Genomic DNA, 55,921 nt, shown 5'->3' with positions numbered 1-55,921 from the left:
ATGGTCCAGGAAGGTCACCAGATGGTCGTAGTAGCCTGCCATGTTGATCAGTCCGCAGGGCTTGCGATGGAAGCCGAGCTGCGCCCAGGTGAGGATCTCGAAGATCTCCTCGAAGGTACCCAGCCCCCCGGGCAGGGCGATGAATCCGTCGGCGAGCTCGGCCATGCGCGCCTTGCGCTCGTGCATGGAGGTCACGACCTCCAGCCGCGTGACCTCCCGGTGGCCGACTTCGCGGGCGAGCAGGGTTTCGGGAATGACGCCGACGACTTCGCCGCCCTCGGCGAGAGCGGCGTCGGCGACGGCGCCCATCATCCCTGTCGCGCCGCCGCCGTAGACGACGCCGAGCCCCCGGGCGGCCACGGCGGCGCCGAAGGCGCTCGCGGCCTCACGGTAGCGCGGGTCGCGCCCGGCGGCGGAGCCGCAATAGATGCAAATGCGTTGCATGGATCCTCCATAATTCAGTGCGCGGCGGGCGCGCCGGCCGTATCGGCGCCGCCGTGCGCCCGACATCCGATTGTACCGGATGAGCACGCCATCGCGGGCGGCATGACGCCGCGATATTGTCCATATATGGATTGGGCACAGTAGAATCGCGAGCGGCACGCCCGGGTGGCGGGGGTCGGTGTCCGGCATGGCCGCACTGAATTGATGCAGGTCAAGACCTTCAATACCGCCTCAAGGATAATGACCCCGCGGTCAGGTTTGCTCGTCGGGCAATGGCGAGTGGACCGAAAAGGAGAATCGCCGTCGCCGGTATCCGCCGGTGCTGCACTCGGTTAACCCGCAATCCATATCTGAGATGGAAACCGACCTATGGACGCGACACCCGCCTACAACGACAAGGTAGTGCGCCAGTTCGCCCTGGCGACTGTCATTTGGGGGATCGTGGGCATGGCGGTGGGGGTGTTTATCGCCGCCCAGCTGCTCTGGCCCGCTCTCAACTTCGACGTGCCGTGGCTGACATTCAGCCGCCTCCGCCCGCTGCATACCAACGCCGTTATCTTCGCCTTCGGCGGCAGCGCCCTCATCGGGACCTCCTACTACGTGGTCCAGCGAACCTGCGGCACCCGCCTGCTCTCTGACAAGCTCACGGCGTTTACGTTCTGGGGCTGGCAGGTGGTCATCGTCGCCGCGGCGATCACGCTGCCGCTGGGCATCACCCAGAGCAAGGAGTACGCCGAGCTCGAGTGGCCCATCGACATCCTGATCACGCTGGTGTGGGTGACCTACGCGGTGGTGTTCTTCGGGACGATCATGAAGCGTCGCGAGAAGCACATCTACGTGGCCAACTGGTTCTACGGCGCGTTCATCATCACCATCGCGCTGCTGCACGTGATCAACAACCTGTCGATCCCGGTGTCGCTGACCAAGTCCTACCCGATCTACTCCGGCGCGGTCGACGCGATGGTGCAGTGGTGGTACGGCCATAACGCGGTCGGTTTCTTTCTCACCGCCGGCTTCCTCGGGATGATGTACTACTTCGTCCCCAAGCAGGCCGGGCGCCCGATCTATTCGTACCGCCTCTCCGTGGTGCATTTCTGGGCGCTTATCTCCGTGTATATGTGGGCGGGTCCCCACCATCTCCACTGGACGTCGCTGCCGGAGTGGGTGCAGTCGCTGGGCATGGTGTTCTCGCTGATCCTGCTCGCGCCCTCCTGGGGTGGCATGATCAACGGCATCATGACGCTCTCGGGCGCCTGGCATAAGCTGCGTGACGACCCGATCATCCGCTTCCTCATCGTCAGCCTGTCGTTCTACGGCATGTCCACGTTCGAGGGCCCGATGATGTCCATCAAGACCGTCAACGCCCTGTCCCACTACACGGACTGGACGATCGGTCACGTGCACTCCGGCGCGCTCGGCTGGGTGGCGTTCATCACCATCGGTTCCATGTACGCGCTGATTCCGAAGCTCTGGGGCCGGGAGCAGATGTACAGCGTCAAGGCCATCGGCGCCCACTTCTGGGTGGCGACCATCGGCGTGGTCCTCTACATCGCCTCGATGTGGATCGCGGGCGTGATGCAGGGCCTCATGTGGCGGGCCACCAACCCGGACGGCACGCTGACCTACAGCTTCGTGCAGTCCCTGCAGGCCACCTACCCGTACTACGCGGTGCGCATGTTCGGCGGCTTCCTGTTCCTCGCAGGCATGCTGATCATGGCCTGGAACGTGTGGATGACCATTCGCCCGCAGGAGCGCGTGGCGACCGAATCCGCCCCGGAAGCGACCGCTTAAGGAGATCAGCGAATGTCACATGAGGTCGTAGAGAAGAACGTCGGGCTGATGGCCATGCTGATCCTGCTGGTGGTCAGCATCGGTGGCCTAGTGGAGATCGTTCCGCTGATGTTCCAGGCGAAGACCACGGAGCCGGCCGAGGGTGTCAAACCCTATCCGGCGCTGGAGTTCGCGGGGCGGGACATTTATGTACGCGAAGGCTGCTACAACTGCCATTCGCAGCAGATCCGGCCCTTCCGCGCCGAGACGGAGCGTTACGGCCACTACTCGGTGGCGGGCGAGTACGTCTATGACCGTCCGTTCCAGTGGGGCTCCAAGCGCACCGGACCGGACCTTGCCCGCGTGGGCGGCAAATACTCCGACGAGTGGCATTACCGTCACCTGATGAACCCGCGTGACGTGGTGCCGCAGTCGAACATGCCGGGCTTCCCCTGGTTCGCCGAGAACAAGCTGGATCCGGAGGCGGTGGTGCACCGCATGCGCGAGCAGAAGAACCTCCTGGGGGTGCCCTATACCGAGGAGCAGCTCAACAATGCGGCCGACAAGCTGAAGGGCAAGACGGAAATGGATGCCGTCATCGCTTACCTCCAGGGACTGGGGACGGAATTCGGTCGTTGATCGGGAGCCGTTAATGGATAGTGGAACCCTGAGTGGGATCATCACCGCCGTGCTGATGGCGGCGTTCATCGGGATCATCGGCTGGGCCTACAGCAAGCGGCGCAAAAAAGACTTCGATCACGCCGCACGACTGCCCCTGGACGCCGAACGGCGGGATGCGGAAAAGGGAAGGAACGGGCAATGAGCAGCTTCTGGCACTGGTACATCATCGTATTGACGCTGGGTAACATCGCAGCGTGCTACTGGCTCATCCGCTGGACGGCGAAGCCGCGCCCCGGCGAGGCAAGTGCCACCGAGACCACCGGTCACGTGTGGGACAATGATCTCAGCGAGTACAATCAGCCCATGCCACGCTGGTGGCTGTGGCTGTTCTACATCACCATCGTGTTCGGTCTGGTCTACCTGGTGCTCTATCCGGGACTGGGCCGGTTCGACGGCGTCCTGAACTGGAGCCAGTACTCGGCCTACCAGCAGGAGGTCAAGCAGATGCACGAGCGTACCGCCTCGCTGTACGAGTCCTATGCGGCCAAGCCCGTGCCGGTGCTGGCCAATGACCCGGAGGCCATGGACACGGGCCGGCGGCTGTTCGCCAACAACTGCTCCGTGTGCCACGGTTCGGACGGACGCGGCGCCAAGGGTTTCCCGAACCTGGCGGACGCTTCCTGGCAGTACGGCGGTGAGCCCGAGACGCTCAAGCAGACGATCACCAACGGCCGTAACGGCGTGATGCCGGCGCTCGGTGCGAGCCTGGGTCAGTCCAAGCTGGAGGCCGTGGCCGCGTATGTCTACAGCCTCAATGGCCGCAATGCGCCGCAGGAGCTCGTCGACCGCGGCAAGGACGTGTTCATGACCCAGTGCGTTGCCTGCCACGGGGCCGATGCCAAGGGCAACCCCCAGATCGGTGCGCTCAACCTGACGGACGACACCTGGCGCTACGGTGGCTCGCTGGAGACCATCAAGGAGACCATCCTTAACGGGCGTAATGGCCAGATGCCGGCTCAGAAGGAGCTGCTCACCCCCGAGCAGATCCACGTGCTGGCGGCCTACGTCTACCAGCTCTCCGGCCAGGCTGGACAGCGGAGTGCGAGCAGTGAGTGATGAGTCGGCAAGGCAGGCGGCGAGCAGCCGCCTGCGCTGGCTCGGGGCCATACTCTGGCCGTCGTTCCTGACGGCCGGAGTCGCCACGATGGTCTTTTTCGCCAACGTCGATCCGGAGACGCTGCGTTACGAGACCCTGCCGCACTGGGAAATCGGCCGGAAGCTGGGCTACACGCTCGGCTTTTTCATGTTCTGGGCGGTGTGTGCGGCCTCGAGTGCACTGAGCGTGTGGCTGTTCAGCCCGGCCCGGCGGGCCGGGAAAGCTGGGCCGAAGGAGAGCAGAGAGGCAGATGAATGAGTGAGGCGCGCAACCGCCGGGGACGCGGTTCGAAGCAGGAGGACGGTGCCGCGGAAGCGGTGTCGATGTACCAGTCGCGGGAAAAGGTCTATCCCCGCGGGATCAAGGGGCGTTTCCAGAGCCTGCGCAAGTTCGCGGTGTTCGCCCTGCTGGGCCTGTACTACCTTCTGCCCTGGGTGACCTGGAACGGGCGGCAGGCGGTCCTTCTGGATCTGCCTGCCCGCGAGTTTCACATCTTCGGTCTGACGTTCTGGCCCCAGGACTTCTTCTTCCTGGCGCTGCTGCTCATCATCTGTGCACTCAGCCTGTTCTTCGTTACCGCACTGGCCGGGCGCGTGTGGTGTGGCTATGCCTGTCCCCAGACGGTGTGGACGGAGGTGTTTCTCTGGATCGAGCACTGGACGGAGGGCGACCGTCCCAGGCGGATGAAGCTGGACCGCGGTCCGTGGAACCGCGAGAAGGTCATCCGTAAATTCTCCAAACACGGCATCTGGATCCTGCTCGCCGCCTGGACCGGCCTCACCTTCGTGGGCTTCTTTACGCCGATTCGTGAGCTCAGCCTGCGTGTAATCACCCTGGATCTGGGTCCCTGGGAGACGTTCTGGCTCGTCTTCTACGGCTTCGCCACCTGGGGGAATGCCGGGTTCATGCGGGAGAACGTGTGCCTGTACATGTGCCCGTACGCCCGTTTCCAGAGCGCGATGTTCGACCGGGACACCCTCGTCATTTCCTACGACGAAGCGCGGGGGGAACCGCGCGGCCCGCGCAAGCGCGGCGCCGATCCGGCCGAGCTCGGCCTCGGCGACTGTATCGACTGCACCCTGTGCGTGCAGGTCTGTCCCACGGGCATCGATATCCGCGACGGCCTGCAGTACGAGTGCATCGCCTGTGGGGCCTGCATCGACGCCTGTGATCAGGTCATGGACAAGATGGGTTATCCTCGCGGATTGATCCGGTATACGACCGAGAACACGCTCGAGGGCAAGCCGACGCGCATCCTCCGCCCCCGGGTGATCGTCTACTCCGTGCTGCTTCTCGCGCTGATCACGGGCACGCTCACCGCGGTGGCGATGCGTACGCCGATGCGTGTGGATATCCTGCCGGACCGTAATGCCCTTTACCGCGAGCTCGATGGTGGCCGCATCGAGAACGTCTACGACGTGAAGGTGCTGAACATGTCCCAGCAGGCGCACACCTACACGGTGTCCGCGTCGGGGCTGCCTGGAATAACGGCGGACACCGATCCGGAGCGGATCGAGATCGCTTCAGGGGAACAACGGAACGTGCCGGTGCGTCTGAGAGTGGATGCGTCGGTAATGAGCACGCCGGGTACCGACGTGGAGCTGACGGTAACCTCCGAGGACGGCAGCGTATCCGTCACCGAGACCACCCGTTTCCACGGCCCGTATCACCGTGGTGAATGATGATGAGCGCAAGCGCAATGAGCACTGAAGACCAAAAGCCCTGGTACCGGCAGTTCTGGTGCTGGTTCGTCTTCGCCCCGCTGGGCGTTTGGGTGATCGCGATGATCGGTACCGTCATCGTGCTCAACGGGAACATGGACGACCTGGTGGTCGATGACTATTCGCAGTTGGGCAAGACCTACATCCAGGAACGTGCAGCCTACGACCGCGCCGATGCCCTTGGCGTCGGCGCGCGGGTGCATGTCCAGCGGGACAGCGGGCGTGTCACGCTTGCCCTGGAAGGTCTCGACAAACCCCCGGAAAACCTGAAGGTCAAGCTGGTGCATCCGACGATCGCCAAGCGCGACCTCGGGGTCGAGGTGCACCGGGATCAGACCGGGCTGTACCGTGGCGGCACCGGAAGTGCCATCGACAATCGCCGCTATGTCATCATCGAGCCCGCTGACGGTTCCTGGCGCCTGCGTGGCGAACTGAAGGCCCAGGTGGGCGATCTCCGGCTCGGGGGATCGGACGGCGACGGAGGCGCCTGACCGGCCGGCGATGGCGGAGCGGTGCTTCCACTGCGGCGATCCGGTTCCGGCCGGAGACCGCCGTGTTGTCCGGATAGACGGCGAGGACCGACCGGTATGCTGCGCGGGCTGTGAGGCCGTTGCCGGTCTGATCGCCGGCAGCGGACTGACGGATTTCTACCGCTACCGCACCGCACCCTCAAGCCGCCCTGAGCCCGAGGCGGACGAGTGGTCAGCCTACGACCGCGAGACGCTGCTCGACGAAGTCAGCCATCCCGTCGGCGAGCACACGCGCGAAGCGGTGTTCGCGCTGGAGGGGATTACCTGCGCCGCCTGTGCCTGGCTGATCGAGCGGGTGCTGGAGCGCGAGCCGGGCGTGGAGACCGTACAGGTCAACCCGGCCACCGGACGCCTGCTGCTCGGTTGGGATACGACCGTTGCGACCCTGAGCACGTTGTTGCGGCATCTCGCCGGCATCGGCTACCGGGCCCATCCGCTGGAGGCCGGCGAGGCCATCCCCGGGATCATCCGTGAGCGCCGCGCGATGCTGCGGCGGCTCGCGGTGGCCGGGCTCGGTATGATGCAGGTCATGATGTACGCGGTCGGGCTGTATGCGGGCGCGATCCACAACGACATGGATCCACAGATTGAGGCGTTCCTGCGTCTCGTCAGCCTGCTCGTGGCGACGCCGGTGGTTGTCTATGCCGGTGCGCCGTTCTTCCGCGGTGCCTGGCGCGATGTGCGCGGCGGCCGACCTGGCATGGACGTGCCGGTGGCGCTCGCCGTGGGCAGCGCGTTCGCGGCGAGTGTCTGGAATACCCTCGTTGCCGGCGGCGAGGTCTACTTCGATTCCGCGACCATGTTCGTGTTTTTCCTCACCGTCGCCCGCTCCCTGGAGATGGCCGCCCGTCACCGGGCGGGCCGGACGACCGAGTCACTGGCCCAGACGTTGCCGACCACCGCACTGCGTCTGACAGAGGACCGGCCGGAGCGGGTGGCATTGCGTGAGCTCCAGCCGGGCGACCGGGTGCGGGTCCGGCCGGGGGATACCATCCCCGCGGACGGCACGGTGGTCTCGGGGCGGAGCGCCGTTGACGAGTCCCTGATCACCGGCGAATTCGAGCCGGTGCCGCGGGGCGCGGGCGATGCAGTCCTCGCCGGTAGCGGCAATACCGGCGGCGTGCTCGACATCCGTGTCGAGCGGATCGGGCGCCAAACCCTCGTTTCCGCCATCGTGGGCCTGCTCGAGCGCGCACAGACCCGGCGCCCGAGACTGGCGAGGGTGGCCGACCGGGTCGCGGGGTGGTTCGTCTCGGCCGTGCTGGTCGGCACGGCGGTCATCGCCGGCGTATGGTGGTGGCTGGAGCCGGGAGCGGCCTTTGAGATCACGCTGGCAGTGCTGGTCGCGACCTGTCCCTGTGCGCTGTCGCTGGCGACGCCCACGGCGCTGGTTGCGTCGACCAGCGCGCTCGCGCGGCGAGGACTACTCGTGACCCGCACGGACGCCGTCGAAGGGCTGGCCCGTGCCTCGCGGCTGATCCTGGACAAGACCGGCACGCTGACCACCGGCACCCCGGGTATCCGGCGCATCCGGGTCGCAGGGCGTATCGGCCGGGACGAGGCCTATGCTTTGGCGGCCGCGCTCGAGGCACACTCCGAGCACCCGATCGCCGGGGCGTTCCCGCCCGGCGAGCATCTGCCCCGGGCAGGGGAGGTCACGGTAGAGCCGGGCGCAGGGCTTGCGGGCAACGTCGATGGCCGGGCGGTGCGTCTCGGCCGGCCGGGGTGGGCGCTGCCGGAGGGCACGACGGCGCCGGCGGGCGGGATTGTCCTCGCCGACGGCGACGGCTGGCTGGCGACCTTCGAGCTGGCCGACCAGCTCCGCCCCGAGGCGGTCCCCGCTATACAGGCACTGCAGGCACGGGGGCTGACGGTGGAGATCGCCAGCGGCGATGATCCCGCGGCCGTGGCCGAGGTGGCCGCCGCGGTCGGTGTCGACGACTGGCGGGCGCGCATGCGTCCGGAGGATAAGCTCGCGCGCATGTGCGAGGCCCAGAGCGCGGGGGAACGCGTTGTGATGGTGGGCGACGGCATCAATGACGCCCCGGTCCTTGCCGGGGCGGATGTCTCCGTTGCGATGGGCCGGGGCAGCGCGCTGGCGCGCAACAGCGCGGACATGGTCCTGATGCGGGATGATCTCTCCGCGCTGGTGGAAGCCGCCGACGGCGCCCGACGTGCGGTCCGGATCATCCGGGAGAATCTGATCTGGGCGGCACTGTACAACCTCACCGCGCTCCCGCTGGCGGCGACGGGCATGCTCACGCCGTGGATGGCCGCCGTCGGCATGTCGCTGAGTTCGCTGGTGGTGGTGGGCAACGCCCTGCGCGCGAACCGCTGGCGCGCCCCCCGGTTCGGGCCCGACGGGCATGACCCGGCGGCGATACCCACCGCGACGCCCTGATCGTTTTCCGGAGGCTGCCATGACGATTCTTTACGTCCTCATCCCGCTGGCCCTCATGCTCCTGGTGGTCTTTGTCGGAGCGTTCTTCTGGGCCGTGGGCAACGGTCAGTTCGACGACCTGGACAGCCCGGCCTATCGGATCCTCATGGACGACGAAGGCCCGTCGAAGACACCGCCGGAGGAGGGAGGCGAGGCAACGACCGGTCAGGAGCGTACCAACGCGGATCCGGGGGCAGATGAAGACGCCGACGATGAGGACCGCGGCCAATGATGGGGGACATCACCCTTATCGGGGCGTTGCTCGCCGGCCTGGTGGGCAGCACCCACTGCCTGGGCATGTGCGGCGGCATCGCCTCCGCGCTCGGCATGGGGGTGGCGCCGGAGCGGCGGACACCGTGGCGGCTGTTCGGGTATGCGCTCGCCTACAACGCCGGTCGTGTGACCAGCTATGCCGTGGCCGGTGCCATTGCCGGCGGTGTTGGCCTGTGGCTGGCGAGCCTGATCAGTCTCGGCGCATGGACCAGCGGCCTGCGAGTCGCGATGGGGCTGGTCATGGCCGCAATCGGCGTTCAGGTCGCCTTCAACTGGCGGCTGCTTGCCCCCCTGGAGCGCAGCGGCATGCGGGTGTGGGCCCGTATCGCGCCGCTGGCCCGCGGCCTCATGCCGGTACGCAGCCCCGGCAAGGCGTTGCTGCTCGGCGGTCTGTGGGGCTGGCTGCCCTGCGGCCTGGTCTACGGCATGCTCGTGGCCGCGGCGCTGGCGGGCGGCGCCGCGGACGGGGCAGCGGTGATGGTGGCCTTCGGTCTGGGAACGATGCCGGCGATGGTCCTGACCGGTACGGCGGCGGCGGTGACGGGCCGCCTGCTCGCCCGGGGGCGGGTGCGGCTCGCGCTCGGCATGACGATCCTGGCGATGGGCGTGTGGACGGCGTCGGTCCCGATCTACTCCGGGCTCAACGCCCTCTACTGCGCCCCGGCGTGATCAGTCGATGACGAGTACGGGCACGTCGAGCTCGTCGAGCAGCCGGTAGCCCTCTGCGGTGGCGAGCGGCTCGCTCGCCCGTGATATCACCAATGCCTGGCCTTCGGCCCGGTGCAGGGCCTCGACCAGCGTGGGCGCACGGGTATCGGCGATATGCTCGAAGCGGATCGGCGTCCCAACCCGTCGGGACCACTCGCCCGCCAGCCTCTCCAGCTCCGCCGACGGGCCGCTGCCCGGCCGCAACAGGATACAGAGCGGCCGGCTGCGGTCCCGCGCCAGACGAATCGCCGTGTCCAGGGTAGGGCTCGGATCGTCGCCGCCGGGCTGGAGGACCACCACCGGGCGGTCATGGCGCGGGCGTTCCTCACCCACCACCAGCACGCTGCAACGGGTGGCACGGGCGAGGCGCGAGGCGACGCTCCCCATCGCCGGGCCGTAGTGCCGGCGCCAGCCGTTGCGGCCCACGACCAGTGTGTCCCGGGGCTCGGCGGCCGTGTCGGCAGCGCGCTCAAGCCGGTCCCGACCGACCTCGAAGCGCCACCGCAGCGCCCGCCGTGTGCCCGCACTGGCCAGTGCCTGCTCCAGGAGACGGGCCCGTTCCCGCAGCTCGCGCTCGACCAGAGCCGCCTCCAGCGGGCGCGTCTGGCCGGAGGTCATGCTGATCTCGTGGCTGAACGGCAGGCCGGCGGAGCGCAGCAGGTCGGTGTCCTCGACGAACAGACCGACCAGCTCGGCGTGCTGATGCGCGGCGAGGTCGGCCGCGGTCTCCAGCGCGGCCCGGGCGCCGCGGGTATCGTCGAGCAGGACCAGGATACGCGTCACCGCCGGTTCACTCTTCACGGCCGTCTTCCCCGTCACCGACGTTATCGCCATTATCGCTCTTTACAGCGGCGCCGTCGCCGCCACTGCGCCGCTCGGCCAGCTTGGCGAAATGCCGGAGCCGGTCCGCAACTGCACGATTGACGGTGCCGTCCGGGAAGTGGCCGTCAGCATCGACCACACCGGCCTCGGCTCCGGTCAGCAGGGTCAGCGCATCGTCCACGTGGGAAAGGGGCCAGATGTGGAAGCGGCCGGCGGCGACCGCGTCGACGACACGGGGATGGAGCATGAGGTTGGCGATGTTGGCCCGGGGCAGGGCGACGCCCTGTCTGCCGTCCAGGCCGCGCTGGCTGCAGACGTCGAAGAAACCCTCGATCTTCTCGTTGACGCCCCCTACCGCCTGCACCTGACCGTGCTGGTTCACCGAGCCGGTAACGGCGATGCCCTGGGCGAGGCCGTGGCCGGAGAGCACCGAGCAGAGGACGCAGTATTCGGCCACTGAGGCGCTGTCGCCGTCGATGCCGCCGTACGACTGCTCGAAGGCGATGCTCGCCGCCAGCGACAGCGGCGCTTCTCCGGCGAAACGCGAGGCGAGGAGGTTGGAGAGGATCATCATCCCCTTGGAGTGGATATTGCCGCCGAGCTTCGCCTCGCGCTCGATGTCCACCATGTGACCACGCCCGAGCCGGGCGGTGGCGGTGATCCGCGCAGGCCGCCCGAAGGCCTGGCCGCCGAGCTGCATGACCGACAGGCCGTTGACCTGACCCACCGCGGAACCGGCCGTGTCGATGAGCAGTGTCTCGCGCTGGATGGCGCGGTCGATATTCTCGCGCACCCGGGAGGCCCGGTAGACCTGGTGGTCGATGGCCTGCTGGATGTCGTCCGCACGGATATTCCGACTGTCGTCGCGGATCGCCCACTGGTTTGCCTCGACGAGCAGGTCGCCGATCGCGCGGTTGTGGATCGACAGGCGCTCGCTGTCGTCGGCCATCCGGCTGGCGTGTTCGATGACCCGGGCCACGGCCTGGCGGTCCAGGGGGCGGACCTCGCGCTCGCCCGCCAGGGTAGCGACGAGCCTCGCGTAGTCGTGGATGCTCTCGTCGGTGCGTGCGAGGTCCTCCTCGAAATCCGCCTCGATCTTGAACAGCTCGGCGAAGTCCGGATCGTAGGCAGTGAGCAGGTAGTAGAGGCTGCGCTCACCGAGCAGGATCACCTTGACGTCCAGCGGCATCGGTTCGGGCTCCAGCGTGACCGTGCTGATCAGGCTGAAGTACTGCTCCGGCGGCTCCGTATGCACCCGCCGGGAAAACAGTGCCCGTTTGAGGCTTTCCCAGGCCAGCGGCTGGGTCAGGACCTTGCGTGCGTCGAGGATCAGGTAGCCGCCGTTGGCGCGGTGCAGCGCGCCGGCGCGCACGAGGTGGTGGTCGGTGACCAGCGCGCCCTGGTGGACCTGGTGCTCGACGCGGCCGACGAGCCGCTGGTGGCTCGGCATGTCCTCGTAGACGACCCGCGCGCCCTGCTGCTCCGCGTTGTCGACGAGCAGGTTCACCTCATAGCGCCGGAAGAACGCCTGCAGCGACTGGCCCTGTTCACCGCCCTGGCCGATCAGGGCCTCGACGTTGGCGGTGACGTCCTCGCGGATCGCGTCGAGGTGCCCGATCACACCGGGATAGTCCGCCCATTTCCCGTGCAGGTCCTCCAGCAGGTGGCCGACGGCGAATACCGCCATCTCCTCGTGGAGCGAGCGGATCTTCTCCTGGGCCTCCTTGCGCCAGCGCGGCATCTGCTGGATGACGGCCTGGAGCCGTTCCTGGAGCTCGCCCACGGCCTTCTCGATGGCCTCGCGCCGCTCCTCCGGCAGCTCCCGGAAACGCTCCGGATCCATGACCTCGCCGTTCTCGTCCTTGGGCGCGAAGGTAAAGCCGTTCTGGGTCTGGAGCAGGGCGATACCCTGCTGGTCCGCCGCCTCCTGGATCTCGCGAAAGGCCTGCTGGTGGCGCTGACCCATCTCCTGCTGCAGCTCGCGCATGCGGCGCTGGAACTCGTCGCTCTCGAACGCGGCCGGCAACGCGGTGCGCAGTTCCTGGACCAGGTCCTCGATGACCTTGCACAGGCGGCGGCCGTCGCCGGGGGGCAGTCGGATCAGACGCGGCCGGTTGCCGGTATTGAAGTCGTGGACGAGGCACCAGTCGGGCGGCGTGGCCTCGCCGGAGGCCCGCTCGTGCAGGAACTGCGAGACGACCTCGTGCTTGCCGACGCCGCCGGGACCGAGCACGAACAGGTTGAAGCCGTTGTTGCGCACGCCGGTGCCGAGCCTGAGCGCCTCGATGGCCCGGTCCTGGCCGATGATGGTGCCTGCGCCCCGGAGCTCGTCGGTGGTGTCGAAATCCAGCGCCGCGGGGTCGCAGCGCTGGTACACCTGGTCGGCGGTGAGTGGAGTTATGGTCATGCGGCGGTTCCCTCGCGTGATGCGATACCGGTAACTGTCGCCACCCTGTCTAGCGCGCCTCCGGACCGGTGTCCAGTCCGGCCCCGGGGCGCTCAGCGATTCATACGGGCGAGGGCGCGCAGCAGGGTGTCATTCTGCTCCGGCGTGCCGACGGTGATACGCAGGCTCTCGCGCAGCCGTGGCTGGTCGAAGTAGCGCACGAAGATCCCCTGGTCGCGCAGATAGCGGTACACGGCCGAGGCACCGCCGGCGAACCCCTCGGGCACCCGTGCCAGGAGGAAGTTCGACTCGCTCGCCGCGCAGCTCAGTCCCAGCCCCTCCAGCCGTGAGGCGAGGCGCGCGCGTTCGCCGCGGACCGCCTCCCAGGTGGAGGTGGCATATGCCTGGTCCTCCAGGGCCGCGACCGCGAGGCGCTCCGCCACGGCGTCCACACTGTAGCTGTCCCGGGTCTTGGCGGCGATGGGCTCGATCAGCCCGGGCGCGCCGATCCCGTAGCCGAACCGGATTCCGGCCAGCGAGTAGCCCTTGCTCAGGGTGCGCAGGATCAGGAGGTTATCGTGCCTGCGGATCAGCGCGATCACGTCGTGCCCGTGCGAGGGATCGACGAAGTCGACGTAGGCCTCATCGATCACCAGCACGCCGGCGAGGCTGCGTGCCAGCGTGGCGATGGCGTCCGGGTCCAGCAGCGTGCCGGACGGGGCATGCGGGTTGACCAGGAAGGTCAGTGGCACGCGCTCGCGGTTCATACGCTCGGCGAAGTCCGGCGTCGGGCGCCAGTCCTCGCCGAGGGCCACGCGCACCACCGGCGAGCCGTGAATCCCCGCAAGCACGGGATACAGGGAGTAGCTCGGCTCGGCGACACCCACCGGGCTGCCCGGATTGACGAACGTCGTGATCGCCAGCCGAAGCAGCTCGTCACCGCCATTGGTCGCGACGATCTGCTCCGGCTCCACGCCGTGCTGTCGTGCGGCAGCACGGCGGAACGCCGCGCTCGTGGGCGAGGGGTAACGCCGCAGTGCGTCCGCCGGCGTTTCCGCGAGTGCGCGCATCACCGCCGGGCTCGGCGGGTAAGGGTTCTCGTTGGTGTTGAGCTTCACCGCGTCGGGGTTCTGCGGCTGTTCCCCCGGCGTGTAGCCCGCCATCCGGCGGATGTTGTCGCGTTCGTAGCTCATCGTCCCTGCACTGTCTGATGGTCAGGTGTTCAGCTTACTAGATCGCCGCACGGCCAGGACAGGGCGGGGGAGCGCCCGCTCAGGGACGCGGTGTCCGCGGTGAGAGCGCGGCGGCACCGTCCCGGGGTCACCTCCATGGCCGGCGCTCCGGTACACTGCATCGGGGGACACGCCCACGACAGCTCCAAGGACATGGGACTGTCGCCTACCGGGGCCGGGCAGGAGGGGATACATCCTGCGCCCTCATGGTGACCGGCCACCATTAATCCGGGGGAACGGCGCCACGAACGGTTGCCGGACACGGGGGAGATGCGGCATGAGCGAGACCATCACGGCGGCCCTGGTGGGAATCGGGGTGCTTGGGGTCCTGGCCCAGTGGCTGGCGTGGCGCATGCAGCTGCCGGCGATCCTCTTCCTGCTCGCGGCCGGACTGCTGGCCGGCCCGGGAGCGCTGGGCTGGATCGATCCCGATGCGCTGTTCGGTGAGCTGCTCTTCCCGATCATCTCCCTGGCGGTGGCCGTGATCCTCTTCGAGGGCGGCCTGACCCTGCGCCGGCACGAGATCCGCGGCCTCGGAGGGCCGGTCAACCGGCTGCTCACGGTCGGGGTGGCGATCACCTGGGCGAGCACGGCACTCGCGGCGTGGTGGCTGACGGCCCTGCCGTGGTCCATGGCGGTGCTCTTCGGGGCCATCACCGTCGTGACCGGGCCGACGGTGATCGTGCCCCTGCTGCGCAGCGTCCGCCCCAGGGAGCGGGTGGGCAACGTGCTGCGCTGGGAGGGGATCGTGATCGATCCCATCGGTGCGCTGATAGCGGTACTCGCCTTCGAGTTCATCCTCGCGAGCGCCGGCGAGCGCAGCCTCGGGGCCACGGTGCTCACCTTCGCGGCGGTCCTCGTGGTCGGCACCGTTGCGGGTGCGCTCGCCGGCCATGCCCTGGGGATCGCGCTTCGCGAGTACTGGCTGCCGGATTATCTCCACAATGTCGGCGTGCTGGTTGCGGTGTTCGCGGTGTACTTCGTCAGCAACCGCATCCACCACGAGGCGGGTCTGCTATCGGTGACGGTGATGGGGATCTGGCTCGCGAACATGCCCCGCGTCCCGCTGGACGATATCCTCAACTTCAAGGAGTCGCTGAGCGTGCTCCTGATCTCGGGCCTGTTCATCCTCCTTGCCGCCCGCCTGGACCCGTCGGCACTGGCGGCCCTTGGCTGGGGCGCGGCGGGCGTCCTGCTGGTAATGCAGCTCATCGGGCGGCCGCTGAACGTGCTCGTGAGCACGGCCGGCACGCCGCTGGACTGGCGGGAGCGGGCGCTGCTCGCGTGGATCGCGCCGCGCGGGATCGTCGCCGCGGCGGTCTCGGCGGTGTTCGCCCTGCGGCTGCAGGCCGCCAGTGTGGCGGGGGCTGAGCTGCTGGTGCCGCTCACCTTCCTGGTGATCGTGTTCACCGTCGTGCTCCAGAGCACGACGGCCCGGCCGCTCGCCGGCTGGCTGGACCTCCGCGAGCCCGCGCCGCGGGGCGTGCTCATCGTCGGCGCGAACCGGGTCGCCCGGACGGTGGCCGCAGGGCTTGCCGCGGCGGATGTGCCCGTGCGCCTGGCGGACGCCAACTGGGACAACGTCCAGGACGCGCGCATGCAGGGGCTCGACGTCTACTATGGCAACCCCACCTCGGAGCACGCGGAACGGCATCTGAGCATGACCGGGATCGGCTTCCTGTTCGGTCTGTCCCCGCGCAGCGATCTCAACACCCTGGCGAGCCTGCACTTTGCCAAGGAACTGGGGCACCACCGGGTATTCCGCCTGCCGCCGGGGGAGCGAGACGCGCGCCTGCCGGGGCCGCTGCGCCAGCGGCACCGTCACGACAACACGCTGTTCGGCGCGGACGCCACTTACGGGCGCCTGGCCAGCCTGATCGGCCAGGGGGCTAGTGTGCACGTGACCGGGCTCACGGCGCAGTTCGACTGGCCGGCGTATCAAGCGCACCACGGCGGGGAAATCATACCGCTGTGCGCCCTGGACCCGGCGGGCACGCTCCACGTGTTCACCGGCGGTGACGACCCCGAGCCCCGACCGGAGTGGTCGGTGCTCGCGCTGGTCGAGGACGGCGAGGCATCAGGTTGAGCGTGCCGGGAGCACGCGCACGGTGACCTCCTCGCGGTCGTGATAGAGATGCTTTACGGCGATGTCCCGGTCCGCACCGGCCTGGCCCCGTAGTGTCGCCAGGGCGTCGGCAACCGCCTGGTAACGGCGTTTCATCGGTAGCTTGAGGTTGAATATCGCCGCCTGCGCGTCGCCCCGGTCCAGCCACGCCGCCATCAGCGCGGCGATGCGGTGGGGCTGGTCGACGATGTCGCAGACCACCCAGTCCACGGGGCGGGCCGGGCGGTAGCGGAAACCGTCGGCGCGGACGTGCTCGACCATGCCGTCGGCGAGCAGCGACGGCGCCATCGGCCCGTTGTCAACGGCGGTCACGTGCAGGCCGCGCCGCGCGAGCTGCCAGCTCCAGCCCCCGGGGGCCGCGCCCAGATCGACGGCGCGTGCGCCGGGGCGCAGCCAGCGGGCCCGCTCCTCGTCGCGCATCAGGGACTGGATCGCCTCATCGAGCTTGAGGGTGGAGCGCGACGGCGCGTCCCGGGGCATTCTCAGACGGGGGATACCCAGGGGCCAGGGCGCACTGTCCCCGGGCCGGGAGAGCGCGACGCGGGCGCTCAGGGCCGGGTCCTCGGTGAGGAAGACATGCAGCCGCGGCGCACCCTCGACGCCCGTACGTACCCCCTGTGCCCGCAGCGCACGCTGAAGCGGCCCGCGCAGGCTGCGGCACAGGCGCGAGAGTCCCTTGCCCGTATTGGTGTCCGGGTATTCCAGCCAGAGCTCGCCGACGGCCTGGAGATCCTCAGCCGCCTCGGCGATGGGACCGGCACGGTCGTTCCCGGGCAGGCCGGTTATGGTGGCATGAAGGCGCAGCCACTGCCGCGCGAAGATCAGCCGGCGCCAGTCCAGGGCGGTCCACAGTCGCTCTGCCGCGTCGGCGTCCACGGCGTGAAACAGCACGAAGCCGGTGTCCGGCCGCGCCTCGCAGTAGCCCGGTGCCTCGATCCGGGCGCTCATATCGGTGAGCTCCGCGGCGAGATCGCCCTCGAAACCGGGGCGGACGTAGAGCAGAAAGGTGGTATCCGTCATCGGGTGCAGTGGCTATGCTTGGGCCGGCGAAGGAACTAATCTTCCCAGAGGCGGCGTCCCGCGGCGAGCGTACCGTGTGCCTCAGGGCCGCATGCGAGTCGCGCAGTGTAGCAGCGCTATCTGTGCGGTGAGCAGTGCGGTCCGGCATCCGGATCGCTCGGGAGGGAGACGACCGCCGGAACCACTAGCGACGCCCATGCCGTCAAGGAGGCCTCGATGGGTATCCCCGTGCTGATTGCTATCGCCATCGTGCTCGCGGTGGTGATCTCCGCGTTCCGCGTGTTCAGGGAGTATGAGCGCGGCGTCGTGTTCATGCTCGGCCGTTTCTGGAAGGTCAAGGGCCCCGGCCTGCGGCTCGTCTTCCCGGTCATCCAGCAGGCGGTGAAGGTGGATCTGCGCCTGATCACCATGGACGTACCCAGCCAGGACGTCATTTCCCGGGACAACGTCTCCGTGAAGGTCAACGCCGTACTCTACTTCCGGGTGGTCGACCCGGAGCGTGCGGTGATCTACGTCGAGGACTTCTTCGCCGCGACCAGCCAGCTCGCCCAGACCACGCTGCGCTCGGTACTCGGCCAGCACGAGCTCGACGAGATGCTCGCCGAACGCGAGAAGCTCAACGCGGACATCCAGGAGATCCTCGACGAGCAGACGGACGCCTGGGGCATCAAGGTTGCCAATGTCGAGATCAAGCACGTGGACATCGACGAATCCATGATCCGTGCCATCGCCCGGCAGGCCGAGGCGGAGCGCAACCGGCGAGCGAAGATCATCAACGCCGAGGGCGAGAACCAGGCCGCCGAGCAGCTGGTCGCCGCCGCGGCGCGCATCGCCACCCAGCCGGAAGCCCTGCAGCTGCGCTACCTCCAGACGCTCTCGGACATCTCGGCGCAGAGCCAGAGCACGGTGATCCCGCTCCCCCTGGACGGACTCCGCAGCGTCTTCGGGGGGGTGCCGTTCAAGCCGCCGGGGAACGATAGCGCGTCGTGACGGCACCGGCACCGGCGTCGGACACGGCGGGCGAAGGCGGCGGGGACGCCACACGGATCGAGGCGTTCCTCGACGCCATCTGGATGGAGCGCGGCCTCAGCGATGCCACGCTGGCGGCCTACCGCAGCGATCTGGCGGCGTTCTCCCGCTGGCTGAACGCAAACGGTCGCGGCCTGATCACCGCGGAGGCGCCGGACGTGCTCGGCCTGCTCGGCGAGCGCATGCGCGGCGGGGCGCGACCGCGCAGTGTCGCGAGGCTGCTCTCGAGCCTGCGGCGCTTCTATCGCCACGCCGTGTGCGAGGGGCTGCGCGGCGACGATCCCACCGCCGATGTCTCCCCGCCGAAACGAGGACGGGCGCTGCCGGCGGTGCTTACCGAGGGTGAGGTGGAGGCGCTGATCGCGGCGCCGGACACCGAAACCGCCATCGGCGAGCGGGACCGCACGATGCTCGAGGTGCTCTATGCCACGGGGCTGCGGGTGAGCGAGCTGGTCGGGCTGCCGGTCGCGGCACTCGGGCTTACCGAAGGGGTGGTCCGGGTGACAGGCAAGGGCGGCCGCGAGCGTCTGGTGCCCCTCGGGGACGCGGCCCGGGACTGGCTCGCGCGTTACCTGCGCGGGGCGCGGACGGCACTGCTCGGCGAACGGGGCTCCCGGCACGCCTTCGTGACCGCCCGCGGTGCGGCGATGACGCGCCAGGCGTTCTGGTACCGGGTGCGCCACTACGCCGTCGAGGCCGGGATCCACGGGCCGCTGTCGCCGCACACCCTGCGCCACTCATTCGCGACCCACCTGGTCAACCACGGCGCCGACCTGCGCGTGGTGCAGATGCTGCTCGGTCACTCCGACCTGTCGACCACGCAGATCTACACCCACGTGGCGCGCCAGCGCCTCCAGGACCTTCACGCCGTGCATCATCCCCGGGCCTGACCGGCGGCGGTGGTAGACTCGGCCCGGACCTCATCGACCCGGATGGCACCATGCCCCGTTCCATCGCACTGATCCTCTGCGGCCTGCTGGCCGTGTCCACGGCCACGGCGGAAACGCCGGAGCAGCAGGTGCGCGACGCCGTCCGGGCGCTGGCGCCGGACGCCACCGTCACCCGGGTCGAGGAGACACCGGTCGACGGTCTCTACGCCGCCGTGCTCGGCGGGCGCGTCGTCTACGTGACCGCCGACGGCGACTACCTTCTGGACGGGGAGCTCGTGGACGTGGATAGCGGGCATTCGCTCACCGAGGACATTCGCCGGGAGCTGCGTCTGCAGCGGCTCAACGACCTGGGCGAATCGCGCATGATCGTCTACGAGCCCCGGGGAGAGGTGCGTCACGAGGTCACGGTATTCACCGACATCGATTGTCCCTACTGCCGGCGTTTCCATCGCCATATCCGCGACTACCTCGCCCGCGGGATCCGTGTGCGCTACGTGTTCATGCCCCGGGCGGGCCGCAACAGTGCGTCCTACGACAAGGCGGTGAGCGTCTGGTGCGCCGACGACCGGCACCGGGCACTGACCCGCGCCAAGCAGGGCAGGCACGTCCCGGAGCGCCAGTGCGACAACCCCGTGGACGCCGACCTGCGCCTGGCGCGGGCCTTTGACGTCCGGGGGACGCCGACGTTCGTGACCGATACCGGGCGGCTGGTCACCGGCTACCGCTCCCCGGACGAGCTTGCGGCCCTGCTGCAGTCCGGCAGCGATGCCCGGTGAGGCGGTCCCGCGGCGGCACGCCGGGCGCCACGGGAGCGGGGCGATCGTCACTAGCGGGGCGATGCGGGCTCACCGGCGGCGAGCAGGCTGCAGAACAGCGTCCCCTGCTCGATGGCGTCGTCCAGCGCCACGTGGGTGTGGGGCAGGTCCGCGAACCAGTGCGCCGGCATGCGCGCGCGGGTGGTACGCGTGAAGCTCTCGCCGAGCACCGCCATCGCGTAGCTCTTGATGTCGAGCGCGGCGAAACCGAATGGGTTGCTGCCGTGGAAGCGGTGCAGGTAGTGATTGACGAAGGCGAAATCGAAGCTCGCCGGGTAGCCCACGAAAACGGGCCGCCCGGGAAGCGCCTTCAGCCACGCGGCGTAGCCGGGCATCACCGTCTCCGGCGGTCGCGGTTCGGCCCGGCATGCGGCCCAGGCCTCCGGCTGCGTCCGCCACCAGGCTATGGTGTCCGGGTGCTCGACGGCGTCCGCTAGCCGCACGAGGTTCGCCGAGTAGGTCGCCAGGAGCGCCCCGTCCGCGGTGTAGGCGGCGGTACCGAAGGAGAGCATGCTGTGCAGCCCCGGGGCAGGGCCGTCGGTCTCGATGTCCGTCGAGCAGTAGATCTCGGTGCGGGCCATGGGCGCCTCCGGGACGGTGTCATCGAGGGTCGCCGCGGTGTGGACCCTCTGCTATGCTCCGCGGCCATTTTGCCAGCCGGTGCGGGGACGCGTATGCCCGAATCCCATCTCACCGACGTGCTCGTGGTCATCGCCGTACTGGGCGTGGGGGCCCAGTGGCTCGCGTGGCGGCTCCAGTGGCCGGCCATCGTGGTGCTCTGTATCTTCGGCGTGGTCGCCGGGCCGGTGACCGGCTGGCTGGTGCCCAGCCGCGATCTCGGGGAGCTCGTGCACCCGGTGATCCGGCTGTGCGTCGCGGTAATTCTCTTCGAGGGCGGACTTAGCCTGCGCTGGCACGAGTTCCGTGAGGCACGCAGCGGCGTCCGCCGGCTGCTGTTCCCGGCACTGCCCCTGAACTGGCTGCTCGGCAGTCTGGCCGCCCACTACATCGGCGGGCTGCCGTGGCCGGTCGCGCTGGTATTCGGCGCGATCATCGTGGTCACCGGGCCAACGGTGATCATGCCGCTGCTGCGCCACGCTGCGCTGCGCCGCCGCCCGGCCTCCTATCTGAAGTGGGAGGGCATCATCAACGACCCGCTGGGCGCGATGCTTGCGGTGCTGGTCTTCCAGTTCTTCGTCACTGTCCAGGCCCCGAGCGCCACGCTGGAGATCGTCTGGCGCCTCATTGGCGGTGCGCTGGTCGGGGCCGGCGGTGGCTATCTGGCCGCCCGCGGCATGGTGGCGCTGTTCCTGCGCGGGCAGGTGGCGGAGTTCCTGAAACCGCCGGTGCTGCTGGTGAGCGTGCTCGTGGTATACGCCGGCGCCAACGCGGTGCAGGCGGAGGCCGGGCTGCTCGCCGCCACGGTCATGGGCATGGTCCTGGGCAACTCCGGGCTCGCGGACATCCAGGAGGTCCGCCGTTTCAAGGAGTACCTCGCTGTCCTGCTGGTTTCCACGGTATTCATCCTGCTGTCCGCGGACGTGGATACCGCCATGCTCGCGATGATCGACGGGCGGGCGGTGGCGCTGCTTCTCGCGGTCGTCTTCGTGGTGCGCCCGGTGGCGATCTGGCTTGCAACCCAGGGCACCCCGATGACCCGTGGTGAACGCGCCCTGGTGGCGTGGATCGCTCCCCGCGGGATCGTCGCCGCCGCGGTAGCCGGCGTGTTCGCCCCGGAGATGGCCGCTGCGGGCTATCCGGAGGCGCGGGCGCTGACACCACTGGTTTTCCTGTTGGTGCTGGTGACCGTAGTCCTCCATGGTTTTTCCATCCGCACGGTGGCCCTGCGTCTGGGGCTCGCCTCCCGGGACCGCCACGGGTTGATGATCGTCGGGGCCTCGCCGTGGAGCGTCGCGCTGGCGATCCGGCTGCGCGAGCTCGGTGTCTACGTGATCATCTGCGACCAGTCCTGGCACCGCCTGCGGGCGGTGCGCCTGGCGTCCATCCCGTATTTCTACGGCGAGGTCCTCTCCGAGACGGCGGAGCAGAGTCTCGACCTGGCGGATATCGGCTATCTCGTCGCGGCAACGGACAATGACGCCTATAACGCTCTGGTATGCAGCCGCTACACCCGCGATCTCGGGCGTGAGCACGTTTTCCAGTTGCCCACGGACGCCGAGGACCACCCGCGCCAGATCCAGCGTCCGCTCACGGGGCGCCCGCTCTACGGGCGCGAGGCCCGCTACGAGGTCCTTCAGCAGCGTTACTACCAGGGCTGGCGCCTGCAGCGTACCCGGATCACCCGCAACTACCGCGCGGGCGAGTATTTCGCGGGTCTCGGCGACGACACCATGCCGATGATCGCGGTACGCGCCGATGGCGGCCTGCGTCTGCGCGAGGCCGGCCGGGCGCTCGCTCCGGAACGCGGTGACGTGGTGCTGGCATTCATGTCCCCTCGGGCCCAGCAGGCCCGCCGCCCGGCCCGGGGGCGGCATACCGAGGACGAAGCCATGACCCGGCGGAATCAGGCGCCGGCCGGCAGCCTGCCGCGGGATGCCGGCACGGACGGGGACGAGGGATGAGGGCGGCCGCGTTCGCCGCCGTCCTCGCGCTGCTGCTCCCGGCGGTGGCAGGTGCCGACTGCGGTGACGCCGCCGTCTCGCCGGCCGCCCTGAGGGAGAAACCGCCGCCGGAGGGCGACGCTGTCGCCGTCCACGGGGTCGTGGCGGCGAACTTCGGCGGTGACAACGCCCTTGGCGGTCTGTACGTACAGGCCACGGGGTCCGAGCCGGCAGGCGTTTTCGTCTATGCCCCGGACCGGACCGCAGCAGAGCTGCCGCCGGCGGGGACGCGGGTGCGTGTGAGTGCGCGGAGCGGGCGTTACCACGGGCGTTTCCAGCTGGAATGGGTCCAGCGCATCGAGCGCTGCGGGCGTGCGACGCTTGCGCCGGTCGCGCTCGAGCTACCCGCGACCGCCGGGCGGCTGACCATGCTGGAAGATACCCTGGTGCGCCTGGACAGCCCGCTCGTGGTCACGGGCAACCATGATCTCGGGCGTTACGGCAGCCTCCGCCTGGCCGTGGGGAGGCGTCTCCATTCGTCGGGCGGCAAACGGGGCCAGCCCGCCGGGGTGCTGCTCGATGACGGGCGCTATACCCGGGATCCGCGTCCCGTCCCGTATCTGGACGGCAACGGCACCCGGCGCGCCGGCGACCGGGTGTATGCGGTCACGGGGATACTCGATCGGGCGTTCGGCGCCTGGCGCATTCATCCGGTGGAGCCGCCGCGCTTCGCCGCCGGTAACCCGCGTGCCCGCGCACCGGGGCGGCGGGGGGCATGGCGCGTCGCGAGCCTGAACCTGGAAAACTATTTCATTACCCGGGGCGGCCGGGGGGCGCCGACGGCGGCGTCCTTCCGAGCCCAGCAACGACGGCTGGTCGCCGCGCTGACCGCGCTCGACGCCGATGTGCTCGCCCTGCAGGAGATCGAGAACCGCCCGGCGGCGGTCCGTCGGCTGGTCGCGGCGCTCAACCGCAGCCTGCCCGGGGCACGCCATTACCGGTCCGCGGCTGCCGGGCGCGACCGGGGCGGCGCGGTACTGCGCAACGCGCTGCTTTACCGGCCCTCGCGGTTCTCCGTCGAGCGCGTGGTCCTCGACCAGGACCGTACCCACAACCGTGCCCCCGTGGCGGCGCGCCTGCGCGACGCTCGAGGCCGGCGGGCGTGGGTGGTCAGCGTGCATTTCAAGTCCCGCGGCGGCTGTCCGGCCGAAGGGGACGTGGATCGGGGGGCGGGCTGCTGGGCGCGGCGACGCACACGCCAGGCGAGGGCGCTGAGCGTCTGGCTGCACGGCCTGGCGGGGGGCGACCGCGCTCTCGTCCTCGGTGATTTCAATACCTATCCGGGCGAGCCGCCGCTACGCGTCCTCGCCGGCGGACGCCGGCTGCAGGCGCTCGCGGTGCGCCACATCCCGCCGGGGCAACGCTATAGCTATGTCTATCGTGGTCGTGCCGGCCTGCTGGATCATGCCCTGGCGACCCCGGGGTTGGCAGAGTCGGTACGCGGCGTGCGCCTGTGGCACATCAACGCCGATGAGCCGCCGGTGGCCGCGGGGCGGGGCCCATGGCGAAGCAGCGACCACGACCCGCTGCTGGTGGATCTGTTCCCGCCGCGCTGATTCCCCATGGTCAGACCGCGGAGGCATTGGTACTCTTTCACCGCAAACCGGGGGGCATGACGCGAATATGAACGAGACCAGCGCGGCGCTGGAGGTGCGCAACATCCACAAACGCTTCGGCGGGCTCGAGGTGCTGCGCGGTATCGATCTGCGCGCCGGCTCCGGCGACGTCATCACGCTGATCGGCTCCAGCGGCTCCGGCAAGAGCACGCTGCTGCGTTGCATCAACCTGCTCGAGCCGCCCAACGAGGGCGAGATCATCTTCGACGGCGAGTCCCTCGCGTTGCGACGGGCACGGGACGGCACCCTCGTCGCCGCCGACCAGCAGCAGATCACCCGGCTGCGCGCCGGCGTGGGCTTCGTGTTCCAGAACTTCAACCTCTGGCCCCACATGACGATCCTGGAGAACGTCATCGAGGCCCCTCGCCAGGTCCTGGGGTACTCCCGGGACCGCGCGATCGCGGACGCCGAGTCGCTGCTGGAAAAGGTCGGCCTGGCCGACAAGCGCGACGGCTATCCGGCGTTCCTCTCCGGTGGCCAGCAGCAACGTGCCGCCATCGCCCGGACCCTGGCCATGCACCCCCGGGTGATCCTCTTCGACGAGCCCACCTCGGCGCTGGACCCCGAACTGGTTACGGAGGTGCTCGCCGTGATCCGCGATCTGGCGGAGGAGGGGCGGACCATGCTCATCGTTACCCACGAGATGCGTTTTGCACGGGATGTCTCCACCCAGGTGGTCTTCCTCCACGAGGGCCGCATCGAGGAGCAGGGCCCGCCGTCGAAGGTCTTCGAGTCGCCGGAATCCCCGCGCTGCCGGGAGTTTCTGGCGAGTCATCTCTAGCGGACGCCCCGCGCGGGCCGCAGCACAAGGAGCCAGCACTATGAGAATCAAACAGCTGATCGTTACTGCCGCCCTCGCGGCGGGCCTCGCCGGTACCGCCGCCCACGCGGGGGATACCATCCGCATCGCCACCGAGGGCGCATACCCCCCCTTCAACTTCATCGACGAGTCCGGTGAGGTGAAGGGCTTCGACGTCGATATCGCCCGCGCGCTCTGCGAGGAGATGGAGGCAGACTGCAAGCTCGTCACCCAGGACTGGGACGGCATCATCCCGGGCCTGATCAACGGTAAGTACGACGCCATCATCGCGTCCATGTCCATCACCCCGGAGCGCCAGGAAGCGGTCACCTTCAGTGCGCCGTACTACTCCAACAAGCTCCAGTTCATCGCGCCGAAGGACAGCGACTTCGACCCGACGGCGGACCTGGAAGGCATGACCATCGGCGCCCAGCGTGCGACCATCGCTGCCCAGTGGCTCGCCGACAATCTCGGCGACAGTGTCGATATCAAGCGCTACGACACCCAGGAGAACGCGTTCCTGGACCTCGCCTCCGGGCGCCTCGATGCGATCCTCGCGGACAAGTACGTGAGCTGGGAGTGGTTGAACTCGAAGGATGGTTCGGCCTACGAGTTCAAGGGCGATCCGGTCTACGACGACGACAAGATCGCGATCGCGGTGCAGAAGGGGAACACCGAGCTCGCGGATCGCTTCAGCGACGCCATCAAGGCCATCCGTGAGGACGGGACGTACCAGCGTATCAACGAGAAGTACTTCCCGTTCGATATCTACTGATCCGACGCCCCGGGCCGCCGGCGGCGGCCCGGGCAGCTGCTTGGGACCCCCTTGATGCCTGAACTGCAGGGATTCGGCGCCCAGCTTGCCGCCGGCGCGTGGGTAACCACCCAGGTGGCCGTGTACGCGATGGCGGTGGCCGTCGTGCTGGGCCTGCTCGGCGCCCTCGCCAAGGAGGCACCGGTCGCGCCGCTGAGATGGCTGGCTAACCTCTACACCGGCATGGTCCGCGGCCTGCCGGAGCTGCTGGTCATCCTGCTGGTCTATTTCGGCTCGGCACGCCTGCTCACCACCGCGGCCGGATGGTTCGGCCACAACGGCTATGTCGAGCTCTCGGCCTTCGCGGCCGGCGTGGTCGCGCTCGCCTTCAACTACGGTGCCTACCTGACCGAGGTGTTCCGCGGCGCGCTGCACACCATTCCCCGCGGCCACGTCGAGGCCGGGCTCGCCCTCGGGCTCGGACGCCGCCGTATATTCCGGCGCATCGTCCTGCCCCAGGTCTGGCGCGTGGCCCTGCCGGCGGTGGGCAATATATTCATGTCACTGCTCAAGGACACGGCGCTGGTGTCGGTGATCGGGATCGAGGACCTCATGCGCGAGACGGCCCTGGCGGTCGGTTACACCAAGGAACCGTTCACGTTCTACCTCGCCGCGGCACTGATCTACCTGGGCCTTACGGCGGTGGCGACGCTGGTGATACACACGCTCGAACGCCACACTAGCCACGGAATGCGGACGCTGTCGTCATGAGATGGTCGGTCATTCTGGAAAACCTGCCGCAGCTTCTGCACGGGGCCTGGCTGACACTCGAGCTCGTGCTCGTCTCCGGCGTTCTGGGGCTCGCCATCGCGGTGCCCATGGCGATCGTACGGTGCTCACGCTTTGCCTCCGTGCGCGCCTTCCCGTGGGTGTATATCTATTTCTTCCGCGGCACGCCGCTGCTGGTGCAGATCTTCCTGGTCTACTACGGGCTCGGGCAGTCGCCATGGGTCCGGGATTCGCTGCTCTGGCCGGTGCTCAGCCAGGCCTACTGGTGCGCGATCATCGCGTTCACCTTCAACACCTCCGCCTATACCGCGGAGATCCTGCGCGGGGCGATCCAGGCGGTGCCGGAAGGCGAGGTCGAGGCCGCACGCGCGCTGGGTATGGGCCGGGTCGTGACCTGGCGGCGGATCGTATTGCCACGGGCCTTCCGGATCGCGCTGCCGGCCTACAGCAACGAGGTCATCCTGATGCTCAAGGGCAGTGCGCTGGCGAGCACGATCACGCTGCTTGATCTGACCGGCATGGCCCGCACCATCATCGCGCGGACGTATACGCCACTGGAGATCTTCCTGGCCGCGGGCGTGCTCTACGTGCTGATCACCTTCCTCATCCTCGGCGGCTTCCGCCTCGTCGAGCGGCGCCTCAACCGCCACCTCCGGCCCCGCACCGGTCATTAGTCTTCTCAGCGGTACTGTCGATTGTGAGGGCGCCTGCACGGTCGCACCGGCGCGGCCGCCGGCCGAGGGCCGCTCATGCCGGGATCGGCACGTGGGGACCCGCCTCACGGGGTACGAGTCCCCGCAGCCGGGGGTCGGCGACCCATTCGTCATAGGTGTCGAAGACCCGGAAGCCGACGCGCTGGTAGACCGCCAGCGCGTCCGGGTGATCCTCGCTGCAGGTGTGCAGCCATACCCGCCGGACCCAGGGCTCCGACCAGGCACGCGCGACGGCGGTGCGGAGGAGCAGCCCGCCCAGCCCCCGACCGGTCTGACCGGGCGCGAGACCACAGTAGGCAATCTCCACGCTCCCGGCCTCCCTATCGCGGGCGTCGAGCTCCACCAGCCCGGCGGCCTCGCCGTCCACGGTCAGGCGCAGGATGGTGGTGCTCGGTGCCTGCAGGTAGGCCCCGATCTCCGCCGCCGTCGCCTCCAGCCGGCCGTACCAGAGCCAGGGATCGCCGACGCGGTGGAACAGCGCCAGGTAATCGACAAGGGCCGGGGCCGGCCATTCCGCGATGCTCGTCCCGACCGGCACCGGTCCCGGCCCGCGTTGCGGCGGCGAGCGCATTTCCAGGCAGTGCACGCGGGAGGTGAAGCGCCCGTTGGCCGGGTCGAAGCGGCGGTGAAAGGTGTCGGACATGGTCGAGTCGTCTCGTCAGCCGGACCCGTGGTGCGGAGCCCCCGGGTATGAGAACCTATGGAGAACAGTTGTCGGCGCCGCGCCAGTCGGGCGACGACGCGGAGTTTAGGGTCACCGTGAACGTATGGCCAGCTACGGGCCGGAACCGAATGGAGGCGATCATGCCGGCGCACCGCACGGATGGACCGCTCAAGGGACGGGGGAGCTTCACCAACCGCGCTTCCCGCTTCAGTGCCTGGCAGAGCGAGGTGTTCGACGACGGGTGGGACAGCGCCGAACCGCCGCCGCAGCGGCTTCCGACCCGGATCCTCGACGATCCCAGCCGCTCGGTGGTGAGCTGGAACACATCGCCGGACATCCCCTTCGATCGTTCCGTGAATCCCTACAAGGGCTGCGAGCATGGCTGTCCGTACTGCTATGCGCGCCCCACCCACGCCTACCTGGACATGTCGCCGGGACTGGACTTCGAAACGCGGGTCCTGGCCAAGCGGGACGCGCCCGCGCTGCTGCGGCGGACGCTGGCGCAGCGGGGCTACACTCCCGCGCCCATGGCCCTCGGCGCCAACACGGACCCGTACCAGCCGGCGGAACGTCGGCTGGGGATCACCCGGGGCGTCCTGGAGGTGCTGGCCGAGGCCCGCCACCCGGTGGTGATCGTGACCAAGTCGGCCCTGGTTGAGCGCGATCTGGACATCCTCGCGGAGATGGCGGGACGGAACCTCGTGTCCGTGCATCTGTCCATCACGACACTGGACCGCGACCTCGGGCGGCGGATGGAGCCACGGGCGGCGGCACCACAACGCCGCCTCCGGACCCTGACGGCGCTCACCGAGGCGGGGATCCCGGCAGGAGTGCTCTTCGCGCCGGTGATCCCGGCGCTGAACGACGCCGAGATGGAATCGGTGCTCGCGCAGAGCAGCGACGCCGGCGCGGTATCGGCGGCCTACGTGCTGCTGCGCCTGCCCCGGGAGGTGGAAGGGCTGTTCACGGAATGGCTCGAGGCCCACTATCCGGACCGCGCGGCACATGTGCTCAGCCTCGTGCAGCAGATGCGCGGCGGGTCCAGCAACGATTCGCGCTTCGGCTCGCGGATGCGCGGGACTGGGGCGCATGCCGACGTCATCGCTGCGCGTTTCCGTGTCGCCGCGCGACGCCTGGGCCTCGACGGCGGCGGCCCGGTGCTCGATTGTGCCGCCTTTCGCCCGCCGCGTGAGGACGGGCAGTTCGACCTGTTTGGCTGAAGCGGGGTCGCCGGTGGGCTGCAACTCCGCTAAGGTGGTCGCCGGGCATCGTCGCGATGCGGGAGGAACACGCATGGACCCGATGGAACAGCTTGCCGAGCAGCGCATGCGCGAGGCGCAGGCCCGTGGCGAGTTCGAGGGACTGCCCGGCGCCGGCGGGGCGTTGCCGCTGGACGACGACCCGCTGATGCCGGAGCACCTGCGTATGGCCTACCGCGTGCTGCGCAACGCGAACTGCCTGCCGCCGGAGCTCGAGCGACGTCGCGAGATCAACCAGCTCGAGGAGCTGCTCGCACACGTCGACGATGCCCACACGCCGACGGCGCGCGAGGCGAGGCGGCGGCTGACGGCCCTGCGCCAGCAGGTCGAGGCGCAACGCGGAGGTACCGCGCCCCTGTGGGCGGACCCCGCTTACCAGTCGCGCCTCGCCGAGCACATGGCACGTGCGCGGCATACCCCCGGAGACGGCGGCGATTGACAGGAAGGTGCGGGGCATTGCTAGTGTCTCTGCCTCGGCGCGCGGCGCCGTGATCGGGTTTCACAGATGCACGCGGACGGTGCCTTACCGGACATCCGCAAACGAGGCTAAGAGCACTATGCTGAAATCGAAGCGCTTCACCACCCGCCAGGGCCTGATCGTCGGTCTGCTCGCCGGCGCACTGGCGGTGACCGCCCCGGCCATGGCCCAGCAGAACGGCAATGGCGAGGGTAACGGGGGCGGCCAGGCGGCCCAGCAGAAGGCGGCCCAGCAGGGCGGCAAGCTGGTCGAGTCGCGGCTCAAGGTCCGCAAGCTCAGCCAGAAGCTCTCCAAGATCCGCCAGTCCGCGATCAAGAACAATCCGGACCTCGCCAAGCAGCGGGATGCGCTCCGGCAGTCGGTCAACGACTCCATTCGCTCCAGCGGCGTCGATCCCAAGAAGGATGTCGCGCGGCTGCGCGAGATCGCGAAGAAGCTGCGCGCCGGCGACGTCAAGGGCGAGGAGCAGAAGGCCCTGACCAAGGAGTACCGCAAGAAGCGCGAGGCGCTCCTCGAGGCCCGGCGCAAGGCGCTGTCGAACGAGGATATCCAGGCGTCCCAGAAAAAGTTCCGCGATGAACTCCTGGCGGCCATGAAGAAAGAGGACCCGAACACCGAGGACCTCATCAAGCAGTACAACGCGGCCCAGCGTGATCTGCGTAAGCGCATGCGTGATGCGGCGGCGGCCCAGAAGAAGGGGGGTGGCAGCGGCCAGCCCCAGGGCGGCGGCCAGTAGCCACCGGCGTTTCCCGGCCGCTGTCCGCGGGCGGCGGCCGGGGGTATAGTTGGCCCCATGGAACTCTCCCTGGCCACGCCATCCCTCCTGTTTCCCGCCATTTCGCTGCTTCTGCTCGCTTATACGAACCGGTTCCTCGGCCTTGCGGCCCTCATTCGGGAGCTGCAGGCACGTTATCGCAGCGAGCAGAGCCACAGCGTACGCCGGCAGATCGATAACCTGCGGCGGCGGGTGATGCTGATCCGGCACATGCAGGTCGCGGGGGTGACGAGCCTGTTCCTGTGCGTGCTGTGCATGTTTCTGATCTTCGCCGCACAGCCGGGACCTGCAAAGATCGCGTTCGGGGTGAGCCTGTGCGCGATGATGGTCTCGCTGGGGCTGTCGCTACGCGAGATCTGGATCTCCATAGACGCGCTTAACGTCCAGCTCGGGGACCTGGAATCGGATGAGCCCGTACGGTCGGATGACGGCTGACGGGCCCTAGAGGTGGCGGTGATGACGACGCTTGGTGTGATCCCCGATCACGATCCTTTCCAGCGCCTTCGCGTGAAGCGCTTCCTGATGGCCGGTCTGGTCTACGCCACCGCCATCGGGGTCAAGGGGCTGTACGTCCATCAGGGGCTGCTCGACTGGCGTCCGTGGCTGGGCATCTCCGCCGGGATCCTGGTCTTTAACGCGGTGATCTACGCGATACTGCGCAGCGGCCGTAACGAACGTCTGCGCGATCCGAGTATCACCGGCGTGCAGATGGTGGCGGCCTGCGTGTTCATGACCCTCAGCCTCTACTATGTGTCTGGGGCGCGCGGAGCGCTGCTGCTGCTTTACCTGATCCTGCTGATGTTCGGGGTCTTCCGCCTGCGCAACTGGCAGTTCACGACCGTGGGCGTGCTGGCGATGGGGTGTTACGGCGCGGTGGTGGCGCTGCTCATGCACACCCGGCCATGGGCGATCGATCCCCGCGAAGAGGTCCTGCAGCTGATCGCACTGGCCGTGATGGTGCCCTGCGGCGGCTTTTTTGCCGGCTACGTGGACGGGCTGAGGCGGCAGCTCAAGCGCCAGCAGATCGAGCTTCAGCGCGCCCGCGAACGGGCCCATGACCTGAGTGTCCTCGACCCGCTCACGGGACTGAGCAACCGCCCTACGGTCATCAACGCGGTCGCCGAGGAGGTCCGCCGGGGGCTGCGCCTGGGACAACCGCTGTCCGTGGTAATGGTGGATCTGGACGGCTTCAAGGCGATCAACCGGGAGTACGGGCACGATACCGGCGACGTGGTGCTCCGGCGTGTCGCGGACGCGCTGCGCGACAAGCTGCGTGCGATCGACACCGTCGGCCGGTACGGCGGTGAGGAGTTTCTCGTCGCGCTCCCGGACGTCGCCGAATCGGAGGCGCTGGAGTGGGCGGAGACGCTGTGCCAGCGCGTTAGCGGCTGCCGTTTCCAGGACCTCGCGCCCACGATCCGGCTGTCTGCGTCCGTCGGCGTCGCCTCGCTGAAGGACGACGACGACACGTGGACGCTCATCGGACGGGCCCGCGCTGCCGCGGACGCTGCCCACGAGGCGGGCGGCGACCGGGTCGTTACCCCCGGCGGCGCCTGACCGGGCGTTCAGCCACGGTCCGCGGTGGCGCCGGTATGGCTCTTCGCCAGGCGCCGCCACTCGCCGGCGCTCAGGGTGTCCTCCGCCGCGTCCAGCAGTTCCTGCTCCTCCCGGCGTAGCTGCTCCCGGGTCACGGTGATGAATCGCTCGCCGAGAGTCGGGAGCCGGTCGCGGGGGATGACGATGTCCTCCTCGATATCCTCGAGCTGCTCGAGCAGCGCCTGACCGCACTCCAGGACCCGCTCCGCCGCGCGCCGGAGGGCCTCGGCACGGCCGTTCCCTTCATGGGCGGCCAGACAGCGGGCAAGGGCCTGGGTCTCGTGCACGTGATGCGGGAGTAGCGCCTGAACCAGCGCAAGGGTGTCATCGTGCAGGGCGCGGGCGTCCGGATGGTCGGCGGCGTGAAAGGCCGCGAGGCCGCGCTCCAGGGCGTCGAGCCGCTCGCGGATAGCCGCCTGCTCCTCGCGAAGCTGATGCAGGAATCCCATAGTCCGCCTCCGTCACTGCATGGCGTGGCCCGGGTCCTGAAGTCTAGCGTCCCGGCCGGCGACCGCGGCCTACGGATTCGTGTTCTGTGATCACCTTGGCGACGGTGACTCCGGCCGCCGACGAGCGGCGGACACTGCCTCCGAGACCGCGTCCGCGCTCGCGCGTTGCCAGCCGAGTGCGAGGTGACCGCTCGGCACGATCCGGTGGGCGCACGCGCCTGCGGGCAGTGCGCTACGCCAGGGGCTGACGAGCTCGTCGTGGCTCGCCGCGACCGCGGTCAGGGGCAGGGCGCCCGGCGGTGCCACGCGCTCCAGTTCCGCCAGCCAGGCGCTACCGGGGCGCATCTGGCGGGCGTTCTTCCCGGGGCCGAACCGGGCCAGACGGGTGCCCCCGTGGGGCGTGCCCAGCGTCACCATGCCGATAACGGCGTCGCCGCCGCCGGCGGCGAGACAGGCGCGGGCGGTCAGTCCGCCCATGCTGTGACCAACAAGCACGACGGGCCTCCCGGGATACCGGGCCCGGACGTCGCGCAGGTGCGCGCCGAGGGCGTCGGCCTGTTCGTCGATGCCTCCGAACGCCGGCTCCAGGGTCGGCGGCGGCACCACCGCCAGGCCCCGGCGGCGCAGGCGCAGGAACATGGGTAGCCAGTAGGTGGCCGTGGCGCAGTAGCCGTGCACGAGGACCACGGCCGGCTCGTCGCGGTCGCCGGGTGACGGCCAGCGGCACCTGAGGAGCAATCCGGCGCAGAACGGCTGGAGGACGCTGTGGGTGAACGTGAGCGCGAGCCACTCGCCAACGCCGGCGCGAAGCCCGGCGGCGAGCCCGGTGCGCGGCGCGGGACGGTCATCCAGCGTGCGGGCGAGGGTGCGGGAGAAAGCGACATAGCCCGCGCGACCGGCGAGCGCCAGAGAGATCGCCACGGCGATGGCCACCGGCCAGTGGACGCCGGCGCCAAGCAGCAGCACCACGAGCAGGACATGCCCCAGGAATTCGCCGGCGAGCAGGCGGCGTTCCAGCGAGGCCATGGGCAGGGCGCGAGCGTTCGCTGTCTTCATGACAAGGAAAAGGCCCGGACCTCCGCGGAGGGCCGGGCCTGGTCGTCACGTCATGCCTTACCCGGCCGGGTCAGGCCGCGTGACCGTTCTCGGCGAGCTGGCGAAGCACGTAGTGGAGGATGCCGCCGTTGCGGTAATACTCCCACTCGGTGGGCGTGTCGATGCGCACGTCCACCTCGAACTCCGTGGTCTTGCCGTCGGCGCCGCGGGCGGTGACCTTCACGGTCTCCGGCTCGTTCTCGACGCTGGCGATGTCGAAGACCTCCTCGCCGGTGAGGCCGAGGCTGTCGGCACTGTCGCCCTGCTTGAACTGCAGCGGCAGGACGCCGAAGCCGACCAGGTTGGAGCGGTGGATACGCTCATAGCCCTCGGCAATGACCGCCTGCACGCCGAGCAGGCGCGTGCCCTTTGCCGCCCAGTCACGGCTGGAGCCGGTGCCGTATTCCTTGCCCGCAAGCACGACCAGCGGGGTGTCCGCCTCCTTGTAGCGCATGGCGGCGTCGTAGATGCTGGTGCGCTCGTCCGTGGGGAAGAAGGTGGTCCAGCTGCCCTCGGTGCCCGGGGCGAGCTGGTTCTTCAGCCGCACGTTGGCGAACGTGCCGCGCATCATCACCTCGTGGTTGCCGCGGCGGGAGCCGTAGCTGTTGAAGTCCGCCGGCACCACCCCCTGCTCCTGGAGGTACTTGCCCGCCGGGCTGTCCGGTTTGATCGCACCGGCCGGGGAGATGTGGTCGGTGGTGATGGAGTCGCCGACCTTGACCAGGCAGCGCGCGCCGCTGATGTCGCCGAGACCGGCGGGCTGCATGGCCATGCCCTCGAAGTAGGGCGGGTTCTTGACGTAGGTCGACTCCGGCCACTCGTAGATCTGACCCTCCGGCACCGGGAGCTTCTGCCAGGTCTCGGAACCCGCGAACACGTCGGCGTACTTGTCGCGGTACATGGTCGAGTTGATCTTGCTCTCGATGAGCTCGGAGATCTCGCGCTGGGACGGCCAGATGTCCTTGAGATAGACGTCGTTGCCGTCCTTGTCCTGACCCAGCGGCTCGCGGTCGAGGTCCTTGGCCATGGAGCCGGCGAGGGCGTAGGCGACGACCAGCGGCGGCGAGGCGAGGTAGTTGGTACGCACGTCCTGGTGGATCCGGCCCTCGAAGTTGCGGTTGCCCGAGAGCACGGAGGAGACGACCAGGTCGCCCTCGCGGATGGCGTTCTGGATCGGCTCGGGCAGCGGGCCGGAGTTGCCGATGCAGGTGGTGCAGCCGAAGCCGACCACGTTGAAGCCCAGCGCCTCGAGGTGCGGCATCAGCCCGGCATCCTTGAGGTAGGCCGGCACGACCTGGGAACCGGGGGCGAGGGAGGTCTTCACCCAGGGCTTCGTCGTGAGACCGAGCTCGTGCGCCTTCTTGGCCACCAGGCCGGCGGCGACCAGGACCGCGGGGTTGGAGGTATTGGTACAGGAGGTGATCGCGGCGATCACCACGTCGCCATGCTTGAGCCAGTGCTTCTCGCCGTCGAGCTCGAACTCGACCGCGCCGGCCTCGTGCCAGTTCTCGTTGCCCGGTGCGGCGTGGCCGCCCTCACCCTCGAAGCGGGCGACGTCGCCGTTCGCCGGCATCGCGTCGTGGGCCTCGAGCTCGTTCTCCAGCGTATCGAGGAAGGCGCTCTTCGCGTCGGTGAGGGCGATGCGGTCCTGGGGACGCTTGGGGCCGGCGATGCTCGGCACGACGTCGCCGAGATCCAGCTCCAGGGTATCCGAGTAGTCGGCCTCGCGGGCACCGGTCTCGCGCCACAGGCCCTGGGCCTTGGAATAGGCCTTGACCAGCTCGACGGTCTCGGCGTCGCGCCCGGAGAGCTCCATGTAGCGGATGGTCTCGGCGTCGATGGGGAAGATGCCGCAGGTCGCGCCGTACTCCGGGGCCATGTTGCCGATGGTCGCCCGGTCCGCCAGGGGCAGGTTGTCCAGGCCGTCGCCGTAGAACTCGACGAACTTGCCGACCACGCCCTTCTGCCGGAGCATCTGGGTGACCGTGAGCACCAGGTCGGTGGCGGTGGCGCCCTCGCGGAGCGAGCCGTTGAGCTTGAAGCCGATGACCTGCGGGATGAGCATCGTGATCGGCTGGCCAAGCATCGCCGCTTCCGCCTCGATGCCGCCGACGCCCCAGCCGAGCACGCCGAGGCCGTTGATCATGGTGGTGTGGGAGTCCGTGCCCACCAGGGTGTCCGGGTAGGCGAGGGTGCGGCCGTTCTCCTCCTTGGTCATCACGCCCTTGGCCAGGTACTCGAGGTTGACCTGATGGACGATGCCGGTGCCCGGCGGCACCACACGGAAGTTCGAGAACGCCTTCTGGCCCCAGCGCAGGAACTTGTAACGCTCCTCGTTGCGCTTGAACTCGATCTTGGTGTTGAGATCGAGGGAATCCGGCTTGCCGAAGTGATCGACCATCACCGAGTGGTCCACCACCAGGTCCACCGGCTCCAGCGGGTTGATCAGGTTCGGGTCACCGCCCAGCTCCTGCATCGCATCGCGCATCGCCGCGAGGTCCACCACCGCAGGGACGCCGGTGAAGTCCTGGAGCACCACGCGTGCGGGCGTGAAGGCGATCTGGTCGGACGGCTCCGCCTTCGCCTGCCAGTTGAGCACGGACCGGACGTGATCGGCGGTGACCGCCTCGCCGTCTTCCTTGCGCAGCAGGTTCTCGAGGAGGATCTTCAGCGAGTAGGGGAGGCGGTCGACGTCGTGCTGACCCTTGAGGGCGTCGAGGCTGTGGATGTCGTAGGTTTTCCCGCCGACCTCCAGCGTGGATTTTGTATTGAAGCTGTTGCTCATTTTACCTCCCAGTGCGAGTGCGGGCAGTCAGCCCCGCGGCTTCGGCCTTGTCTCCCTGCCGTTGCCGGGCGGTGATGCACTGCGTGTCCATTGGATGTGCTAGCTCAAAGCGCAGGCTATGATACACGAGGAAAGTATTGATGTGGCAGTGCGGTAGCGCCATCGGCGACACACCCGTGCGCGCTCAGGTGGTCGCCAGGGCCTCGCGCGCGCGCTCAATGAGGCGGTGACGGGAGCAGACCAGCCGCCAGCGGCTGCCGCCGGTCTGACGCCACAATGCGGCGGCGCGTAACGCACTGAGCAGCAGGGCGCGTATCGCCGCGGCGTTGCGGCCGTCCTCCAGGTGCGCGCGCTCGCCCTGGACCATGATCCGGGGCCGCAGCGTGCTCACCGTCTCGGAGTATAGATCGCCCAGATTGTGGAGGACGTTGTCGTGGCGCACCGAGCCGAAATAGCTCGCCTGTTCCGCCGCGGTGCGCAGTCCGGAGACGACCCGGGGGAAGCGCCGGCGGTCGCTGGAGAGCCGGCGCTCCAGATGCAGGACGGTGACGAGATAGCGGGTGAGCTGGGCCTCGCGGGGTGCGCTGAGCTGTTCGACGAGCAGGCGCAGGCCCGGATAGAGGGCCTCGCGGCCGCCGTAGAGATCCGCCACGCCCCCATCCATCGTCCCGAGCAGGCCCCGCAGGCAGGGCTCCATCCGCCTGGGGTCAGCGTGGCCGTGGGCGGCTATGGCGCGTACCTGCTCCAGGGCCTGGAGAATCCCGGCAAGGGCCAGCACCTGATCCATTTCACGCGACGCCACGCACGACCTCCGGGGTGTTGCCGGCGAGGCGTTCCTGGATGATGCCGCCGCCCAGGCAGCGCTCACCGTCGTAGAAGACCGCGGACTGCCCGGGCACCACCGCGCGCTGCGGTGTCTCGAAGGTGACACGGACGGTGTCGCCTTCCGGGGTCAGGCGACAGGGCTGGTCGGGCTGGCGGTAGCGGGTCCTGGCGGTGCACCGCAGCGGTCCCGCCGGGCCTTCCCCGTCCACCCAGCAGAGCTCGCCGGCACGCAGGCCGGTGCTGAGCAGCAGCGGGTGGTCGTGGCCCTGGCCGACGATCAGCCGGTTGCCGGTCATGTCCTTGTCGACCACGTACCAGGCCCCGTCGCCGTGCCCGGCGCGCCCGCCAAGGGCGAGGCCGCGGCGCTGGCCAAGCGTGTAGAAGGCCAGGCCCTGGTGGCGGCCGACGACCTCGCCGTCCGGCGTGACGATGTCGCCGGGGTCGGTGGCGATGTAACGGGCCAGGAAGGCGCGGAAATCGCGCTCGCCGATGAAGCAGATCCCGGTGCTGTCCTTCTTGTCGAAGTTGTCGAAGCCGGCGGCCTCGGCGCGCTCGCGAACGTCCGGCTTGGTCATCCCCGCCAGGGGAAAGACGGCGGCGGCGAGGCGTTCCTGATCCAGCGTGTACAGGAAGTAGCTCTGATCCTTGTTGCGGTCGGCCGCGCGCAGGAGCGTATGGCGTCCGTTCGCCTCGCCGATGCCGGCGTAGTGCCCGGTGGCGACGCGGTCGGCACCGAGCCGGCGTGCGTGATCGAGGAACGCCCGGAACTTGATCCGCTGGTTGCACAGGATGTCCGGGTTAGGGGTGCGCCCGGCGCGGTACTCGCGCAGGCAGTGGGCGAAGACCTCTTCGCGGTAGGCGGCGGCGAAGTTGGCCTGATGCAGCGGGATGCCGAGCTCGTCGCAGACCTGCGCGGCATCGGCGAGGTCCTCGGCGGCGGTGCAGTGGGTATCGGTGTCGTCGTCCTCCCAGTTCTTCATGAACAGTCCCTCGACGCGGTGCCCCTGCTCGAGCAGGGTCAGTGCCGCGACCGCGGAGTCCACGCCCCCGGAGAGGCCGACGATGATGCGCTCGGAAGTCATCTGGGGATCTTACTAACCCGGCACTGCCGCTGACCACCGCCCCGGGCGCCGGCCGGCACCTATGCCAGGTCGCTGAGGAGTTCCAGGGGGTGGAGCGCGCCGCGCAGGTAATCCTCGACACAGCGGCCGACCATGGGGCTGCGCCAGCGCTCACGTGCCGCGGTAACCTCGCCGGCGGTGAGCCACACCGTGCGGTGGATGTCCGGGTCGAGGGCCCGATCGCGATCGTGACTGACGACCCGGGCGGCGAACGTCGTGCGCAGAAAGGTCCGGTCCCGCTCCGGGTGGCGCCAGCGGTAGATGCCGACGATGCCCGTAGGCTCGATGACCCGGGCGGTCTCCTCCAGGGTCTCACGGCGCACGGCATCGACCAGACCTTCTCCGGGCTCGAGGTGGCCGGCGGGCTGGTTCAGCCGCATGCTGCCGTCCACGGACTCCTCGACGAACAGGAAACGGTCGCCGTCGGCGATGACGGCGGCCACGGTGACGTGGGGATGCCAGCGTTCAGTCATTGTGGGGCGGCGCCTCCAGGTCGTCCGCGGAGACGAAAACGTTCTCGCTGACCGCGGGGGCGGGGTTCGCGCGCAGCGCGCTCTCGCCGGCGAAGAAGTCCGGTTTCATCAGCTCGATGAAGCGCCGCGCCTGGGCCGAGAGGAACTTGCCCCGGCGCGTCATCACGCCGTAGGTGCGGCGGGGAAAGATGTCCGGCAGCGGGCGTACGGCGATGGCCTCCTCGCCGGTGAGGCAGATATTGCTCGCGATGGCGATACCGAAGCCGAGCTCCACGTAGCGCTTGATGATCTCCCAGCCGCCGACCTCCAGGCGGACGTGATAGGGCACGCTGTGCTGTTGGAACACCAGGTTGATCAGTCGCCAGGTCGTCAGCTGCCTGGGGGGGACGATCAGCTCGCCGTCCGCCAGGTCCTCGAGGCTGATGACCGACTTCTGGGCGAGGGGGTGATCCAGCGGCGTGATCAGCGACAGGCCGTAGGAGTAGACCGCGCGGTAATTGATGTCGTCCGGGAGGTCGAGCATGGAGCCCACGGCGAAGTCCACCTCGTCCTGGCGGATGGCCTGGCAGAGCTCCCGGCCCTGGAGGTTGTGGAGCTTGACGTGGACCTCGGGGTACTGCGCCATGAACCGCCGGATCAGGTCCGGGAGGATATAGAGCGTGGTGCTCTCGCCGGCGGCGATGTCGAGCCGTCCGGCGTGCAGGCTCTGGCTGCGTGCGGCGAAACGCTCGGGCAGGGCGTCGACGCCCTCCACCAGCGGCTGTGCGAGCTCGTAGAGCGTCTCTCCGTCCGGCGTCAGCCGTATCCGTGGGCCACGGCGCTCGAACAGGGTTATCGCGAGCTCCCGCTCCAGCGCCTGGATCTGCAGCGATACCGAGGGCTGGCTGAGAAACAGCCGTTCCGCCGCCTTGGAGATACTGCCGGACTGGGCGGCAAAGCAGAACGCGCGTAGCTGCTTGATGCGGTTGTGCTTGTAATAGATGCGCCCGATGCTGTCCGGCTCATCCGCCACGTTGATACCTCGCGAGCATAATGATTGGAATTTCCAATATTGAATATTGTTGAAATAGGGTTGTCAAATGTTGCGTCGCGGCATTATGCTCCAGATCAGCATCCCGGGCCGTGGGGCTAAAGATTGAGGCGCGGGATGCCGGTGCCACCAGGGGCCGACGGGCTTGAGGCACGACCACACTGTGGCGTGCCGACATGGCCCCAGGTGGAGAGTCGCCCGGGCCGGGATCCGGCGCGGGCGGCAGGGCCGTCCGTCTTCGGGAGGCGTCCGTGTCGATCGATGAGAGGCGCACAGTCTAAAGCGTCCCATGGCCAGATCGTACCGGCCAGACGCCGGTCAGGACGCCGTATCCCCCGGAGACACGAAGCTGACGACCTGTACTTGCAGGGGCCTGCGAAGGCCCCGTCAACGGGAGGCGAAGACAGATGAGTGACAAACAGACTGCGATCCGCGAACTCGAGCGCGAGTGGGCGGAGAATCCGCGCTGGAAGGGCATTACCCGTCCGTACAGCGCCGAAGACGTGGTGCGACTGCGCGGCTCCGTGCAGATCGAGCATACCCTGGCCCGCCTGGGTTCGGAGAAGCTCTGGAACCTGATCCAGCAGGACGACGACTACGTCAACGCGCTGGGTGCGATGACCGGCAACCAGGCCATGCAGCAGGTCAAGGCCGGTCTCAAGGCGATCTACCTCTCCGGCTGGCAGGTGGCGGCGGACGCCAACCTCGGCGAGACCATGTACCCCGACCAGTCCCTGTACCCGGTGAACTCCGTGCCGTCCGTGGTGCAGCGGATCAACAACGCGCTGCTGCGCGCCGACCAGATCACCACCGCCGAGGGCGATGACAGTGTCGACTGGCTCGCGCCGATCGTGGCGGACGCGGAGGCCGGCTTCGGCGGCGTGCTCAACGCCTTCGAGCTGATGAAGAGCATGATCCGCGCGGGCGCCGCCGGTGTGCACTTCGAGGACCAGCTCGCGGCGGTCAAGAAGTGCGGCCACATGGGCGGGAAGGTGCTCGTGCCGACCCAGGAGGCCGAGCAGAAGCTGGTGGCCGCGCGTTTCGCGGCGGACGTGATGGGCGTGCCGACCCTGGTGGTGGCCCGCACCGACGCCCTGGCGGCGGACCTGATCACCTCCGACATCGATGAGCGCGACCACGCCTACATCACCGGTGAGCGTACCGCGGAGGGCTTCTATCGCACCCGCGCCGGCGAGGAACAGGCGATCGCCCGCGGTCTCGCGTACGCCCCGTACGCCGACCTGATCTGGTGCGAGACCGGCAAGCCGGACCTCGGCTTCGCCAAGCGTTTCGCCGAGGCGATCCGCAAGGAGTACCCGGACCAGCTGCTGGCGTACAACTGCTCGCCGTCGTTCAACTGGCGGGGCAACCTCGACGAGGCGACCATCCGCAAGTACCAGAACGAGCTCGCGGCGATGGGCTACAAGTTCCAGTTCATCACGCTGGCCGGCTTCCACAGCCTGAACTACTCCATGTTCACCCTTGCCAAGGGCTACAAGGAGCGTCAGATGGAGGCCTATTCGGAGCTCCAGGAGGCGGAGTTCGCCTCCGAGAAGGACGGCTACACCGCCACGCGCCACCAGCGCGAGGTGGGTGCCGGCTACTTCGACCTGGTCACCCAGGTGATCCAGGGCGGCACCTCCTCCGTGACGGCCATGACCGGATCGACCGAGGAGGAGCAGTTCAAGACCGCGGCGAAGTAGACCGCGGCGGCGAGCTGCCCGAACGGGGCCCGGTGCCGGTCAGGCACCGGGCTTTTTTTCGTCCCTGTTATCGTATGACCAATGCCCGTCGCGCCATTGCGAGGTGCATGGCGGCCGGGGACAGCCGCGCCCATTGATCGCGTTAATATAGGCTCAGCGCCTACCTGCGGCTTGCGTCGGCGTTGGTTACCCCGCCGGGACCTTTTAAAATCGACCCTCAGGGCCCATATCACTCGACCAGAAAGGCAGGCATGAATATCGATGAGTGAGCCGAACGATCCGCGCAAGGAAGGAGACGTCTCGGTCGAGGAGGCGCGCCCGAAGCTCAAGCGGCCGCCCCTCTACCGGGTCGTGCTCCTCAACGACGACTACACCCCCATGGACTTCGTGGTCGAGGTGCTGCAGACGTTCTTCCGCATGGATCGCAGTCAGGCCACGCAGGTCATGCTACACGTACATACACGGGGCAAAGGCATCTGTGGGGTGTACAGTCGGGATATCGCGGAGACCAAGGTCGAGCAGGTAATGGACTATGCCCGGACCCACGAACACCCATTGATGTGCACCATGGAACCGGCCTGAATGGGAACCGCGTGCCGAGTGCCCGGTCCAACCGATCGAGTACCGGCTTTTTCGCCACGGCAAAGCCAGGCCCTGGCACGAGGGCAATCGGGTGAGGGCGCATGTTGAGCAAAGAACTTGAGTTTACCCTGAACCTCGCCTTCAAGGAGGCGAGGGACAAGCGGCACGAATTCCTTACGGTGGAGCACCTGCTGCTGGCACTGACGGACAACCCGGCGGCGCTCGAGGTGCTGCGGGCCTGTGGTGCCGATCTCGACCAGCTCCGCGACGAGCTGGAGGCCTTCCTGGACGAGACCACGCCGCTGCTGCCGCCGGAGGATACCCGCGAGACCCAGCCGACGCTGGGCTTCCAGCGCGTACTCCAGCGCGCGATCCTTCACGTGCAGTCCTCCGGGCGCAAGGAGGTCACCGGGGCGAACGTGCTCGTGGCGATCTTCAGCGAGCAGGAGTCCCAGGCCCTCTATCTGCTGCACAAGCAGAACATCTCGCGGCTCGACGCCGTGAACTACATTGCCCACGGTATCTCCAAGGTGCCGGGCGAGGAGGGTGCCGGCGAGCCGGATTCGCCGAAGGAGGACGAAGAGGAGACCGTGCAGGAATCGTCCCAGAAGACCCCGCTCGAGAGCTTCGCCACCGACCTCAACGCCCGTGCCCGCCGCGGCAAGATCGACCCGCTGATCGGGCGGCGTCACGAGATCGAGCGCACGATTCAGGTGCTGTGCCGGCGGCGCAAGAACAACCCGCTGTTCGTGGGCGAGGCGGGTGTCGGCAAGACCGCGATAGCGGAGGGCCTGGCGCGTCTTATCGTCGAGGGCGACGTGCCCAGCGTGCTCGAGGACGCCAAGATCTATGCCCTGGACCTCGGCGCCCTGGTGGCGGGTACCAAGTATCGCGGTGACTTCGAGAAACGCCTCAAGGGGCTGCTCGCGCAGCTGCACAAGGAGCAGCACGCGATCCTGTTCATCGACGAGATCCACACCATCATTGGTGCCGGTGCGGCCTCCGGGGGCGTGATGGACGCCTCCAACCTGATCAAGCCGATGCTCGCCAGCGGCGAGCTCAAGTGCATTGGCTCGACCACCTATCAGGAGTACCGCAGCATCTTCGAGAAGGACCGGGCCCTGGCCCGGCGTTTCCAGAAGATCGACGTATCCGAGCCGACGGTCCAGGAGACGGTGCAGATCCTGCGCGGACTCAAGGACCGCTTCGAGTCACACCACGGGGTGAAGTACACCCAGCCGGCCCTGGAGGCGGCGGCGGAGCTGTCCGCACGCTACATCACCGACCGGCGTCTGCCGGACAAGGCCATCGACGTAATCGACGAGGCGGGCGCGAACCTGCGGCTGCTGCCGCCGTCGCGGCGCAAGAAGACGGTGGGAGCGTCGGATGTGGAGACGATCATCGCCAAGATCGCCCGAATCCCCCCGAAGCGGGTCTCGAACTCCGACATGCGGATGCTCGAGCACCTGGAGCGGGACCTCAAGCGCAATATCTACGGCCAGGACGAGGCCATCGATACCCTGGCGGCGACGATCAAGACCTCACGCGCCGGGCTGCGGGACACCGGCAAGCCGGTGGGCTCGTTCCTCTTCGCCGGTCCGACGGGCGTGGGCAAGACCGAGGTCACCCGCCAGCTCGCCGAGCAGATGGGTATCCACATGGTGCGCTTCGACATGTCGGAGTACATGGAGCGTCACGCGGTCTCGCGGCTGATCGGTGCCCCCCCGGGCTACGTCGGCTTCGACCAGGGCGGGCTGCTCACCGAGGAGGTGATCAAGCACCCCCACGCGGTGGTGCTCCTCGATGAGATCGAGAAGGCCCATCCGGACGTATTCAACCTCCTGCTGCAGGTCATGGACCACGGTACGCTCACGGATAACAACGGCCGTCATGCCGATTTCCGCAACGTGATCCTGGTGATGACCACCAACGCCGGGGCCGAGGAGCAGAGCCGTCGATCCATCGGGTTTACCACGCAGGATCATGCCAGCGACGGCGTGGAGGCGATCCGCCGGACATTCACGCCGGAGTTCCGCAACCGCCTGGACGCGATGATCCAGTTCAACCCGCTGGCCCCGGCTGTGGTCGAGCAGGTGGCGGAGAAGTTCATCCGGGAGCTGCGTCACCAGCTCGCGGAGAAGAAGGTCACCGTGGACGTTACCGACAACGGGCGGCGATGGCTTGCGACCCAGGGCTACGATCCGAAGATGGGCGCGCGGCCGATGGCCCGCCTCATCCAGGACCGGATCAAGCGGCCGCTGGCGGACGAGCTGCTCTTCGGCCGGCTCACCAACGGTGGCCACGTCGCCATCGACGCAGACGAGGGTACCGACGAGCTGCTCTTCGAGATCAGCGAGGCGGTGGTCGAGGAGTAATCAGGCGACGGGGAGTCGCCTTACAGGGTGTCGCCGCCGGAGCCTGTCCGGCGGCGACCGCGGTGATCGGCGAGAGGCGGGTCAGCGGGCGCGGTAGACGATACGTCCCTTGTTGAGGTCGTAGGGGGTGAGTTCCACCGTTACCTTGTCGCCGCGCAGGATCCGGATGTAGTGTTTTCGCATCTTACCGGAGATATGCGCGGTAACCTGATGACCGTTCTCCAGTTCGACGCGGAACATGGTGTTCGGGAGCACGTCGATTACCGTGCCGTTCATCCGGATGTTGTCTTCTTTCGCCATTCAGCCTCTACTCTTGTTGCCCGACAACGCCCCGGGCGGACGTGCGCCATCGGAGCTGATCTAAACCCCTAATGCTAGCGAATCCGGGGCCTACCCTCCAAGTGTTTATCGCGTTACCGGCTCACTCGGCGCGAGTCGGCGGCGGCCATTGGCCTCGATACGGTACCACTGCCCATCCGGCTCGAAACGCTCATGGGGCGTAAACTCGCTCTTGTAACGCATGGTCGGTGCCTGCGCGATCCAGTAGCCGAGGTACAGCCAATCCAGCCCGAGGGCGGCGGCCCGCTCGAGCTGGAGCAGGATCGCCACCGTGCCAGGGCTCGCAAACGAGTAGGCGGGATTGAAGAAGGTATACACCGCGGACAGTGCGTCCGGCACCCGGTCGGTGACGGCCACGGCCACGCGGTGATCGCCATCGTGGAGCTCGATCAGCTCCGTGTCACACCAGTCCGCGAACAGGAAACGCCGGTAGGCCGCCTCGTCGGTGTCGGCCATCCCGCCCTCCGGGTGGCGGCTGTCGATGTAGCGCCGGAAGAGGGCGTAGTGCGCGGGGTCGTAATGCGCCGGCGAGACCTCGACACGCCAGCCGGCGGCAGCCCGGCGCGCGCGTCGCTGGCGTCGGCGCGGCCGGAACGCCGCCACGGGGATGCGCAGGCTCTCGCAGGCGCTGCAGCCGGGGCACAGCGGCCGATAGACGTAGGCGCCGCTGCGGCGCAGCCCCATGGCGAGGAGCTGTCCGTAGAGCGCCGGGGACATTGCTGCCTCCGGGTCGAGGAAGGCCGTCCGGGCCTGCCGGTCCGGGAGGTAGGGACACGGCTCCTCGCCGGTGAGGTACGCGGCCAGACGGCGGGGCGCACCCTCGGTCATGGCTGCGATGCCCCCTCCAGCGGTGAAATTGTCCCGAAGGCCCATGGACCGTGCCGCTGTGCGCGTTGCTGGGTCTCGCGCAGCGCACGCAGGAAGCGCGGCCGCGGCCAGGCCTGGGCACCGAGGCGCTCCAGGTGTGGGGTCGGGAGCTGGCAGTCGATCAGCCCGAAACCCCACTCGTCAAGCTGCCCGGCCAGCCGGGCAAGGGCGATCTTGCTCGCGTCGGCGACCAGGCTGAACATGGACTCGCCGAAGAAGGCCGCGCCCAGGGAGACGCCATAGAGCCCGCCGACGAGGCGCCCATCGTCCCAGACCTCTGCGGAGTGGGCGATGCCCATCCGGTGCAGGGCCGTGTAGGCATCGGCCATCGCCGGTGTGATCCAGGTGCCGGCCTCATCGGCACGCGGTGCCGCGCAGGCCCGGATCACGGCCTCGAACGCCCGGTCCAGGGTCACGGACAGACCGGAATGGCGCAGGCGCTTGCGCAGGCTGCGCCCGACGTGGATGGCGTGCGGCGGAATGACCGCGCGGGGGTCGGGGCTCCACCACAGCACCGGCTGGTCCTCGGAGAACCACGGGAATATCCCCGCTGCGTAGGCCTCGATCAGCCGTGACGGCGTCAGCGAGCCACCGATCGCGAGCAGTCCGTTCGGCTCTTCGAGCGCAAACGTCTCCGGGTCCGGGAACGGTGTCTCGTTGTCACCGGGTGCGATCCATGGAACCTGCGTCATCGTCGTCGTTCAGTCGCTCTGCCTATACGGTCCCGACAGTGTAAGCTCCTCGGCGTAGGCCTTCACGGCGGGCCGCTCACGGCCGAGGAATTCCGAGACCGCCCGCCGGAATGCGGGTTCATGCAGGTGATGTACAGAGTGGGTCAGCGTCGGCATGAACCCGCGCGGCACCTTGTGCTCGCCCTGCGCGCCCGGCTCGAAACACCGCAGCCCCTCGCGTATGCAGTAGTCGATACCCTGGTAATAGCAGGTCTCGAAGTGCAGGGCATCGACCACCTCGTCGCACCCCCAGTAGCGGCCGTACAGGGTCTCGCCGTCACGCAGGCACATCGCCGCCGCGATCGGACGGTCGTTGCGCTCGGCGACGAACAGCACCACCCGCCGCCCCAGTGATCGCCCGAGCGCCGCCATGCAGGCCTCGCTGAGTACCGGCACGTTTCCGCGTTCATGAAAGGTGTTACAGTAAAACCGGTGCATCGCACGCCAGAGATCGGCGTCCGCCTCGTCGCCGTGGACGGTGCGCATCCGCAGCCCTGCGTCTGCCACGAGCCGTCGCTCGCGGCGGATGTTCTTGCGCCGCTTGGACGTCAGCGCGGCCAGGAAGTCGTCGAAATCCCCGTAACCGTTGTTGTGCCAGTGGAACTGACAGCCCAGCCGGTGCGCATACCCCGCCGCCTCGGCACGGTCGGCCTCCACGGCGGTGAGGAAGAGCCAGTGCACGGAGGACACACCGCTGCGGCCGGCCCACTCCCGGGCGCCGTCGAACAGTGCCCGCGACAGGCGCCCGGCGTCCCCGCCGGGCGACAGCAGCAGCCGCGGTCCGGTGGCGGGCGTCCACGGCACTGCAACCACCAGTTTCGGATAGTAATCGAGCCCGTGCCGGGCGTAGGCGTCGGCCCAGGCGAAGTCGAACACGAACTCGCCCCAGGAATGGGTCTTGAGATAGGCCGGCGCGGCGGCGACGATATCCCCGTGGTGGTCGCGGAGGACGAGGTGGTGGGGCAGCCAGCCGACCGTCTCGCCGACGGCGTCGTATGCCTCCAGTGTCGCGAGGAACTCGTGGCGGAGAAACGGATTGCCGCTACCCTCGAGGGCGTTCCACGCCGCCGCGGGGACACGGCGAATGTCGTCGACGAGCTCCAGGGTCAGGGACGTATCCGGGCCGGGGCCTTCTGGCACCGCTTCATCCATTGATCATTTTCTCGCAATGATAGGCGCTTACGCGCTAAACTTCTGACTGTTTGTGAACGCATGGGGCCGACGTAGTGGCCAAGGCACAGTCCACCGAAAACGCCGCCCTGCCATGGGGGCAACATATCAGCCGCGGCCTGCGGGAGGCAGCCCTGCTGCTGCTGCTCGCCGTCGCCGGCTTCCTGCTGCTCTCGCTGGTCACCTATGACCCGAGGGACCCAGGCTGGAGCTATACCACCCTGGTCGCCGACGTCCATAACGCCGGCGGCCGCGTGGGGGCGTTCTTTGCCGACCTGAGCCTGTTCCTGCTCGGCTACCTGGCCTACCTCATCCCGGCGATGATCGCCTTCGGCGCGGCGCTGGTCTGGCAGTGGCAGCGTCTCCACGGTGCGATGCACTGGGGTGTCTTCGGGCTGCGGCTTGCCGGCTTCGTCGTCACCCTCGTCGCCGGCACCGCAGTGGCGACGCTCCACGTGGCGCCGGTTCCGGGGACCGTGCCGCTCAGCTCCGGCGGCATCCTCGGCGTGGTCACGGCGCGGGCGCTGGAGCAGGCGTTCAGTTTCACCGGTGCCACCCTGCTGGCAATGGCCGCCTTCGCCGCCGGGTTCACCGTCTGCACGGGTGTGTCCTGGATACGGCTTGCCGAGCGGATTGGCCGGTTCGTGTTTGCGCTGACCCGGGCGGTGCGCCAGGCGATCAACCGGGGGGCCGAGTCGGCGCGTCAGCGGCGTGCCGAACGGGCCCGCCGGCCCAAGGTGGTGGAATCGCCCGCGCCGCCGCCGGCGGAGAAGGCGAGGCCGAAGAGCCGTGGCAGGGACAAGCCGAAGAAGGTGGCAAAGGAGCCGCAGGTCGAGCCGGCGCCGGCGTCCTCACAGCGCCCGGCGAGCACCCGGGACCAGCTGCGGCTGCTCGAGGACGTGGGTCCGGGCGAGCTGCCGGGCACCGATCTCCTCGACCCGCCGCCGGCGGAGCAGGCCGGTTACGGCGAGGAGGCGCTCAGGACGATGTCCGAGCTGGTCGAGACGAAGCTCGCGGACTTCGGCGTGAAGGTCGAGGTGGTCGCGGTCCACCCGGGCCCGGTGATCACGCGCTTCGAGCTCCAGCCGGCGGCGGGCGTGAAGGTCAGCCAGATCTCCAACCTGTCCAAGGACCTGGCACGGGCGCTGTCGGTAACCTCCGTGCGCGTCGTCGAGGTGATCCCCGGCAAGTCCGTGGTGGGGCTGGAGATCCCCAACGAGCACCGCCAGGTGATCGCGTTCTCCGAGATCATTCAGTCGGATACCTTCTCCCGCGCCCATGCGCCCCTGACGCTGGCGATCGGCAAGGATATTGGCGGCGCCCCGGTGACCGTCGATCTCGGCAAGATGCCGCATCTGCTGGTGGCGGGCACCACCGGTTCCGGCAAGTCCGTCGGCGTGAACGCGATGATCCTCAGCCTGGTCTACCGGAATACCCCGGAGGCCGTGCGCCTGATCATGATCGACCCGAAGATGCTGGAACTCTCGGTCTATGACGACATCCCCCACCTGCTCTCGCCGGTGGTGACGGACATGAAGGAGGCCGCCAACGCCCTGCGTTGGTGCGTCGGCGAGATGGAGCGCCGCTACCGGCTCATGGCCGCCCTTGGCGTGCGCAATATCTCCGGCTGCAACCGCAAGATCCGCGAGGCCGCCGACCGCGGCGAACCCCTCGCCGACCCGCTGTGGACACCACCGGAGATGCCCGCCTCGGACGCGGGCGACCCGGACGCGGTCCCCGAGGCACCGCGGCTCGAGCCCATGCCCTATGTCGTCGTGGTGGTGGACGAGTTCGCCGACATGATGATGATGGTCGGCAAGAAGGTGGAGGAGCTCATCGCCCGGCTGGCGCAGAAGGCGCGCGCCGCCGGCATCCATCTCATCCTCGCCACCCAGCGGCCGTCCGTGGACGTGATCACCGGCCTGATCAAGGCGAACATCCCCACGCGCATGGCCTTCCAGGTCTCCTCCCGGGTGGACTCGCGCACCATCCTGGACCAGATGGGCGCGGAGTCGCTGCTCGGCCAGGGCGACATGCTCTATCTCGGCCCGAGCAGCCGCGGCATGCCGGAGCGTGTGCACGGCGCGTTCGTCTCCGACGCGGAGGTCCACCGGGTCGCCGAACACCTCAAGCGCAGCGGCAGCCCCGACTATGTCGAGGAGATCCTGGAGGAACCCGGCAGCGATTCCGCGAGCATCCCGGGACTGTCCTCCGACGGCGGCGGCGAGGACAGCGACCCGCTCTACGATGAGGCCGTGCGAGTGGTGACGGAGACCCGCAAGGCCTCCATCTCCGGCGTGCAGCGGCGGCTCAAGATCGGCTACAACCGTGCCGCCCGGCTGGTCGAGGAGATGGAGAGCGCCGGTATCGTGGGGCCGCTGCAGTCCAACGGCGGCCGCGAGGTCCTCGCCTCGCCGCCGCCCCCTGCCGACTGAACGCACCGACCCAGGGGAGTACCACCCGTGAAGCGATGCATCCACGCCCTCGCGCTCGCGCTGGCCGTCGTTACCGGCACCGCCGCGGCGGCACCGCTGGACGCGCTGCAGTCCTATTTCGAGTCCGTGAACACCCTCCGTGGGGCATTCGTGCAGACCACCCGGGACGAGTCGGGCGCCGTGGTCGAACGCGCCACCGGCCACTTCGCCCTGCGCCGCCCCGGCGAGTTCGACTGGGTCTACGAGACGCCGTACGCCCAGCGCATCGTCGCCACGGGCGAGTGGCTGTGGGTGAACGACCGTGATCTGCGCCAGGTGACCGTGCGCCCGGTGGGCGACGTCCTTGGCGTGGGTCCGGCGCTGCTGCTGAGCGGCAGCTTCAATGACCTGCGCGAGCAGTTCGACATGAGCGTCGGCGACGACGGCTGGATCCGCCTGCAACCACGCAACGACCGGTGGAGCGTGCAGCGCGTGCGCCTGCGCATGAACGACGGCGTCCCAGGCGTCCTGCGGCTGGAGGACGGGCTGGGCCAGACGGTCCGCCTGGAGCTGTCGGCACTGGAGCGCAACGTCACCCTTCCGGAGGACGTCTTCGCCACGGAGGTGCCCGAGGGCTCGGACCTGATCGCGCCGCCGGAGTACGAGGCGGGCCAGGGCGGCTAGTCAGTCACGCGTCATGCCGGTTCCGGGGGCGGCGGAACCGGCCCTCTTCGCCGGCCTAGGACCGGTCGCCGCTGTCCGCCTGCCCGTCGAGCTGGCGACGCCATTCCATGAGCTCGCGGAAGCGGCGTTCCTGACCGTGGTCCGTGGGCTCGAAGAACGGCTCCGGGGTCAGCGCCTCCGGCCAGCAGTCGTGATCCCCGCCGGCGGGATAACCATTTGGCTCGCTGTGCGCGTAGCGGTAGCCCTTGCCGTAGCCGAGCCCCTCCATGAGCCTCGTCGGCGCGTTGCGCAGGTACAGCGGCACCTCCAGGTCCGGATGGGCACGTACATACGCCTGCGCCGACTTCCACGCCCGGTCTATGGCGTTGCTCTTGGGCGCGACCGCGAGGTGGATCGCGGCGTGGGCCAGGGCGCGCTGACCCTCGTAGTCACCCAGGCGGAGATAGGCATCCCAGGCGCTAATGACCAGGGGCAGGGCTCGGGGGTCGGTATTGCCCACGTCCTCGGAGGCGATGGCGGCAAGCCGCCGGGCGACGTCCAGGGGATCGCCGCCGCCGTCGACGAAGCGCGCGATGTAGAGCAGGGCGGCATCCGGGCGCGACGAGCGGATGGACTTGTGCACCGCCGAGAGCAGGTCGTAATAGGCATCGCCCTGGCGGTCCATGACCGTGCCCTGGTGGCCAAGCACGTCCTCCAGGGCGTCCATGGTGAGGCGCTCGTCGCCGTCGTCCCGGGTGGTGAAGTCGGTCGCGGTCTCCAGCAGTCCCAGGGCCCGGCGCGCGTCGCCGCCGGCAGCGCGGGCTATGGTATGCAGTGCGTCGCTGTCGGCACGGATGCCACGCTTTCCCAGGCCCCGCTCCGTGTCGGCCAGGGCGCGCTCCATGACCGTAACCAGCGCGTCCTCGTCCAGGGCCTTGAGGACGTACACCCGGGCCCGGGAGAGCAGGGCGGAGTTGACCTCGAAGGAGGGGTTCTCGGTGGTCGCCCCGATCAGGGTCAGCAGCCCGGACTCCACGTGGGGGAGCAGCGCGTCCTGCTGGCTCTTGTTCAGGCGGTGGATCTCGTCGAGGAACAGCACGGTCGCCTCACCGCTGGCGGCACGGGCACGGTCCACCGCGGCGCGGATCTCGCGGACACCGGCCATCACCGCGGACAGCCGCTCGAAGCGTGCCCCGGAGGCGGTGGCGAGCACCTCCGCAAGCGTCGTCTTGCCGGTGCCGGGCGGCCCCCAGAGGATCATCGAGCGGATCACGCCCGAGTCGACCATACGCCGCAGCGGCTTGCCCTCGCCGACGAGGTGCGGCTGTCCGGCGAAATCCCCGAGATCCCGGGGGCGCATGCGATGGGCCAGCGGCTCGTGTTCGCCGCCGGCGCTGCTCTCGAAAAGATCCATCAACGCCTCGTTCCGCGCCGCCGACCCGGCGCGATGACTCTGCCTCACATCGTCCCGGCCGGGACGGTCCGTCCCGCACCTTTGCGGAAACGCCGATTCTACCTGTCATCGCGATCGTTCGCGCGGGCGGGGCGGCGGCCGCTTCGCGCCGACGCTCCGGGGCGGTTACAATCCCGTGCTGCGATGTCGCGCGCCCGCCGCCACCCTGGCCGGCCCGGGCGCGAGCTCACCCCGGCGCGGCCCGGGCGTGGCCCGCGCCGAGTGTTGTAGAGAACCGGAGACACGGACAGACCTATGCTGGATGTAAAGACCCTGCGGGGCGACCTCGACGGCGTGGCGGCCCAGCTCCGCCGCCGGGGCTACGAGCTGGATACGAAGCGCTACCAGGCCCTGGAGGAGGAGCGCCGCACGCTGCAGGTGCGCACCCAGGAGCTGCAGAACGAGCGCAAGACCCGCTCCAAGGCCATCGGCCAGGCGAAGGCCGCCGGCGAGGACATCCAGCCGCTGCTCGACGAGGTCTCGGCACTGTCTGACCGGGTGAGCGAGGCGGAGGAGGGCCTGGCGGCGGTTCAGCGCGAGCTCCACGAGATCCATCTGGGGCTCCCTAACCTGCCGCATCCCGACGTGCCCGACGGCGACGACGAGTCGGACAACGTGCCCCTGCGCCACTGGGGCGAGCCGGCGGCGTTCGATTTCACGCCCCGGGACCACGTCGCCCTGGGCGCGCTCGCCAACGGCATGGACTTCGAGGCGGCGGCGCGTATCGCGGCATCGCGTTTCGTGGTCCTGCGCGGGCCGGTGGCCCGGCTGCACCGGGCGCTCGCCGGCTACATGCTCGACGTGCACACCCGCGAGCACGGCTACGAGGAGGTCTACGTCCCGTATCTCGTGGCCCCGCAGACCCTGGAGGGCACCGGCCAGCTGCCCAAGTTCGAGGAGGACCTGTTCGCCGTATCCGGCGACCACCCCCTGTACCTTATCCCCACCGCCGAGGTCCCGGTGACCAACCTCGCGGGCCAGCAGATCATCGAGGCGGACGCGCTCCCGCTGCGCATGGTGGCACAGACCCCGTGCTTCCGCTCGGAAGCCGGCTCCTACGGCAAGGACACCCGCGGCATGATCCGCCAGCACCAGTTCGAGAAGGTGGAGCTGGTGCACATCAGCCATCCGGAGCGCTCGTACGAGGCGCTGGAGGAGCTCACCGGCCACGCCGAACGCGTCCTGCGAGACCTCGGGCTCGCGTATCGCGTGGTCACGCTGTGCACCGGCGACATGGGCTTCGCCGCGGCCAAGACCTATGACCTGGAGGTGTGGCTGCCGGGACAGCAGGCCTACCGGGAGATCTCCTCGTGCAGCAACACCGAGGCCTTCCAGGCCCGGCGGATGCAGGCGCGCTGGCGCAACCCGGAGACCGGCCGGCCGGAGCCCGTGCATACGCTCAACGGCTCGGGTCTTGCTGTCGGGCGCTGCCTGATCGCGGTACTGGAGAACTACCAGGAGGCGGACGGCCGCGTGCGCCTGCCGGAGGTCCTGCGACCGTACTTCGGTGGCGCCGAATACCTGAGCTGAGTCAGTCGCCGAGCAGCGCGTAGACCGCGCCGGTGCCGCCGTCCACGCGGCGCGCCGAGCAGAAGGCGAGGACGTCGTCACGCTGGCGCAGCCAGCGGTCGACCTTGCCCTTGAGCACCGGGCCGTCGTTGCCGGAGCGCCGGCCCTTGCCGTGGATGATGCGCACGCAGCGCACGTCCCGCTCCCGGCATTCCTGGAGGAAATCCCGCAGCGCGCCGACGGCGTCCGCGGCGACCATCCCGTGGAGGTCGAGCTCGGCCTGAATCACGAAGCGTCCGCGTCGCAGGCGGCGCAGCACCCGGCGGTCGATGTCGTCGCGGAGGTAGCTCAGCGCCTCACCGCGCTCCGGACCGAGGTCGGTGTCGTCCTGCGGCGGGCGCAGCAGCTCCGCCATCACCCGGCTGTTGTCCGCGAGGCGCTGGCGGGGGACCGGCCGCGGACGCGGTGCCGCGGCGTCGTGCCGGCCGTCGTCCTTCAGGGGGCGGACGTCACGCATGGCCTCGCGAAAGAGGGTGGGGTCGCTGTCCCGATCATGCTCGCTCATCGTTCCCTCTGGGCTGACGCCGGTGTGCGCCGGTGGCGGCCTCGACGACATGCTACCTGTCTGCGCATACGCACCGCTACTGCTGGATGCGGCTCGCAGTCACGGTATACTGGCCGTCATTGTGACGGGCACTGGGGAGGCGCATGCGCATTCTGGTCAGCAACGACGACGGCTACCGCGCACCGGGACTGAGGGCCCTTGCCGCGGCGCTCGATCGGCATGCGGAAGTGGTGGTCGTCGCCCCCGAGCGCGACCGCAGCGGCGCTTCGAACTCCCTGACACTGGATACGCCGGTACGGGTCTGGCCGGTCCGCGAGGGGGTGTTCCGGGTCGAGGGGACCCCGACGGACTGCGTTCACCTCGCGGTGACCGGGTTGATCGACCCGGAGCCGGACATGGTGGTCTCCGGGATCAACGCCGGTGCGAACCTCGGCGATGACGTCCTCTACAGCGGCACCGTGGCGGCGGCGATGGAGGGCCGGCACCTCGGGCTGCCCGCGGTGGCCGTCTCCCTCGCCGGCAACGAGCCGACCCACTACGACACGGCGGCTGCCGTGGCCGAGAGACTGCTCGAGCAGCTGCGCCGCGACCCGCTGCCGGCGGACACGATCCTGAACGTCAACGTACCCGACCTGCCGCTGGAGCGCATCGCCGGTTTCGAGGCGACGCGGCTCGGCCAACGTCACCGCGCCGAGCCCGTGGTCCGCGATACCGACCCCCGCGGCCGGCCCATCTACTGGATCGGCCCGCCGGGGGATGCCGAGGACGTGGGCGCGGGAACCGACTTCGACGCCGTCCGCCGTGGCTACGTGTCGATCACACCGCTGCAGGTCGACCTCACGCGATACTCGGCACTGGAACAGATCGCCGGCTGGCTCGGGGGGCTGTCATGACCCCGGATCAGCTTCGCCGCGGCATCGGCATGACCTCCCAACGTACCCGCGAGCGGTTGGTGCGCCGCCTCGGCGACGCCGGTATCGGCGACCCCCGGGTACTCAACGTCATGCGTCACATCCCGCGCCACCTGTTCGTCGACGAAGCCCTGGCCAGCCGAGCCTACGAGGACACCGCGCTGCCCATCGGCCACGGCCAGACCATCTCCCAGCCGTTCGTCGTGGCCCGCATGACCGAGGCCCTGATCGCGAGCGGTGCCCAGCCGCGCTCGGTGCTCGAGATCGGCACGGGCTGCGGCTACCAGACCGCCGTCCTGGCCGCGCTGGTGCCGCGGGTGTTCACCATCGAACGGATCCGGGCACTCTACGGCAAGGCCAACGCCCATCTGCGCGAGCTCAGCGTGCACAACGTCCGTCAGCGCCTCGGCGACGGCTACGCCGGCTGGCCCAGTGAGGCGCCGTTCGATGCCATCCTCCTGACCGCGGCGCCATCCCATCTGCCGGAGACCCTGCTCGAACAGCTCGCCCCCGGCGGGCGCCTGGTCGCGCCAATCGGCGAATCCGGCGGGCAATCGTTGTGTGTCTACGAGCGTGACGGGGAGGGCGTGTCCGTGCGGCGGCTCTCGGACGTGAGCTTCGTGCCGATGCAGGCAGGCCTGGCGTGACGCGGGTGTTCTCGTGGCTGTACGACCGGACGCTCGCCTGGGCCGCCCACCGCCACGCCGCCTGGCTGCTGGCGGCGCTGAGCTTTGCCGAGTCGTCCTTCTTTCCGATCCCGCCGGATGTGATGCTGGCACCGATGGTGCTGGCGCGCCCGCAGCGGTGGTGGCGGC

The 55,921-nt window shown here is 68.8% G+C and carries 54 protein-coding genes (2 of these 54 cut by a window edge); 34 read left to right on the top strand and 20 right to left on the bottom strand.

From position 1 onward, the window contains the following. Positions 1-444: the 5' portion of a TIGR00730 family Rossman fold protein gene (locus ACEZHJ_RS14750; RefSeq protein ID WP_018716917.1), read on the bottom strand. It extends 138 nt beyond the left edge of the window; the window shows 444 of its 582 coding nt (coding positions 1-444); it begins with the start codon at positions 442-444; the stop codon falls past the left edge of the window. A 369-nt stretch (positions 445-813) separates the two neighbouring features. Between ACEZHJ_RS14750 and ccoN the strand changes: the two genes are divergently transcribed. From ccoN to ACEZHJ_RS14700, 10 genes are all read left to right on the top strand, one after another. Beyond that, on the top strand, positions 814-2,235 hold the full coding sequence (ccoN, locus tag ACEZHJ_RS14745) for a cytochrome-c oxidase, cbb3-type subunit I (RefSeq protein WP_259200287.1): 1,422 nt from the start codon (positions 814-816) through the stop codon (positions 2,233-2,235). Positions 2,236-2,247: 12 nt separating this feature from the next. After that, positions 2,248-2,853, top strand: coding sequence for a cytochrome-c oxidase, cbb3-type subunit II (gene ccoO / locus ACEZHJ_RS14740; protein WP_259200289.1), 606 nt, complete (start codon positions 2,248-2,250; stop codon positions 2,851-2,853). Between the two features lie 13 nt (positions 2,854-2,866). After that, entirely contained in the window at positions 2,867-3,037 is a 171-nt protein-coding gene (locus ACEZHJ_RS14735; protein ID WP_163141020.1) for a cbb3-type cytochrome c oxidase subunit 3, read from the top strand. Next, positions 3,034-3,951 carry a cytochrome-c oxidase, cbb3-type subunit III gene (gene ccoP / locus ACEZHJ_RS14730; protein ID WP_163141017.1) on the top strand — a complete coding sequence of 306 codons (918 nt, stop codon included), beginning with the start codon at positions 3,034-3,036 and terminating at the stop codon, positions 3,949-3,951. Before ACEZHJ_RS14735 ends, ccoP begins: the two co-directional genes overlap by 4 nt. Further along, positions 3,944-4,249, top strand: a complete 306-nt coding sequence (locus ACEZHJ_RS14725; RefSeq protein WP_163141014.1) for a hypothetical protein — start codon at positions 3,944-3,946, stop codon at positions 4,247-4,249. Before ccoP ends, ACEZHJ_RS14725 begins: the two co-directional genes overlap by 8 nt. 65 nt (positions 4,250-4,314) lie before the next feature. After that, positions 4,315-5,673 (top strand): cytochrome c oxidase accessory protein CcoG, encoded by a 1,359-nt coding sequence (gene ccoG / locus ACEZHJ_RS14720; protein WP_259200782.1) that lies wholly within the window; start codon positions 4,315-4,317, stop codon positions 5,671-5,673. 17 nt (positions 5,674-5,690) lie between these two features. After that, positions 5,691-6,203: a FixH family protein gene (locus ACEZHJ_RS14715; protein ID WP_163141387.1), complete on the top strand. Its 513-nt coding sequence runs from the start codon at positions 5,691-5,693 to the stop codon at positions 6,201-6,203. Between the two features lie 10 nt (positions 6,204-6,213). Next, on the top strand, positions 6,214-8,643 hold the full coding sequence (locus tag ACEZHJ_RS14710) for a heavy metal translocating P-type ATPase (RefSeq protein ID WP_163141390.1): 2,430 nt from the start codon (positions 6,214-6,216) through the stop codon (positions 8,641-8,643). 19 nt (positions 8,644-8,662) lie between these two features. Further along, positions 8,663-8,914 (top strand): cbb3-type cytochrome oxidase assembly protein CcoS, encoded by a 252-nt coding sequence (gene ccoS / locus ACEZHJ_RS14705; RefSeq protein ID WP_018716908.1) that lies wholly within the window; start codon positions 8,663-8,665, stop codon positions 8,912-8,914. Next, complete coding sequence (locus tag ACEZHJ_RS14700) at positions 8,911-9,624, top strand: sulfite exporter TauE/SafE family protein (protein WP_163141392.1); 714 nt, start codon at positions 8,911-8,913, stop codon at positions 9,622-9,624. Before ccoS ends, ACEZHJ_RS14700 begins: the two co-directional genes overlap by 4 nt. Here the strand turns inward: ACEZHJ_RS14700 and ACEZHJ_RS14695 are convergent, their stop codons facing one another. The 3 genes from ACEZHJ_RS14695 to hisC form a co-directional block, all read right to left on the bottom strand. Beyond that, positions 9,625-10,464: a universal stress protein gene (locus ACEZHJ_RS14695; RefSeq protein ID WP_018716906.1), complete on the bottom strand. Its 840-nt coding sequence runs from the start codon at positions 10,462-10,464 to the stop codon at positions 9,625-9,627. Beyond that, positions 10,454-12,892, bottom strand: a complete 2,439-nt coding sequence (locus ACEZHJ_RS14690; protein ID WP_375036653.1) for a Lon protease family protein — start codon at positions 12,890-12,892, stop codon at positions 10,454-10,456. The genes ACEZHJ_RS14695 and ACEZHJ_RS14690 overlap by 11 nt, the downstream gene beginning before the upstream one ends. Before the next feature lie 92 nt (positions 12,893-12,984). Then, on the bottom strand, positions 12,985-14,064 hold the full coding sequence (gene hisC / locus ACEZHJ_RS14685; protein WP_375036652.1) for a histidinol-phosphate transaminase: 1,080 nt from the start codon (positions 14,062-14,064) through the stop codon (positions 12,985-12,987). Between the two features lie 316 nt (positions 14,065-14,380). On the opposite strand from hisC, the gene ACEZHJ_RS14680 reads away from it, so the two are divergent. After that, entirely contained in the window at positions 14,381-16,189 is a 1,809-nt protein-coding gene (locus ACEZHJ_RS14680) for a sodium:proton antiporter (RefSeq protein ID WP_163142640.1), read from the top strand. On the opposite strand, the gene rlmM is transcribed toward ACEZHJ_RS14680, so the two are convergent. Further along, positions 16,181-17,248 (bottom strand): 23S rRNA (cytidine(2498)-2'-O)-methyltransferase RlmM, encoded by a 1,068-nt coding sequence (gene rlmM / locus ACEZHJ_RS14675; RefSeq protein WP_259200310.1) that lies wholly within the window; start codon positions 17,246-17,248, stop codon positions 16,181-16,183. The genes ACEZHJ_RS14680 and rlmM overlap by 9 nt on opposite strands. Before the next feature lie 216 nt (positions 17,249-17,464). On the opposite strand from rlmM, the gene ACEZHJ_RS14670 reads away from it, so the two are divergent. The 3 genes from ACEZHJ_RS14670 to ACEZHJ_RS14660 are packed head-to-tail and all read left to right on the top strand — an operon-like array spanning position 17,465 to position 19,943. After that, positions 17,465-18,238 (top strand): slipin family protein, encoded by a 774-nt coding sequence (locus tag ACEZHJ_RS14670; RefSeq protein WP_018716901.1) that lies wholly within the window; start codon positions 17,465-17,467, stop codon positions 18,236-18,238. Continuing rightward, positions 18,235-19,167, top strand: coding sequence for a site-specific tyrosine recombinase XerD (gene xerD / locus ACEZHJ_RS14665; protein WP_375036651.1), 933 nt, complete (start codon positions 18,235-18,237; stop codon positions 19,165-19,167). Before ACEZHJ_RS14670 ends, xerD begins: the two co-directional genes overlap by 4 nt. Positions 19,168-19,217: 50 nt before the next feature. After that, complete coding sequence (locus ACEZHJ_RS14660) at positions 19,218-19,943, top strand: DsbC family protein (protein WP_163142044.1); 726 nt, start codon at positions 19,218-19,220, stop codon at positions 19,941-19,943. A gap of 50 nt (positions 19,944-19,993) precedes the next feature. Here ACEZHJ_RS14660 and ACEZHJ_RS14655 read toward each other — a convergent pair whose 3' ends face one another. Next, complete coding sequence (locus tag ACEZHJ_RS14655; protein ID WP_259200318.1) at positions 19,994-20,563, bottom strand: 3'-5' exoribonuclease domain-containing protein; 570 nt, start codon at positions 20,561-20,563, stop codon at positions 19,994-19,996. A gap of 93 nt (positions 20,564-20,656) precedes the next feature. On the opposite strand from ACEZHJ_RS14655, the gene ACEZHJ_RS14650 reads away from it, so the two are divergent. The 6 genes from ACEZHJ_RS14650 (at position 20,657) to ACEZHJ_RS14625 (ending at position 27,235) form a co-directional block, all read left to right on the top strand. Next, complete coding sequence (locus ACEZHJ_RS14650) at positions 20,657-22,564, top strand: sodium:proton antiporter (protein ID WP_163142050.1); 1,908 nt, start codon at positions 20,657-20,659, stop codon at positions 22,562-22,564. After that, positions 22,561-24,159 carry an ExeM/NucH family extracellular endonuclease gene (locus ACEZHJ_RS14645; protein ID WP_375036650.1) on the top strand — a complete coding sequence of 533 codons (1,599 nt, stop codon included), beginning with the start codon at positions 22,561-22,563 and terminating at the stop codon, positions 24,157-24,159. The genes ACEZHJ_RS14650 and ACEZHJ_RS14645 overlap by 4 nt, the downstream gene beginning before the upstream one ends. A gap of 67 nt (positions 24,160-24,226) precedes the next feature. Next, on the top strand, positions 24,227-25,000 hold the full coding sequence (locus tag ACEZHJ_RS14640) for an ABC transporter ATP-binding protein (RefSeq protein WP_018716895.1): 774 nt from the start codon (positions 24,227-24,229) through the stop codon (positions 24,998-25,000). 40 nt (positions 25,001-25,040) lie between these two features. Further along, positions 25,041-25,793 (top strand): ABC transporter substrate-binding protein, encoded by a 753-nt coding sequence (locus ACEZHJ_RS14635; protein WP_018716894.1) that lies wholly within the window; start codon positions 25,041-25,043, stop codon positions 25,791-25,793. Positions 25,794-25,847: 54 nt separating this feature from the next. Then, a complete protein-coding gene (locus tag ACEZHJ_RS14630; RefSeq protein ID WP_018716893.1) occupies positions 25,848-26,543 on the top strand; it encodes an ABC transporter permease in 696 nt (231 codons plus the stop codon). Continuing rightward, positions 26,540-27,235 carry an ABC transporter permease gene (locus tag ACEZHJ_RS14625; RefSeq protein WP_018716892.1) on the top strand — a complete coding sequence of 232 codons (696 nt, stop codon included), beginning with the start codon at positions 26,540-26,542 and terminating at the stop codon, positions 27,233-27,235. Before ACEZHJ_RS14630 ends, ACEZHJ_RS14625 begins: the two co-directional genes overlap by 4 nt. Before the next feature lie 73 nt (positions 27,236-27,308). Here the strand turns inward: ACEZHJ_RS14625 and ACEZHJ_RS14620 are convergent, their stop codons facing one another. Next, complete coding sequence (locus ACEZHJ_RS14620; protein ID WP_018716891.1) at positions 27,309-27,917, bottom strand: GNAT family N-acetyltransferase; 609 nt, start codon at positions 27,915-27,917, stop codon at positions 27,309-27,311. 161 nt (positions 27,918-28,078) lie between these two features. On the opposite strand from ACEZHJ_RS14620, the gene ACEZHJ_RS14615 reads away from it, so the two are divergent. The 5 genes from ACEZHJ_RS14615 to ACEZHJ_RS14595 all read left to right on the top strand — a co-directional run bounded on the left by ACEZHJ_RS14615 (position 28,079) and on the right by ACEZHJ_RS14595 (position 32,007). Further along, on the top strand, positions 28,079-29,158 hold the full coding sequence (locus tag ACEZHJ_RS14615) for a PA0069 family radical SAM protein (protein ID WP_040409193.1): 1,080 nt from the start codon (positions 28,079-28,081) through the stop codon (positions 29,156-29,158). Positions 29,159-29,231: 73 nt separating this feature from the next. Further along, complete coding sequence (locus ACEZHJ_RS14610; protein WP_018716889.1) at positions 29,232-29,636, top strand: DnaJ family domain-containing protein; 405 nt, start codon at positions 29,232-29,234, stop codon at positions 29,634-29,636. A 118-nt stretch (positions 29,637-29,754) separates the two neighbouring features. Next, the gene (locus ACEZHJ_RS14605; protein ID WP_018716888.1) at positions 29,755-30,411 is read left to right on the top strand and encodes a hypothetical protein; all 657 of its coding nucleotides are present in this window, start codon (positions 29,755-29,757) and stop codon (positions 30,409-30,411) included. Positions 30,412-30,468: 57 nt separating this feature from the next. Continuing rightward, positions 30,469-30,885 (top strand): DUF2721 domain-containing protein, encoded by a 417-nt coding sequence (locus ACEZHJ_RS14600; RefSeq protein WP_018716887.1) that lies wholly within the window; start codon positions 30,469-30,471, stop codon positions 30,883-30,885. 21 nt (positions 30,886-30,906) lie between these two features. Next, positions 30,907-32,007: a GGDEF domain-containing protein gene (locus ACEZHJ_RS14595; RefSeq protein WP_018716886.1), complete on the top strand. Its 1,101-nt coding sequence runs from the start codon at positions 30,907-30,909 to the stop codon at positions 32,005-32,007. 8 nt (positions 32,008-32,015) lie between these two features. Here the strand turns inward: ACEZHJ_RS14595 and ACEZHJ_RS14590 are convergent, their stop codons facing one another. The 7 genes from ACEZHJ_RS14590 to ACEZHJ_RS14560 all read right to left on the bottom strand — a co-directional run bounded on the left by ACEZHJ_RS14590 (position 32,016) and on the right by ACEZHJ_RS14560 (position 39,806). Further along, positions 32,016-32,495, bottom strand: a complete 480-nt coding sequence (locus ACEZHJ_RS14590; RefSeq protein ID WP_018716885.1) for a hypothetical protein — start codon at positions 32,493-32,495, stop codon at positions 32,016-32,018. A gap of 90 nt (positions 32,496-32,585) precedes the next feature. Then, complete coding sequence (locus ACEZHJ_RS14585) at positions 32,586-33,551, bottom strand: alpha/beta fold hydrolase (RefSeq protein ID WP_084594054.1); 966 nt, start codon at positions 33,549-33,551, stop codon at positions 32,586-32,588. Between the two features lie 70 nt (positions 33,552-33,621). After that, positions 33,622-36,375, bottom strand: coding sequence for an aconitate hydratase AcnA (gene acnA / locus ACEZHJ_RS14580; protein WP_018716883.1), 2,754 nt, complete (start codon positions 36,373-36,375; stop codon positions 33,622-33,624). Positions 36,376-36,559: 184 nt separating this feature from the next. Further along, on the bottom strand, positions 36,560-37,177 hold the full coding sequence (gene hflD / locus ACEZHJ_RS14575) for a high frequency lysogenization protein HflD (protein ID WP_018716882.1): 618 nt from the start codon (positions 37,175-37,177) through the stop codon (positions 36,560-36,562). Continuing rightward, complete coding sequence (gene mnmA, locus ACEZHJ_RS14570) at positions 37,164-38,222, bottom strand: tRNA 2-thiouridine(34) synthase MnmA (RefSeq protein ID WP_375036658.1); 1,059 nt, start codon at positions 38,220-38,222, stop codon at positions 37,164-37,166. Before mnmA ends, hflD begins: the two co-directional genes overlap by 14 nt. A 119-nt stretch (positions 38,223-38,341) precedes the next feature. Next, the gene (locus ACEZHJ_RS14565) at positions 38,342-38,794 is read right to left on the bottom strand and encodes an NUDIX hydrolase (protein WP_018716880.1); all 453 of its coding nucleotides are present in this window, start codon (positions 38,792-38,794) and stop codon (positions 38,342-38,344) included. After that, complete coding sequence (locus tag ACEZHJ_RS14560; RefSeq protein ID WP_018716879.1) at positions 38,787-39,806, bottom strand: LysR family transcriptional regulator; 1,020 nt, start codon at positions 39,804-39,806, stop codon at positions 38,787-38,789. Before ACEZHJ_RS14560 ends, ACEZHJ_RS14565 begins: the two co-directional genes overlap by 8 nt. 425 nt (positions 39,807-40,231) lie before the next feature. Here ACEZHJ_RS14560 and aceA point away from each other — a divergent pair, with 425 nt between their 5' ends. The 3 genes from aceA to clpA all read left to right on the top strand — a co-directional run bounded on the left by aceA (position 40,232) and on the right by clpA (position 44,484). Next, positions 40,232-41,527, top strand: coding sequence for an isocitrate lyase (gene aceA / locus ACEZHJ_RS14555; protein WP_018716878.1), 1,296 nt, complete (start codon positions 40,232-40,234; stop codon positions 41,525-41,527). Positions 41,528-41,788: 261 nt separating this feature from the next. Next, positions 41,789-42,109, top strand: coding sequence for an ATP-dependent Clp protease adapter ClpS (gene clpS / locus ACEZHJ_RS14550; protein ID WP_018716877.1), 321 nt, complete (start codon positions 41,789-41,791; stop codon positions 42,107-42,109). Positions 42,110-42,210: 101 nt separating this feature from the next. After that, a complete protein-coding gene (gene clpA, locus ACEZHJ_RS14545; RefSeq protein ID WP_018716876.1) occupies positions 42,211-44,484 on the top strand; it encodes an ATP-dependent Clp protease ATP-binding subunit ClpA in 2,274 nt (757 codons plus the stop codon). A gap of 81 nt (positions 44,485-44,565) precedes the next feature. Here the strand turns inward: clpA and infA are convergent, their stop codons facing one another. The 4 genes from infA to ACEZHJ_RS14525 form a co-directional block, all read right to left on the bottom strand. Further along, entirely contained in the window at positions 44,566-44,784 is a 219-nt protein-coding gene (gene infA / locus ACEZHJ_RS14540; protein WP_026320895.1) for a translation initiation factor IF-1, read from the bottom strand. A gap of 105 nt (positions 44,785-44,889) precedes the next feature. After that, complete coding sequence (locus ACEZHJ_RS14535) at positions 44,890-45,651, bottom strand: arginyltransferase (protein WP_018716874.1); 762 nt, start codon at positions 45,649-45,651, stop codon at positions 44,890-44,892. Further along, positions 45,648-46,382, bottom strand: coding sequence for a leucyl/phenylalanyl-tRNA--protein transferase (gene aat / locus ACEZHJ_RS14530; protein WP_018716873.1), 735 nt, complete (start codon positions 46,380-46,382; stop codon positions 45,648-45,650). Before aat ends, ACEZHJ_RS14535 begins: the two co-directional genes overlap by 4 nt. A gap of 9 nt (positions 46,383-46,391) precedes the next feature. Next, complete coding sequence (locus ACEZHJ_RS14525; protein ID WP_375036649.1) at positions 46,392-47,573, bottom strand: GNAT family N-acetyltransferase; 1,182 nt, start codon at positions 47,571-47,573, stop codon at positions 46,392-46,394. Between the two features lie 74 nt (positions 47,574-47,647). Here ACEZHJ_RS14525 and ACEZHJ_RS14520 point away from each other — a divergent pair, with 74 nt between their 5' ends. Both ACEZHJ_RS14520 and lolA read left to right on the top strand, forming a co-directional pair. Next, positions 47,648-50,026 carry a DNA translocase FtsK gene (locus tag ACEZHJ_RS14520; RefSeq protein WP_163139201.1) on the top strand — a complete coding sequence of 793 codons (2,379 nt, stop codon included), beginning with the start codon at positions 47,648-47,650 and terminating at the stop codon, positions 50,024-50,026. Positions 50,027-50,053: 27 nt separating this feature from the next. Continuing rightward, positions 50,054-50,689, top strand: a complete 636-nt coding sequence (gene lolA, locus ACEZHJ_RS14515) for an outer membrane lipoprotein chaperone LolA (RefSeq protein WP_163139200.1) — start codon at positions 50,054-50,056, stop codon at positions 50,687-50,689. Positions 50,690-50,744: 55 nt separating this feature from the next. Here the strand turns inward: lolA and ACEZHJ_RS14510 are convergent, their stop codons facing one another. Then, complete coding sequence (locus tag ACEZHJ_RS14510; RefSeq protein WP_375036648.1) at positions 50,745-52,082, bottom strand: replication-associated recombination protein A; 1,338 nt, start codon at positions 52,080-52,082, stop codon at positions 50,745-50,747. Between the two features lie 294 nt (positions 52,083-52,376). Here ACEZHJ_RS14510 and serS point away from each other — a divergent pair, with 294 nt between their 5' ends. Then, positions 52,377-53,651, top strand: coding sequence for a serine--tRNA ligase (serS, locus tag ACEZHJ_RS14505; protein ID WP_259200364.1), 1,275 nt, complete (start codon positions 52,377-52,379; stop codon positions 53,649-53,651). A 1-nt stretch (position 53,652) separates the two neighbouring features. Here the strand turns inward: serS and ACEZHJ_RS14500 are convergent, their stop codons facing one another. Continuing rightward, entirely contained in the window at positions 53,653-54,195 is a 543-nt protein-coding gene (locus tag ACEZHJ_RS14500; RefSeq protein WP_018716867.1) for a Smr/MutS family protein, read from the bottom strand. A 143-nt stretch (positions 54,196-54,338) separates the two neighbouring features. Here ACEZHJ_RS14500 and surE point away from each other — a divergent pair, with 143 nt between their 5' ends. The 3 genes in view from surE to ACEZHJ_RS14485 are tightly spaced (each overlapping or abutting the next) and all read left to right on the top strand, a layout consistent with a single transcriptional unit that may run on beyond the window. After that, positions 54,339-55,088, top strand: coding sequence for a 5'/3'-nucleotidase SurE (gene surE, locus ACEZHJ_RS14495; RefSeq protein ID WP_018716866.1), 750 nt, complete (start codon positions 54,339-54,341; stop codon positions 55,086-55,088). Next, positions 55,085-55,753, top strand: coding sequence for a protein-L-isoaspartate(D-aspartate) O-methyltransferase (locus ACEZHJ_RS14490; RefSeq protein ID WP_018716865.1), 669 nt, complete (start codon positions 55,085-55,087; stop codon positions 55,751-55,753). Before surE ends, ACEZHJ_RS14490 begins: the two co-directional genes overlap by 4 nt. Then, positions 55,750-55,921: the 5' portion of a YqaA family protein gene (locus ACEZHJ_RS14485; RefSeq protein WP_018716864.1), read on the top strand. Its footprint extends 410 nt past the window's final position; only the first 172 of its 582 coding nucleotides appear in the window; it begins with the start codon at positions 55,750-55,752; its stop codon lies off the right edge, out of view. Before ACEZHJ_RS14490 ends, ACEZHJ_RS14485 begins: the two co-directional genes overlap by 4 nt.

The sequence above is a fragment of the Arhodomonas sp. KWT2 genome (assembly GCF_041949875.1).
Classification (GTDB): Bacteria; Pseudomonadota; Gammaproteobacteria; order Nitrococcales; family Nitrococcaceae; genus Arhodomonas; species Arhodomonas aquaeolei.
Note: the sequence above shows the minus strand (reverse complement) of the source record. Positions and strands in the feature narration are given on the sequence as shown.

Coding starts and splice junctions, on each gene's coding strand:
- ccoN (WP_259200287.1), top strand. CDS start 814: ATGGACGCGACACCCGCCTACAACGACAAGGTAGTGCGCCAGTTCGCC.
- ccoO (WP_259200289.1), top strand. CDS start 2,248: ATGTCACATGAGGTCGTAGAGAAGAACGTCGGGCTGATGGCCATGCTG.
- ACEZHJ_RS14735 (WP_163141020.1), top strand. CDS start 2,867: ATGGATAGTGGAACCCTGAGTGGGATCATCACCGCCGTGCTGATGGCG.
- ccoP (WP_163141017.1), top strand. CDS start 3,034: ATGAGCAGCTTCTGGCACTGGTACATCATCGTATTGACGCTGGGTAAC.
- ccoG (WP_259200782.1), top strand. CDS start 4,315: ATGTACCAGTCGCGGGAAAAGGTCTATCCCCGCGGGATCAAGGGGCGT.
- ACEZHJ_RS14715 (WP_163141387.1), top strand. CDS start 5,691: ATGAGCACTGAAGACCAAAAGCCCTGGTACCGGCAGTTCTGGTGCTGG.
- ACEZHJ_RS14710 (WP_163141390.1), top strand. CDS start 6,214: ATGGCGGAGCGGTGCTTCCACTGCGGCGATCCGGTTCCGGCCGGAGAC.
- ccoS (WP_018716908.1), top strand. CDS start 8,663: ATGACGATTCTTTACGTCCTCATCCCGCTGGCCCTCATGCTCCTGGTG.
- ACEZHJ_RS14700 (WP_163141392.1), top strand. CDS start 8,911: ATGATGGGGGACATCACCCTTATCGGGGCGTTGCTCGCCGGCCTGGTG.
- ACEZHJ_RS14690 (WP_375036653.1), bottom strand. CDS start 12,892: ATGACCATAACTCCACTCACCGCCGACCAGGTGTACCAGCGCTGCGAC.
- hisC (WP_375036652.1), bottom strand. CDS start 14,064: ATGAGCTACGAACGCGACAACATCCGCCGGATGGCGGGCTACACGCCG.
- ACEZHJ_RS14680 (WP_163142640.1), top strand. CDS start 14,381: ATGAGCGAGACCATCACGGCGGCCCTGGTGGGAATCGGGGTGCTTGGG.
- rlmM (WP_259200310.1), bottom strand. CDS start 17,248: ATGACGGATACCACCTTTCTGCTCTACGTCCGCCCCGGTTTCGAGGGC.
- ACEZHJ_RS14670 (WP_018716901.1), top strand. CDS start 17,465: ATGGGTATCCCCGTGCTGATTGCTATCGCCATCGTGCTCGCGGTGGTG.
- ACEZHJ_RS14660 (WP_163142044.1), top strand. CDS start 19,218: ATGCCCCGTTCCATCGCACTGATCCTCTGCGGCCTGCTGGCCGTGTCC.
- ACEZHJ_RS14655 (WP_259200318.1), bottom strand. CDS start 20,563: ATGGCCCGCACCGAGATCTACTGCTCGACGGACATCGAGACCGACGGC.
- ACEZHJ_RS14650 (WP_163142050.1), top strand. CDS start 20,657: ATGCCCGAATCCCATCTCACCGACGTGCTCGTGGTCATCGCCGTACTG.
- ACEZHJ_RS14645 (WP_375036650.1), top strand. CDS start 22,561: ATGAGGGCGGCCGCGTTCGCCGCCGTCCTCGCGCTGCTGCTCCCGGCG.
- ACEZHJ_RS14640 (WP_018716895.1), top strand. CDS start 24,227: ATGAACGAGACCAGCGCGGCGCTGGAGGTGCGCAACATCCACAAACGC.
- ACEZHJ_RS14635 (WP_018716894.1), top strand. CDS start 25,041: ATGAGAATCAAACAGCTGATCGTTACTGCCGCCCTCGCGGCGGGCCTC.
- ACEZHJ_RS14630 (WP_018716893.1), top strand. CDS start 25,848: ATGCCTGAACTGCAGGGATTCGGCGCCCAGCTTGCCGCCGGCGCGTGG.
- ACEZHJ_RS14625 (WP_018716892.1), top strand. CDS start 26,540: ATGAGATGGTCGGTCATTCTGGAAAACCTGCCGCAGCTTCTGCACGGG.
- ACEZHJ_RS14620 (WP_018716891.1), bottom strand. CDS start 27,917: ATGTCCGACACCTTTCACCGCCGCTTCGACCCGGCCAACGGGCGCTTC.
- ACEZHJ_RS14615 (WP_040409193.1), top strand. CDS start 28,079: ATGCCGGCGCACCGCACGGATGGACCGCTCAAGGGACGGGGGAGCTTC.
- ACEZHJ_RS14610 (WP_018716889.1), top strand. CDS start 29,232: ATGGACCCGATGGAACAGCTTGCCGAGCAGCGCATGCGCGAGGCGCAG.
- ACEZHJ_RS14605 (WP_018716888.1), top strand. CDS start 29,755: ATGCTGAAATCGAAGCGCTTCACCACCCGCCAGGGCCTGATCGTCGGT.
- ACEZHJ_RS14600 (WP_018716887.1), top strand. CDS start 30,469: ATGGAACTCTCCCTGGCCACGCCATCCCTCCTGTTTCCCGCCATTTCG.
- ACEZHJ_RS14595 (WP_018716886.1), top strand. CDS start 30,907: ATGACGACGCTTGGTGTGATCCCCGATCACGATCCTTTCCAGCGCCTT.
- ACEZHJ_RS14590 (WP_018716885.1), bottom strand. CDS start 32,495: ATGGGATTCCTGCATCAGCTTCGCGAGGAGCAGGCGGCTATCCGCGAG.
- ACEZHJ_RS14585 (WP_084594054.1), bottom strand. CDS start 33,551: ATGAAGACAGCGAACGCTCGCGCCCTGCCCATGGCCTCGCTGGAACGC.
- acnA (WP_018716883.1), bottom strand. CDS start 36,375: ATGAGCAACAGCTTCAATACAAAATCCACGCTGGAGGTCGGCGGGAAA.
- ACEZHJ_RS14565 (WP_018716880.1), bottom strand. CDS start 38,794: ATGACTGAACGCTGGCATCCCCACGTCACCGTGGCCGCCGTCATCGCC.
- aceA (WP_018716878.1), top strand. CDS start 40,232: ATGAGTGACAAACAGACTGCGATCCGCGAACTCGAGCGCGAGTGGGCG.
- clpS (WP_018716877.1), top strand. CDS start 41,789: ATGAGTGAGCCGAACGATCCGCGCAAGGAAGGAGACGTCTCGGTCGAG.
- clpA (WP_018716876.1), top strand. CDS start 42,211: ATGTTGAGCAAAGAACTTGAGTTTACCCTGAACCTCGCCTTCAAGGAG.
- infA (WP_026320895.1), bottom strand. CDS start 44,784: ATGGCGAAAGAAGACAACATCCGGATGAACGGCACGGTAATCGACGTG.
- ACEZHJ_RS14535 (WP_018716874.1), bottom strand. CDS start 45,651: ATGACCGAGGGTGCGCCCCGCCGTCTGGCCGCGTACCTCACCGGCGAG.
- aat (WP_018716873.1), bottom strand. CDS start 46,382: ATGACGCAGGTTCCATGGATCGCACCCGGTGACAACGAGACACCGTTC.
- ACEZHJ_RS14525 (WP_375036649.1), bottom strand. CDS start 47,573: ATGGATGAAGCGGTGCCAGAAGGCCCCGGCCCGGATACGTCCCTGACC.
- ACEZHJ_RS14510 (WP_375036648.1), bottom strand. CDS start 52,082: ATGGATCTTTTCGAGAGCAGCGCCGGCGGCGAACACGAGCCGCTGGCC.
- serS (WP_259200364.1), top strand. CDS start 52,377: ATGCTGGATGTAAAGACCCTGCGGGGCGACCTCGACGGCGTGGCGGCC.
- ACEZHJ_RS14500 (WP_018716867.1), bottom strand. CDS start 54,195: ATGAGCGAGCATGATCGGGACAGCGACCCCACCCTCTTTCGCGAGGCC.
- surE (WP_018716866.1), top strand. CDS start 54,339: ATGCGCATTCTGGTCAGCAACGACGACGGCTACCGCGCACCGGGACTG.
- ACEZHJ_RS14490 (WP_018716865.1), top strand. CDS start 55,085: ATGACCCCGGATCAGCTTCGCCGCGGCATCGGCATGACCTCCCAACGT.